Below are 55,172 nucleotides of genomic sequence, written 5' to 3'. Positions count from 1 at the left end.
AGCGGCTTGCCCATCTCCTGGGTGGCGATGACGGCGAGTTCGTCGGCGCGCTCGGCGAACAGCGCGCCGACCCGGGCGGCCACGGCCGCCCGCTCCTCGATCGGCCGGGACCGCCAGGCGCGGAAGGCGGCGTCGGCGGCGTCGAGGGCCTCCTGGACCTCGGTGCCGGTGGCGGTGGGGACCTCGGTCACGAGCTGACCGGTGGCGGGGTCGATGCTGCGGTAGGCGGGCCGGTCGATGCCGGCGCGGGCGCGCAGGGCGGAGGTGGCGGTCACGGTGAATCTCCTTCGGGCAGGTACGGGTGCAGGTTCGGGCAGGGGACCGGGCAGGGACGGACGCGGGCAGGGTTCGTGGAGGGACGGGCGCGGGCCGGAGGCTCCTGGTGCTGAGCAAGTGCTGAGCAAGTGCTGAGCAAGTGCTGAGCAGGGGAGAGCACAGGCCGCGGGTGCGCAGGCTCGCCGGGTGGGCGAGGGCGTGCTCGGCCGGCGGGGGCAGGAACCTGCCCCCGCGGGCACGGTGTCGCGGAGCGGGCGGATGCCCGCCGGGGTCAGCCGACCGGGACGAGCTCGGCGCGGAGGGCCGCCACGAAGGCGTCCACGTCCTCCTCGGTGGTGTCGAAGCTGCACACCCAGCGGACCTCGCCCGCGGCGGCGTCCCAGTCGTAGAACCGGAACCGCTGCCGGAGGCGATCCGCGATGCCCTCGGGCAGGGTCGCGAAGACCGAGTTCACCTGGGTCTCCTGGGTGAAGGCGACGCCGGGCAGCGACCCGTCGGCGATGCCGGCCTCGATCCCCTCGCGCAGGCGCCGGGCCATCGCGTTCGCGTGGCCGGCGGTGCGCAGGTACAGGTCCCCCTCCAGCAGGGCCAGCAGCTGGGCCGAGACGAAGCGCATCTTCGAGGCCAGCTGCATGTGGTTCTTGCGCAGGTAGACCAGGCCCTGTGCCGCGGCCTCGTTCAGGACCACCAGGGCCTCGGCGCCCAGCGCCCCGTTCTTGGTGCCGCCGAAGGCGAGGACGTCGACGCCGACGTCGGTGGTGAAGGCACGCAGGGGCAGCCCCAGGGCGGCCGCCGCGTTCGAGAGCCGCGCCCCGTCCAGGAAGACGGACATGCCGTGGGCGTGGGCATAGCCCGTGATCGCACGGAGCTCCTCGGGGGTGTACAGGGTGCCGAGCTCGGTGGACTGGGTGAGGTAGACGACGAGCGGCTGGGCACGGTGCTCGTCCCCCCAGCCCCAGGCCTCCGCCGCGATCAGCTCCGGGGTGAGCTTGCCGTCCGGCGTGGGGACGGGAAGGAGCTTGATGCCGGCGGACTTCTCGGGCGCCCCGCCCTCGTCGACGTGGACGTGCGCGGTGTCCGCGCAGATCACCGCGCCCCAGCGGGGGAGCATGGACTGGAGGCCGACGACGTTGGCGCCCGTGCCGTTGAACATCGGCCACACCGACGCGCCCTCGCCGAAGTGCCCCACGATCACCTCCTGCAGCCGTGCCGTGTACTCGTCCCCGCCGTAGGCGGTCTGGTGACCGCCGTTGGCCTCGGCCAGCGCCGCCAGCACCTCCGGGTGCACCCCGGAGTAGTTGTCGGAGGCGAATCCCCTCACCCCGGCGTCGTGCGACCTCTTCATGGGCTGCCTCATCCTCTCTCCTGCAGTTCGATGGTCGAGTCGTTCAGTTCGGGGGCCGCGGTATCCCACAGCCCTGAGTAGGCGGCCGCGAGGCGCTCCTCCAGGCCGGCCAGGGCCTTGACCCGGAAGATCACCGCGGCGGCGCGCAGCGGTTCGCCGGCCTCCCGGGCGGCCTTGGCGTATCCCTGAGCCACCGCCCGGGTCCAGGCCTCGCTCGCGGCCTTCACCGCGGCGTAGTTCGCCCCGCCCGCCAGCGGCCGGGCCACCGCGGTCGAGGAGACGATCGCCAGCCGTCCCGCCGGCGAGGCCCGCAGGTCGTCGTCGAACGCCCGACTCAGGTGCCGCAGCGCGGTGAAGGAGCCCTCCAGCACCCGGTAGTCCTCCTCGGTCTGCCCGGCGAGCCCCCCGCCCCCGCGCCAGCCGCCGACGAGGTGGAGGAGCCCGTCGACCGCCAGACCCCGGTCGTGCAGCCGGCGGGCGAGCTCACGCACCGCCTGCTCGTCGACGAGGTCCAGGGCTTCGGTCTCCGCGCCCAGCGCGGCGAGGGGAACGAGCTTCTCCTCGCTGCGCCCCGTGGCGACGACACGGGCCCCGGCCGCGGCCAGGGTCCGCGTCGCCGCCAGACCGGACGCACTGGTGGCGCCCGCGATCAGGACGGTGCGTCCGGTCAGGTCGCTCATCGCTCAGACGTCCGCGGCGCGGATGCCGGTGGTCGACGCGATGACGCTCTTCATCTTCTTGTCGAGCGTCTCAAAGAACATCGACAGCGGGAACTCGTCGTCCAGCACCAGGTCCGTGTAGCCCTTCGGCGGTCCGGCCAGCACCTCGCGGGGGAGCCCTGCGGCCCACGCCGAGGCGGGGTGCGGGGGGACCACGGCGGAGATGAGCTCGTAGGCCTTCAGCCAGTGCAGCGTCTTCGGCCGGTCGATCGACTCCCAGTACAGTTGGTCGATCGCCTCGCCCAGCTCCACCACCGCGTCGGCGACCCGGTCCCAGTCGACGCTGAGCTCGACGTCGCGCCACTGCAGCACGTGCTGGCGGTGCAGCCAGGCGAACAGCAGCTGCCCGCCCAGGCCGTCGTAGTTGCGCACCCGCGAACCGGTGATGGCGAAGCGGAAGATCCGGTCGAAGATCACCGCGTACTGCACCAGCTTCCCGTGCCGGCGGGTCTGCTCCTCGATCTCGCTGAGCTCCTCGCCGCCCGCGGCGCGCGCACCGAGGGCGCGCTCGATCGCGACCGACTCGCGGAACGCGGTCAGGTCGCAGCGCAGCTCCTCCAGGGAGTACAGGAAGAAGGGCATCCGCTGCTTGATCATGAACGGGTCGAACGGCAGGTCGCCGCGCATGTGCGTGCGGTCGTGGATGATGTCCCACATCACGAAGGTCTTCTCCGCGAGGTCCTGGTCGGTCAGCAGTGCCGCGGCGTCCTCGGGCAGGTCCAGCTTCGTGATGCCGGCGGCCGCCGTGACCACGCGGCGGTAGCGGGCCGCCTCGCGGTCCTGGAAGATCGCGCCCCAGGTGAACCGGGGGATCTCCCGCACGGCGACCGTCTCGGGGAACAGCACCGCCGAGTTCGAGTCGTAGCCCGGGGTGAAGTCGATCAGCCGCAGGGACACGAACAGCGCGTTGCCGTGGTCCCCGGCCTCGAGCTCGGCGATGAACTCCGGCCAGATCGCCTCGACGACCAGGGCCTCGACATGCCGGTTCGACGAGCCGTTCTGGGTGTACATGGGGAAGACCACGAGGTGGCGGATCCCGTCCACGCGGTGGTGCTGCGGCTGGAACTCGAGCAGGGAGTCGAGGAAGTCCGGCTCCCCGAAACCACCGTCCGCCCAGCGGGCGAAGTCGCGGGGCAGGGCCTCCAGGTACGCGGCGTCGTGCGGGAACAGCGGGGCGAGCTCGGCGACCGAGGCCACGATCGTCCCGACGTGCGCGCGGGCCGCCGGGTGGTCGGCGGGATCGGGGACCGACCCGTCCTTGACCTGCAGGCTCTGCAGCGCGGTGGCGGCCGACCTCAGCCGGAGCCAGGCGGGGCTCGACTCCACGGTGCGGGCGTCCTCGACGACCTCAGGCTCGCCGATGATGGCCTGAACCGCCTGCAGAGACGTGGACATTGAAACCCTCCTGTCGTGAAGTCAACGGAAATTTTCCGGTGATGCCGGTCACACACAGGAATATTCACATGCACTCACGGGGGTGTCAACACCCTCGGCACGACCAGCTGGTAGCGTTCGGCCCATGGACGACCCCGTGGACGTGCGACTGGCCACCGAGGTGTCCCACGACCCCCGCGCGACCCTCGCCCAGCTCTCCGAACGGGTCGGTCTCTCGGTCTCGGCCGTGCAGGCGCGCCTGCGCAAGCTCGAGAGCAGCGGCGTGATCGTGGGCTACCAGGCGATCCTCGACCCCGAGGCGATCGGGAAGCCGCTGGCCGCCTTCATCGAGCTCACCCCGCTGGATCCCCGCCAACCCGACAACGCCCCCGAGCTCCTGCAGTCGATCACGGAGATCGAGGCCTGCCACTCGGTGGCCGGGGATGCCGCCTACATGCTGTTCGTCCGGGTCGCCTCGCCGAAGGCGCTGGAGGCGCTCGTCAACGAGGTGCGCCACGTGGCCTCCGTGAACACCCGCACCACCGTGGTGCTGCAGAGCTTCTACGAGCACCGGCCGATGCTCCCCTCGGAGGGCTGAGGCGGCTCCCGTCGAGCCGGGCGCGTCGCCGGGGCCTCCTCGCGGGGTGCCGGCCGCCCTCCGGCCGGAGGCACGTCCCCGGTGGTGTCCGCGGGCGTCGAGGTTGTCCCCAGAACTGTGCTGACGACACATCGCATGTATTTGCTATAGCAATGCCAGGATGGGGGGCACGCCCACGACGGCGCCTCACCCCCCATCCCGGAGGCCCCCGATGTTCCTCGGACTGCTGTCCCGTGCCCGTACTGCTCGTGCCGGCTCTTCCGCTGTGAGTGGCCCCCTCCGAGCCGCCGCGACCACGGTGGTCGTGGCGGGCCTGGTCCTCGTGGGTGGCGCGACGCCCGCCGAGGCGGCCACCTCCTACAGTGCGCCGCTGCGCACCGCGGTGAAGTCCCTGCCCGTGGCCGCGGAGAACAACGTCGGCTACGACCGGGACCGGCAGTTCGGCGGGTGGAACGACGCCAACCGCGACTGCCAGAACACCCGCGCCGAGGTGCTGCAGAACGAGTCCAGGGCGAGCACCGGTTTCACCACTGCCGCACGCTGCACGGTCAAGGGCGGGCGCTGGGTCACCACCTGGGACGGGAGGGTGCACACCTCCGCGACCACCGTGCAGATCGACCACACCGTGCCCGTCCACGAGGCCTGGGGGTCCGGGGCCCGGTACTGGACGAAGGCCAGGCGGGTGGCGTTCTACAACGACCTCGGCGACCACCGCGCGCTCAGCGCCCAGACCTCCGCACTGAACTCGGCCAAGCAGGCCCGTGGCCCCGAGGCGTGGATGCCGCCGAGGAACCGCTGCGGCTACGTGGGGGAGTGGGTCGCGGTGAAGATCCGCTGGGGCCTCAAAGTCGACACCACCGAGAAGGCCGCCTTGACCAGGATCGTTGCCTCCTGTCCCAACGTCTCTCTCACCGTCAGGAGGGTCTGACCGGCAGACGGCCAGGGGACGGCCGGGCTGTCTCCGGCGTCTCCTTGCGGGGTGCCGGCCGGCCGGCCGGCGGTGGGCAGGAACTCAGCCCGTGCTGAGCAGGACCTTGATGGCCCGGCGCTCGTCCATGGCCCGGTAGGCCTCGGCGGCCTGCTCCAGGGGCAGGGTGAGGTCGAAGACCTTGCCGGGGTCGATCTCCCGCTCCCAGATCAGCCGGATGAGCTCGGGCAGGAACCGGCGCACCGGGGCGGGCCCGCCGTGCAGGTGCACCCCGGAGAAGAAGAGCTCCTGGCCGGGCAGCGAGACGTCGTGGGACACGCCCACGTAGCCGACGTGACCGCCGGGGCGCGTGGAGCGGATCGCCTGCATCATCGACTCCTGGGTACCTACGGCCTCGATCACCGAGTGCGCCCCGAGCCCGTCGGTGAGCTCCTTGACCCTGGCCACGCCCTCGTCGCCGCGCTCCTCCACGATGTCGGTGGCGCCGTACTCCCGGGCCAGCGCCTGCCGGTCGGCGTGGCGGGACATCGCGATGATCCGCTCCGCGCCCAGCTGCTTCGCGGCCAGCACGCCGAGCAGTCCGACGGCGCCGTCACCGACGACGGCCACCGTCCTGCCGGGGCCGGCCTCGGCGGCCACGGCGCCGAACCAGCCGGTGCCGAGCACGTCCGAGGCGGCCAGCAGGGACGGGATCAGGTCCGAATCGGGCTGTCCCGGGGTGGCCACGAGCGTGCCGTCGGCCTGCGGGACGCGCACGTACTCGGACTGCGCGCCGGTGGCCGCGCCGGGCTGCCGGTTCACGCAGTGGGTCTGGTAGCCGGCGCGGCAGATCTCGCAGGTGTTGTCCGAGGCGAAGAAGGAGCCGACGACGAAGTCGCCGACCTTCACGTCCTGCACGTCCGCCCCGATCTGCTCGACGGTGCCGACGTACTCGTGGCCCATCGGTGCGGGCCCGTCGACGTCCTCGAGGCCGCGGTAGGGCCACAGGTCGGAGCCGCACACGCAGGCGGCTGCGACCTTGAGGACCGCGTCGGTGGGCTCGACGATCGCCAGGACCTCGCGGTCCTCGACGCGGACGTCGCCGGGGCTGTGCAGCAGGACTCCACGCATGACGGGCTCTCCTCGCAGGTCGGGGTCCGTCCCGGGCGCGGGACGGACGGTGCCCGAGCCGTGCGCCGCGGCGCAGGCGGGGCACCGCGACCAGTCAACCCCGAGGCTCGGTGATCCGGGAACCCCTGCCGGGGAACTCCTCACCGGCTGCTGGCCCTCGTCCGGGGCGGGTGGTTCCGCTCGGAGTGCCTGCAACAGGGCGAGCACGGTGCGCCGGGCGACCACCCGGAGGATGGGGCCGGTGCGCTGTGAGGGCCTCGCCGGTGCGAGGATGGGCCGCATGAACTGGAGTCCGCGCGCCCTGGCCCGCTCGCTCGACCGGCCGGACTCGCGGCGGCTGCCCCGGAGGCTCGTGCAGCTGTACGCCGGGCTGGTGCTCTACGGCATCACCATGGGCATGCTCGTGCGGGCCGAGCTCGGGGTCATCCCGTGGGACGTGCTGCACCAGGGCCTGTCCCGGCAGTTCGGGGTGAGCATGGGCACGGTCGTCGTCGTCGTGAGCCTGCTGCTGCTCCTGGCCTGGATCCCGCTGCGCGAGCGGCCCGGGGTCGGCACCATCAGCAACGCGCTGGTGGTGGGGGTGGTGCTCGATGCGACCCTCGCCGTGCTGCCCCCGGTCGAGGCGATGCCGCTGCGGGTGCTGCTCGTGCTCGCGGGCGTGCTCCTCAACGCCGTGGCGACCGCCGCCTACATCGGGGTGCACCTGGGGCCGGGCCCCCGTGACGGCCTGATGACCGGCCTGGTCCGGCGCACCGGGGGATCCGTGCGGGTCGTGCGCACCTCGATCGAGGTGGCCGTGGTGCTCGCCGGGTGGCTGCTCGGGGGCACGGTGGGGCTGGGCACGGTGCTCTACGCGCTGGCCATCGGCCCGCTGGTCCAGCCGCTGATGCCCCGGCTGAGCGTCCCGCTGCGCCGCTGACCCGCTGCCCGGGCTCGAGGTCCCACCCGGCGGATCCTGCCGGGACCGTGCGCCGGTGGACCACCCCTGAGGGCTGCGGCACGTCCCCGGCCCTGCCACGCGCAGCTCCGGGCTCGGCGCCCTTCGTGAAGGTTCGGCAAAGATTCCGCCCCTGACCCCGTCCGGGGCCGCCGCGCCGCCGGGCAGAGGGGGACACTGAGGTCATGAATGCTGGCAGTGGCGCGGTGGCCGGGCGGGTGCTGGTGGTGGACGACGAGAAACCCCTGGCCCGGATGGTCGCCACCTATCTGGAGCGCGCGGGGTACGAGGTCGCCACCGTCCACACCGGCCCCGACGCCGTGGAGGCCGCCCGCACCCTCGGCCCCGACGTCGTCCTCCTGGACCTGGGGCTGCCGGGGATGGACGGCGTCGAGGTGTGCCGCCGGATCCGGGGCTTCTCCGAGTGCTACGTGCTGATGCTCACCGCCCGCGGGGACGAGGAGGACAAGCTGACCGGGCTGGCCGCCGGGGCCGACGACTACATCACGAAGCCCTTCAGTGTGCGCGAGCTCGTGGCCCGGGTGGCCGCGGTGCTGCGCCGGCCCCGGACCACCGTGACCCCCGTGGAGCCGGCCCGGACCTTCGGGGACCTGACCGTGGACCTGGCGGCCCACGAGGCGCGGGTGGGCGGGGACCCGGTGGCGCTGACCCGCACCGAGTTCGAGCTGCTGGCCGCCCTGGCGGAGCGGCCGCGCGAGGCGCTGACCCGCCGCCGGCTCATCGACGCCGTGTGGGGCCCCGCCTGGGTGGGCGACGAGCGGATCGTGGACGTGCACATCGGCCACCTGCGCCGGAAGCTCGGGGAGGACCAGTCCGCCTTCGTCGACACCGTGCGCGGGGTCGGCTACCGGATGGTGGCCCGGTGACCCGGCGACGACGCCCCCGGGGCCTGGCGGCCCGGTTCTTCCTGGCCCAGGCGATCGTGGTGGGTGCCGGCATCCTCGCCGCCGTGGCCGTGGCCTCCCTGGCCGGCCCGCCGATCTTCCACGAGCACCTCGTCATGTCGGGGCACGCGGAGAACTCCCCGGAAATGCTCCACGTGGAGCGCGCCTACGTCGACGCCGGCCTCGTCGTCCTGGGCGTGGCCCTGGTCACCGCGCTGGTCTGCGCCACGGCGGTGACCGCGTTCTTCACCCGCCGCCTCCGGCGGCCCCTCACCGCCCTCACGGAAGCGGCGCGGTCCATGGCCCGCGGCCGCTCCGGCACGCGGGTCCCCGACCTCGGCGCCGGGGCCGAGGTGGACGCCCTGGCGGCCTCCTTCAACACCATGGCCGATCGCCTGGAGCGCACCGAGGAGCTCCGGCGGCGGATGCTCTCGGACCTGGCCCACGAGATGCGGACCCCGATCTCCGTGCTCACCGTCTACTGCGAGGCGCTGCAGGACGGGGTGGCGCACTGGGACGAGGCCACCCACGAGCTCATGACCGACCAGCTCGGGCGTCTCACGCGCCTGGTCGAGGACATCCACGACGTCTCGCGGGCCGAGGAGGGGCGGATCGAGCTGGACCGCACCGAGCAGCCGGCGGCCGACCTGGCCCGCGCCGCGGCCGAGGCCCACCGTGAGGCCTGCGCCGCCCGGGGCGTCCGGCTCGTCCTGGACGTCGACGACGACGCCGGGGTGGTGGAGGTGGACCGGCAGCGGATGGGCCAGGTGCTGGACAACCTGCTCAGCAACGCCCTGCGGCACACCCCGCCGGGCGGGGAGGTCCGCCTCCGCGTCGCCCGGCAGGGCCCGGGCCGGGTGGTCCTCGATGTCGCCGACACCGGCGAGGGCATCGCCGCCGAGCACCTGCCCCGGGTGTTCGAACGCTTCTGGCGGGGGGACAGTGCCCGGGACCGCGACCACGGCGGCTCCGGGATCGGCCTGACCATCTCCCGCGCCCTGGTCGAGGCGCACGGCGGCACGCTGGCCGTCACGTCCTCCGGTCCCGGCGCCGGGGCGGTGTTCACCGTGGAGCTGCCCGCCCGCCGGCGCGTGGGCCCGTCACCGGCCGACATCCTCGGATGACGCCCTTGCCCTATACCCCCTAGGGGTATATACCTGGAAGGAGCAGGGGCCGTGCCGGTCCCCGCCAGCACACCGAACAGCTTTCGCGGAAGGAGCACCCCATGAGCGCCCCGCACCACGACAGACCGGCCGCGCCGGAGCGGGGGCACGCCGGGCACGAGCCGCACGAGCACGCCCGCTCAGCGGTCGACGAGGACCACCAGGTCCACCAGCACGGGGAGCACGCCGGGCACTCCACGGCGATGTTCAAGAACAAGTTCTGGCTCTCGCTCGTGCTCTCGGTCCCGGTGGTGGTCTTCAGCCCGATGGTCGCCCACCTGCTGGGCTACCACGTCCCCGAGTTCCCGGGCTCGGCCTGGATCCCTCCCGTGCTGGGCACGGTCATCTTCGCCTACGGCGGCACCCCGTTCCTGAAGGGCGGGCTCAGCGAGCTGAGGTCCCGGCAGCCGGGGATGATGCTGCTGATCGCCATGGCCATCACGGTCGCGTTCGTGGCCTCCTGGGTGACCACGCTGGGCATCGGCGGCTTCGACCTCGACTTCTGGTGGGAGCTGGCCCTGCTGGTGGTGATCATGCTGCTGGGCCACTGGATGGAGATGCGCGCCCTCGGGGCGGCGTCCTCCGCCCTGGACGCCCTGGCGGAGCTGCTGCCCGACGAGGCCGAGAAGATCACCGGCGGGGAAGCCGTCACGGTGCCCGTGTCCGAGCTGGCCGTGGGGGACGTGGTGCTGGTGCGCTCCGGGGCCCGCGTCCCGGCCGACGGGACGATCGCCGACGGGACCGCCGAGTTCGACGAGTCGATGATCACCGGTGAGTCCCGGGCGGTCTCCCGGGGCCCCGGCGAGACCGTGGTGGCCGGGACCGTGGCCACCGACACCACCGTGCGCGTCCGGGTGGAGGCGGTCGGGGCCGACACCGCCCTGGCCGGGATCCAGCGGATGGTCGCCGCCGCCCAGGAGTCCTCCTCCCGCGCCCAGGCCCTGGCCGACCGCGCCGCCGCGTGGCTGTTCTGGTTCGCCCTGGGCGCCGGCGTCCTCACGGCCCTCGCCTGGACCCTGCTGGGCAGCCCGGACGACGCCGTCGTCCGCACCGTGACCGTGCTGGTCATCGCCTGCCCGCACGCCCTGGGGCTGGCGATCCCCCTGGTCATCGCGATCTCCACCGAGCGCGCGGCCCGCTCCGGCGTGCTGATCAAGAACCGGATGGCCCTGGAGCGCATGCGCACCATCGACGTGGTGCTCTTCGACAAGACCGGCACCCTCACCGAGGGGGCGCACGCCGTCACCGGGACGGCCCCCGTCCCAGGGGTCTCCGCGGGCGAGCTCCTCGCCCGGGCGGCGGCGGCCGAGTCCGACAGCGAGCACCCCGTGGCCCGGGCCATCGTGACCGCGGCCGCCCAGGACCCCGAGGCCCGGAGGCTGGGACTGCGCGGCACCGCGTTCACGGCCGCGGCCGGCCGAGGGGTGACGGCCACGGTCGACGGCGCCGAGGTCGTCGTCGGCGGGCCCACCATGCTCCGCGAACGCGGCCTGTCCACGCCGGCGGCGATCGCCGCGACCACCCGTGAGTGGGTGGAGCGCGGCGCCGGGGTGCTCCACGTCGTGCAGGACGGGCAGGTCATCGGCGCTCTGGCCCTCGAGGACCGGATCCGCCCCGAGTCCCGCGCCGCCGTGGCCGCCCTCCAGGAGCGCGGCGTGAAGGTCGCCCTGATCACGGGCGACGCCCGGCAGGTCGCCCAGGCCGTCGGCGCGGACCTCGGCATCGACGAGGTCTTCGCCGAGGTCCTGCCCCAGGACAAGGACAGCAAGGTCGCCGAGCTCCAGTCCCGGGGCATGACCGTGGCCATGGTCGGCGACGGCGTCAACGACGCCCCCGCCCTGGCCCGCGCCGAGGTCGGCATCGCCATCGGCGCCGGCACCGACGTGGCCATGGAGTCCGCCGCGGTGGTCCTGGCCGGCAACGACCCCCGGGCCGTGCTGTCCATGATCGACCTGTCCCGGGCCGGCTACCGGAAGATGGTCCAGAACCTCGTCTGGGCCACCGGCTACAACGTCCTCGCCGTGCCCCTGGCCGCCGGGGTCCTGGCGCCGGCCGGGATCGTGCTCTCCCCGGCCGTCGGGGCGGTGCTGATGTCGGTCTCCACCATCGTGGTGGCGCTCAACGCCCAGCTGCTGCGCCGCCTGGACCTCGACCCGGCCCGGCCGGCCGCCCTCGCCACCGGTGACCGCCCGGACACCGAGCGGTCCGCGGAGCGGACCACCGCCTCTGCCCCCGTTCCCACCCCCTGACCGCCTCCCGACCCGACGAAGGACTTCCCGTGCAGCGCTCCACCACTCTCACCGCCCTCGCCCTCGCCTCCGCGCTCGCCCTGGCCGCCTGCGGCTCCGCCGGTGAGGACACCGCCGCCCCGGAGGCGAGCACCGCCGCCGCGACCGCCGACGCCTCGACGGCGTCCCCCTCGGCGTCCCCCTCGACCTCCTTGTCGGGCTCACCGTCCGGGGCCGCCGCCGCGATCTCCGCCGAGCACAACGACGCGGACGTGATGTTCGCCCAGATGATGCTCCCGCACCACGAGCAGGCCGTGCAGATGAGCGAGATCCTGCTCGGCAAGGACCTCGTGCCCGGAGAGGTCCGCGACCTCGCCGAACGGGTCCGGGACACGCAGGCGCCCGAGATGGAGCGGATGCGCGCCATGCTCGCCGCGTGGGACGCCCCGGCGGCCCCGGAGGCCTCCGCGGCCCAGCACGGCGGCCACGGCTCCGGCATGGTCGACGAGCAGGGCATGAACTGGCTGCGGGAGGCCGAGGAGGGGCCCGCGGCCGCCCGGCTGTACCTGGAGCAGATGACCCAGCACCACGAGGGGGCGATCGAGATGGCCCGGGACCAGGTCGAGGACGGGCAGAACCCCCAGGCCCTCGAGCTGGCGCAGGACATCGTCCGGGCGCAGGAGGCGGAGATCGCCGAGATGGAGCGGATGCTCCGAGAGCTGCCGGAGGGTTCCTGACCGCCCCGGCATCCGGCGTCGTCGCACGCGTGCGGCGGCCAGTGGGACGCGACGAGACGATCGACGAAGGAGGACCGTGATGATGTGGGGCGACGGAATGGGATGGGGCATGGGCTGGATGTGGATCTTCTGGCTCCTGCTGATCCTGGGCACAGTGGTGCTGGTGGTCGTGCTCCTCAAGGCGTTCACCGGCGGTTCGGGCGGCGGGGCCCGGCAGGGCGGTGCTGCGCCGCCGACGGGCGCGGGTCCGCGCCGGTCCCGGGAGATCCTCGAGGAGCGCTACGCCCGCGGGGAGATCAGCACCGAGGAGTACCGGGAGCGGCTGCGGACCCTGGAGGAGGGCGACCGGTGAGCCCGCTGACCCGCCGGCAGCTCCTGGCCCTCGGCGCGGCCGGGGCCGGTGCCGCGGCCGTGGGCGGAGCCGGGCTGTGGTGGACCAGCGGCGGCGGCGAGGCCCTCGGCGGCGGCCGGAAGCTGCTGCAGCCCGAGGTGCTGTCCGGCCGGGACGGCGTCCTGGACCTCGCCCTGGAGGCCGCCCCCGCCGAGGTGCGCGTCGGGGCGCGGCAGGCGAACGTGCAGGCGTTCAACGGCTCCCTGCCCGGGCCGACCCTGCGGGTCCGGCCCGGGGACACGGTCCGGGTGACGATGACCAACGGCCTGGACGCCCCGACGAACCTGCACGTGCACGGGCTGCACGTGTCCCCGGAGGACAACGGGGACAACCCCTTCGTGAGCATCGAACCGGGGGAGTCCTTCGACTACGAGTACGTCCTGCCGCAGGACCATCCGCCGGGCACCTACTGGTACCACCCGCACCACCACGGGCACGTGGCCGACCAGATCGCCGCGGGGCTCTACGGGGCCATCGTCGTCGAGGACCCCGACCCCGTCCCGGTGGCCCGCGAGCGGGTCCTGGTCGTCTCCGACATCACCCTGGACGGCTCCGGGAACCTGGCCGAGGTCTCCCCGCCGGAGCGGATGATGGGCCGGGAGGGGCAGACCGTGCTGGTCAACGGTCAGGTCCGGCCCGAGGCCGGCGCGGCGCCGGGGGAGCGGGAGCTGTGGCGGGTCGTCAACGCCTGCCCCTCCCGGTACCTGCGCCTGACCCTGGACGGCCAGACCGTGCGGCTGTCCGGCCGCGACGTCGGCCGCCTGCCCGAGCCGGTCGAGCTCACCGAGGTGACCCTCGCCCCCGGCAATCGGGTGGAGCTGCTGGTGGACACCCGTGAGGGCACCTCCACGCTGCTCGCCGCCCCGGTGGACCGCGGCAGCATGGACGGCATGATGGGCGGGGCCCTGCCCGGGGACGGTCCCGGCAACGACGACCCGATCGAGCTGCTCGTCCTCGAGGTCGCCGGGGAACCGGCGGGGACCCCGGGCCCCGTGCCCCCGGGCCCGGCCCTGCGGGACCTGCGCGACGAGCCGGTCGAGGCCCGGCGCACCCTGGACTTCGCCATGGGCATGGGCGGGATGGGCGGCATGATGGGCAGCAGGCGAGGCCCCGGGCAGATGATGTCCTTCACGATCGACGGGCGGCCGTTCGACCCCGAGCGCACCGACCAGCAGGTCCGGACGGGCACCGTGGAGGAGTGGACCCTGACCAACTCCAGCCCCATGGACCACCCGGTGCACCTGCACGTGTGGCCGATGCAGGTCGTGGCCGACGGCGGCCGCGACGTCTCCACCCCGCGGTGGCAGGACGTGGTCGACGTCCCGGCCTTCGGGGAGGTGACGGTGCGGGTGGCCTTCGACGACTTCGGCGGCCGCACCGTCTACCACTGCCACATCCTCGACCACGAGGACCTCGGCATGATGGGCACCGTCGAGGCCCGCTGAGCACCGCGGGCACGGCCCGCCGAACGTGTCCGAACTACCCCACCGCCGGGACGCGACCGCGACCCGGCAGGAAGGACGTGCACCACCTCATGGACGACAGCACGCAGACGCAGAAGAAGCTCTCCCTGACCGGTTCCGTGGCCCTGGGGACGGGGGTGATGATCGGCGCGGGCATCTTCGCCCTCGTGGGGCAGGTCGCCGAGCTGGCCGGCGGCTGGGTGCCCTGGGCGTTCCTCGCCGGGGCCGTGGTCGTGGCCTTCAGCTCCTACTCCTACATCCGCTACTCGGCCACCAACCCCTCCGCCGGCGGGATCGCGATGCTGCTCAAGGCCGCCTACGGCCCCGGGGTCCTCGCCGGGTCCTTCTCCCTGTTCATGTACGTGTCGATGATCCTGGCCGAGTCCCTGCTGGGCCGGACCTTCGGCACCTACCTGCTGCGCCCCTTCGGGCTGCAGGGGTCCGCGCTGTGGGTGGCCGTTCTGGCGGTGGCCGCCATCACGGCCGCCGCCCTGGTGAACCTGGTGGGCAACCGCTGGGTGGAGCGCTCCGCCACGGTGACCGCGGCGATCAAGATCGTGGGCATCGCCGTGCTGGCGGTGGCGGGCATCCTCGCCGCCGGGGTGTCCTCGCTGGGCCGGCTGGTCACCGCGGCCGACCGCACCCCGCCGGAGTCGGGGTGGCTGGGCTTCCTGGCCGGGACCACCCTGTGCATCCTGGCGTACAAGGGCTTCACCACGATCACCAACCAGGGTGCGGACCTGGAACGGCCCGAGCGCAACATCGGCCGGTCCATCATGATCTCCCTCGCCCTGTGCACGGTGCTCTACCTGCTGATCACCGTGGCGGTCACCGGCAGCCTGACCGTCCCGCAGATCGTCGAGGCCCGGGACTACGCCCTGGCCGAGGCGGCCGAGCCGATGTTCGGGGTCTGGGGCGTGCGGCTGACCGTGCTGATCGCCGTCGTCGCGACGCTGTCGGGGCTGATCGCGAGCCTGTTCTCGGTCTCGAAGCTCTACGACATGCTCCGCGACATGGGTCAGGCCCCGGGGCTGCCGGGGCAGGAGAGCTACCAGTCCCTCTACATCACCGCGGGGCTGGCCATCGTCATGGCGGCCTTCTTCGACCTGTCCCAGATCGCCGCCCTCGGCGCCATCCTCTACCTGACCATGGACATCGCCATCCACCTCGGCATCCTCCGTCACCTCAAGGACGACGTCGGGGCCAGGCCCTGGATCCCCTGGGTCGCGATCGTCCTCGACATCGCGGTGCTCGTGCCGTTCGTGCTGCTGAAGGCGCAGTCCGATCCGTTCACCCTGGGCGTCACCGCCGTGGTGGCCCTGGTCATCGTCGTGGCGCAGTGGTTCACGGTGCGGCACCGCTCCGACGAGGACGCGCGTCAGGGCGAGCACGAGCAGCACTGACGGGCGGCGAGCCGCTCGGGGCCACCGGGGTCGTGGCGCCCCGCCGGGCCTATCCGACCCCGGAGCCCTCGAGGGCCGCCCACAGGACGCCGGCCAGGACCCCGAGGACCAGGCTCGCGACCGCCGCGGTTCCGGCGGTGACGGCCGGCCAGGCGGCCGCCCCGCCGCGGCCGGGAAATCCCGCGGCGTCCTGGTCCGGACGGGCGAAGACCGGGGCGAACCAGCGCAGGTAGTAGAACAGGCTGAGCACGCTGTTGAGCACCACCACCAGGGCCAGCCAGCCGTGCCCGCCGTCCCAGGCCGCGGTGGCGGTGGTGAGCTTGCCGACGAACACGGCCAGCGGCGGCGTCCCCACCAGCCCCAGCAGGGCCACGAGCAGCGCCAGCCCCAGGCCCGGGCGGGAGCGGGCCAGGCCCCGGTAGGCCTCGAGCTCCCGGTGCTCGGGGAGCGCGGCCGTGACGGCGAAGGCCGCGACGTTGGTGACGGCGTAGGCGGCCAGGTAGAACAGCAGCGAGGGCAGGGCCAGGTCGCTGCGTCCGGCGGCGGCCACGGGCACGAGCAGGAACCCGACCTGGGCCACGGTCGACCAGCCCAGCAGGCGGCGGGGGTCCGTCTGCCAGTAGGCCGCGAGGTTGCCCAGGACCATCGAGGCGGTGGCCAGCAGCGCCGCGACGAGCAGCCACGAGCTCTCCCCGGCGGAGACCGTGGCCACGAGCCGGTACACGGCCACCAGCGCCCCCACCTTGGGCACGGTGGTGAGGAACGTGGCGGCGGTGGCCCCGGTGCCCTGGGCTGCGTCCGGCACCCAGAAGTGGAAGGGCACCCCGCCGGCCTTGAAGAGCAGCCCGGCGAGCACGCCCAGCACGCCCGCGCCCACGGCCGCGGACGGGGCGGCGGGCAGCGCGTCCCGGAGCAGGGCGTAGTCGGTGCCGCCGGCCAGGCCGTAGAGCACGGTGACCCCGAGCATGAGCAGGATCCCGGACAGCGCCCCCATGAGGTACGTCTTCATGGCGGCCTCCGCCCCGGCGCGGCCGCCGGTGAGCCCGACGATCCCGTACAGGGGGATGCTGGCCAGCAGGAATCCCACGATCAGCACGAGGAGGTCGGTGCACCCGGCCAGGACCATCACCCCGGTGGTGGCGAAGAGCAGCAGCGCGTACGTGTCGGACTCCCGCGGGGACCCGGCGATCTCCCCAGAGGCCACCCCCAGGACGAGCAGGGTGGTCAGGGCGGCGATCACCCGGGCGGCGCCGGTGGCGGCGTCCACGGTGAAGGTGCCGCTGAAGGCGCTCTGCGCGGGCCCGGCCATGGCGAGCGCGGCCGCGGCCGCGGCGCCCAGCAGGGCCAGGGCGGCGGCGGCGCGGGAGACCCACTGGCGCCTCCGGGGCAGGAACGACCCGCCCAGCAGCACCACCAGCCCTCCGGCGAAGACGACGATCTCGGGCAGCAGCAGCTCGGGGCGCATCGGCATCGAGGCCTCCACGGGCTACCGTCCCACCAGGCTCACGAGCGCGGCCGAGGCCGGCTCGATCACCTCGAGCAGCACCCGCGGCAGCACGCCGATGAGCAGGGACAGGGCCAGCAGGGGGGCGGCGGACCACAGCTCCTGCGCCCGGAGGTCCTCGAACCCGGGGGTGTGCCCCGCCGCGGGGCCCGTGAAGACCCGCTGCAGGGCCCGCAGGAACAGCGCGGCGGTGACCAGGATGCCCGGCAGGGCGACCGCCGTGACCGGGGCGACCGCGACGCTGCCGGCGAAGATCTGGAACTCGGCGATGAACCCGGAGAACCCGGGCAGGCCCAGGGACGCGAAGGCCCCCACCGCGAACAGCGCCGCGTAGCGCGGGGCAGGAGCGGCCAGCCCGCCGTAGGAGCCCATGTCGTAGGTGCCCGCCCGGTCCTGCATCACCCCGGCGAGCAGGAACAGGGCGGCGGTGATCAGCCCGTGGCTGACCATCTGCACCACCGCGCCGGTGACCGCGACGGACCGGGCCTGCGCGGCGTCCTCGGCGAGGAGCCCCACCGCGCCCAGGGCCAGGACGATGTAGCCCATGTGGTTGACGGAGGTGTAGGCGATCATCCGCTTGAGGTCCGTCTGGGCCAGGGCCACGAACGCCCCGTAGAGCACCGAGACGATCCCCACGACCACGATCACCCAGGCCCACGCCCGCCACGCCTCCGGCAGGATCGGCATGGCGATCCGCACGAACCCGTAGGTGCCCATCTTCAGCAGCACGCCTGCCAGCACGGCCGAGCCGGTGGCCGGGGCGTCGGTGTGGGCCGGGGGGAGCCACGTGTGGAAGGGCACGGTGGGGGTCTTCACGGCCAGGCCCACCAGGATCGCCGCGAGCACGAGCCCTCCGGTGAGCGGCTCGCCCGCCAGGGGTGCCGCCGCGACGAGCTCGGGGATGTCGAAGGTGTGCGGCTCCGCCGCCACGTAGAGCCCGATGAAGCCCAGCAGCAGGGCCAGGGAGCCCAGGAACGTGTAGAGGAAGAACTTCAGCGCCGACCGGGCCGCACTGCCGTGGCCCCACCCGGCGATCACGAAGTACATGCCCACGATGGACAGGTCGAAGAACACGAAGAACAGGATGAGGTCGGCCGCCACGAACACCCCGAGGCTCACGCCCTGCAGGAACAGGAACAGCGCCGCCTGCACGCGGGGCCGGTCCGCGTCCCGGAGGGCGTGGACGGCGCAGGCCAGGAACACCACGGCCGTCATGGCCAGCAGCGGCAGGGAGAGACCGTCCACGCCCACGTGGTAGCTGCTGCTGACACCGGGGATCCACGGGACCTGCTCCTCGAACGCCAGCCCGCGGGGCCCGGGGTCCTCGTAGCCGGCCCACAGCACGCCGACGAGCACCAGCTCCACGACGCTCACCGCCACCCACGCCCAGCGTGCGGCCGCGGGCCCGATCGACGGCACCAGGGCCAGGACGGCGGCGGCCAGCAGGGGCAGGACGACGATCAGACTCAGCATGCTCATCCCCAGACGGTGTAGACGGACCAGGCCACGACGCCGACGGCGAGCACCGCGACGGCCTGGAGGAAGTACTGGTGGACAGCCCCGGTCTGCGGGGCCCGGGCCAGCTGCCCGAGCCGGCGGACCCGGCCGGCGAAGCCCTCGACAGCGCCGTCCACGACGCCGTCGTCGAACCGGGCCGCGCCCCGGCCGGCCGCGTCGGCGGCGTGCGCGGTGGTGTCGACCCCGGCGTCGAGGACCCGGTCGTCGAACCGGGCCGCAGCCCGCGCCAGCACCGGGACGGCCCCGGCGGCGGCGGTCACGGCCCGGTCCAGGACGAGGTCGTCGAACCGGGCCAGCGCGTGCGCCAGGCCCAGCGCGGGGCGGACGAGGACGGCGTGCGCGGCGGCCTCCAGCCCCAGCCACCGCAGGGCCCAGTCCGGCTCGGGGGCGCGCAGGCGCAGCATCAGCAGCAGGACCGCGAGGGCGATCCCGGCGGAGACGAGCAGCTCGGCGGGCGCCACCCCGCCGTGCCCGCCCAGGGCCCCGGCGAGCGTCCGGCTGACCGGGGGCAGTGCCAGGACCCCGAGCACGGCCGCACCGGCGGCGAGCACGACCAGCGGGGCCTGCTCCAGGGTGCCCACCCGCCCGGTGCCGCCGCCCTCTGCCACCGCACGGGCACCGCGGTGCCACACGGTCCACAGGACCTTGCCCGCGTAGGCCGCCGACAGGGCCGCCGCCGCGAGCCCGGCGGCGTAGAGCCGGACCGAGGTCTCGAGGGCCCCGGCGAGCACCGCGTCCTTGGTGGCCCACAGGGACAGCGGGGCGATCCCGGCCAGGGCCAGCGCCCCCACGGCGGCGGTCACGCCCACCACCCGCCACCGGCGGCCGGCCCCGCGCAGTGCCGTGAGCTCCTCGGTGCCCAGCGCCGTCAGCCACGCCCCGGCCGCGAGGAACAGCAGTGCCTTGGTGGAGGCGTGCGCCACCAGGTGGGCCGCACCACCGCTGACCGCGCCCACCCCGGCAGCCAGCACCACGAAGCCCAGCTGCGCCACCGTGGACGCCGCCAGCAGCTGCTTGAGCTCCCGCTGGGCCAGCGCCACGAACCCCATCAGCACGGCGGTCAGCACCCCGATCCACGCGGCGGCCGGGCCGGCCCACCCGGTGGAGGCCAGCAGCGGTTCCACGCGCAGCAGCAGGTAGCCGCCCATGGCCACCATGGCCGCGGAGTGCAGCAGCGCGCTCACCGGGCTGGGGCCCTTCATCGCCCCCGAGAGCCAGAACGAGAACGGCAGCTGCGCCGCCTTGCCCAGCGCCGCCACGAGGATCCCGGCCGCCACCACGTGCCGCCACGGGTCCTCCGCCGCCGGGAGGTCGGCGAGCGCCATCCCGGCGCCGCCGGCCAGGGCGGCGCCGGCGGCGACGTAGAGCCCCAGGTCCGCGGTGCGGGTGGTGATGAACGCGGTGAGCCCGGCCGAGACGCGATCGGTGTCCCGCCACCAGAACCCGATCAGGGCGTAGGAGGTCGCCCCCATCAGCTCCCAGGCGAACAGCAGCGCCGGCAGGCTCGCGGCCGTGGCCGTGGCCAGGGCCGCGGCAGCGAAGACCAGCATCAGCCCGTGGAAGCGGGGCCGTGCCGACCGGATGCTGCCGGCCGCGAAGACCAGCACCAGGAGCGTCACCACCGCGACCATCGGGAGGGTCAGCGCCGCGAGGGCGTCGACCTCCAGCGCGAAGTCGGCGCCGGCCACGAACGGGGAGGACACGGAGGGGCGCGCCCCGGCGGCGACGACCGCCAGCACCGCGGTCACCGCGGCGGTGACCACCGCCACCGGGGCCGCGGCCCGCTCCGCCCGGGTCAGGGCGAGCACCGCTCCCACGGCGCCGGGCAGCACCACCACGGCCGCCAGCACGGCCTGGGCCGCCGTCATCGGGCGAGCTCATCGGCCATGTCGGTCATGTCGGTCTGCCGCCTGCGGTGCAGCAGCGTGGCCACGGCGAAGCCCATGGCCATCTCCACGGTCATGGCCGCCAGGACCACCAGCAGCAGCACCTGCCCGGAGGGGTCCGGGGCGAGGAACCACCAGAATCCCGCGGCGGCCAGGAGCACCCCGTTGATCATCAGCTCCAGGCCCATCATCACCATCACCACCACCTGCTGGGACAGGGCCCCGTAGAGCCCCACCGCGAACAGGGCGGCGGCCACGACCAGCACGGACTCCAGGGTCATCGGCCCACACCTCCCGGCTGCGGGTCGTCGGCCGGACGGCGGCGCAGGTCGTCGCCGAGCCGGTCGTAGCGGGTGCGGTGGGCGGCCAGGACCACCCCGGCCACGATGGTCGCGACCATGACCGGGCCCACCACGGCCATGACCAGCATCTTCTCGCCCATGATCTCCAGGCCCAGGGCGTGCGTGAGGTCCTCGGGCGGGACGCCGCGCCGCTGCGGCCACGGGATCAGCAGGGCACCGGCGGCCAGCAGCACGAAGACCCCGGCCGAGACGCCGAGCGCGGTCTTCTTCCCGTGGGTCATGTCCATGGGCATCAGCGCCGGGTTCATGCCCATGAACATCACCATGTAGACCGCCATCACCGCCATCTCCATCACCATCATCAGGATCGTGATGAGCCCCAGGTAGCTCTGGCCGAGCAGCAGGATCTGCACCCCCACGGCGACGAAGGACAGCGCCAGGGCATAGGTGGCTCGGGCCATGGAGTCCACCACGAACACGGCCGCCCCGGCGGCCACGGCCACCACGGCGAGTCCCCAGAACACGATTCCGATCAGCACGGCTCAGCCCTTCCAGACGACGACGAGGGACACGACCAGGTCCTGGAGCACGGCGGCCGGGAGCAGGACCGTCCAGCCGATCTCCATGAACCGGTCCGGGCGCAGCAGCGGGACCTTCCGCCGCAGCCACACGAGCACTGCCAGCACCGCCACGGTCTTCACCAGGACCCAGGCCCAGCCGGGCAGGACGGGCCCGGCGCCGCCGCCGAGGAACAGCGGCACCGAGAAGGCGGCGCCGGCCGTCAGGAACAGGTGGCGCCCGGCCTGCAGGACGAGGCGGTCGACCCCCGAGAGCTCGGCCAGCACGCCGCCGCCGATGTCGGCGGCCAGCGCCGGGGCGAAGGGACCCCACACGGAGAAGCCGGTCACGCCGACGAGGAAGACGAGGAATGCCACCGGCATCCAGACCGCGAACCACAGCCCGTCCTGCGCCGCCGCGACGTCGCCCACGGCCAGGCTGCCGGCGGCGATGGCCGGGGCCACCAACGCGAACATCAGCGGCAGCTCGTAGGCCAGGCCGTGGGCCAGGAACCGGTAGCCGCCCACCAGGCCGTGCACGGAGTTCGCCCCCCACCCCGCCAGCCAGACCAGCGCCCAGACCATGACGTCCACGGTGTTGAACCACACCACGCCGACATCCAGGTCCGTCAGCGTCCACCGGCCCAGCGGGAGCACCGCGATCATCAGGAACGCCCCGACCAGCATGCCCGCGCCACCGACCCGCCACAGCAGGGTGTCCGCGGCCACGGTGGTCCGGCGCCGCTGCCGCAGCAGCCGCGCCGTGCGCCCCAGCGGTGCGCCCCACCCCCCGCCGGTGCCCTGCGCCCGGGCCGAGAGCACCGCGTCCAGCGCCACGGCGAAGAAGGCCAGGCTGCACAGGATGATTCCTGCCGGCACAGCCCATCCGCCGGGGACGACCGTCACCACGGCCTCAATGCTCTCGGACACGGTCCACCTCCTGGACGGCGGGGTGCGGCTCGAGAACCAGGCTCGCCACGGCCAGTCGCACGGAGCCCAGCTCCAGGCCCGTCACCAGGTCCGGCACCACCGCCCACGGCACCGCGTCGTCATCGGGCGGGACCGGCTCCGCGGCACCGGCCTCGGCGCGGATCCGGTCCACCCGGGACAGCAAGCGGTCGTGGGCGTCCCCGAGACAGTGCCGCGGCAGCTCGTGGCGCTCCAGGGCGGAAGGGTCGAGCGGCAGCACGCCCCGCAGCGACCAGCGGAGCAACCACGATCTCCGGACCGACCGGTGCAGCCGCTCGGCGGCGGCCCGGGCCGCCGCCCGGTCGCCGTGCCGGAGCGCGTCCCGGGCGCGGCGCGCCCAGGCCGCCGCGTCCTCGGCCCCGGCCAGCGCCAGCAGCGCCATGACCTGGTCGCACCGCGCCACCGCACCGTGTGCGGGCCGGGGACGCGGGCCGGTCGCTCCGGCCCCGTGGTCGGCGTTCTCGTCGTCGTCCTCGGCGTGGTTCGCACCGTCGACCACGGAAGCCTCGGCGTCGACCACCACGTCGCCCTGCAGCGCGCAGCGCAGCACGAGCCCGGCCGGCCAGAACGGGAGCACGGGGCCGAGCGGGAGGTGGAGCACATCCATCTCCAGCCCGTCACGGTCCTCCCCGCCCTCCGCCAGGGGGATTCCTGCCGGAGCCATGTCCATCCCACCGTGACCGCCGTGGTCCATCTCGCCGTGGTCCATCTCGCCGTGGTCCATCTCGCCGTGGTCCATGCCTCCGTGACCCCCATCATCCCCGTCCTCGGGGATCCCGGGCTCCTGCGGCCGTTCCCGGGCGTCCGAGCGGTGGTGCGGGGTGTCGAGCAGGAGCGCCGCGGCGTCGTCGAGAGCAGAACCGACAGCGCCGGGCGAGGCGATGCGGCAGCGGACGCGGGGACCGGGCATCTGTTCCCAGAGGCGGTCCACCAGCTCCGAGAGCTCAGGGCCGGGGTCGCCGCACACGGCGAGCACGTCCGCGTCGGCCGGTGTCCACGCGGGTCGCCACCCGCGCCGGAGCAGCTCCTGCTCGACCTCCATGCGGGTCTCCCCGTGACCCGGCACCTCGACGACGAGGACCTGGGCCGCCCGGACCGCGAGGCGGGCGATGACGCCGCTCAGGCCCATCGGAACGCCCCCTCCCGCCAGGCCCAGGCCACGGCGACGAGCAGAGCTCCGAGGAACAGGAACATCTCCACCACGGCGGAGATCCCCTCCTCGATCACCACCACGGCCCACGGATACATGAAGAGCATCTCCACGTCGAAGGCCAGGAACACGATCGAGGCGAGGTACCAGCGGGCGTGGAAGCGGGACAGCGCGTGCTCCTCGGGCATCCAGCCGGATCGAGCGGGCAGGGCCGTCAGCGGGTCGGTCGAGACGGCGGCGAGGTGGTGGAGCGCATAGAGCAGCAGGACGAGAAGCAGCGCCACCAGGGCCATGACCACGATCCCGGAGTACACGATGATCTCCTCCTCGCCGCGCGGTCGGCGTCCCGACCTCTGCCGTCGGCCGGTGGGAGGGCGTCGTCCTGCCGGGCGGTTCCCTCCCACCGGTCGCGATGTGACGTCCCGGTGACCACCGGGACGGCCGGAGCGGCGGTCACCCGAACGGTCACGCCGACGCTCCGCCGGGCTCAGCCCAGCGCGGCGAGGAGGTCGGTGCAGGCCTGCTCGCAACGGCGGCACGCCTCGGCGCAGACCTTGCAGTGCTCGTGCATGCTCGCGTGCTGCCCGCACTCGTCCCCGCAGGCCTTGCAGGCCGTGCGGCACGCCTCGAGGACCGCGCGGGTGACCTCGGCACTGGCGCCGGTCCGGCGGGAGAGCACACGGCCGGTGCTCTCGCAGACGTCGGCACAGTCGAGGTTCGTGCGGATGCACCCGGTCAGGTCCGCGACCGAGTCCTCGGCCAGGCAGGCGTCGGCGCAGGCGGTGCAGGTCTGGGCGCACTCGAAGCACGCGGCGATGCACTCCGCCAGCTTCTGCCGGTCGATGGTGCCCAGGTCCTTCGGATAGGTCTCGAGCATCGAGGTCACGTGGGTCATGGTCTCGCTCCTTCGTCCGTTCAGCCGTGGTGCGGACCGGTCGGAGCCGGCCCGCCGTGTCATCGACAGTAGACTGCCGATCTGGGGGAGTGAACCCCCCGGCCGTGAAGATTCCGTGAAGAGATGTCGATGAGCCGGGGACTGCCCCCGCAAGCCCCGGCCTCTGTCCCGACGGCGACCCCCTCGACCGCGAATTGACCGTCGTTCTCATTTTCTTGAGAATGGATCTCATGAGAACTCCTTCCGCGCCACCGGCGGCGGACCGCCCGGCGATCCGCGCCGAGGATCTCACCGTGGTCCTCGGTGCCGTGCCGGTGCTGCGCGGCGTGGACCTCACCGTGGCCGACGGCGAGGCCGTGGCCCTGATGGGGAGCAACGGCTCCGGGAAGTCGACCTTCCTGAAGTCCCTGCTCGGCATCGTGCCCATCGCCTCCGGCGAGGCCCGGATCTTCGGCGCCGACGTCACCGGTGCCCGCCGGGCCGTTCCGTGGTCCGACATCGGGTACGTCCCGCAGCGCGTCGGGGTCGGCGCCGGGGTGCCGGCCACCGCGCTCGAGGTCGTCGCCTCGGGGCTCACGGGGCGGCAGCGCCTGCGCCCGGGCGCCGGCGCCCGGCGCGCGTGCCTCGAGGCCCTGGAGCAGGTCGGTCTGGCCGACCGGGCTCGCGAGAGCGTGGCGATCTTCTCCGGCGGTCAGCAGCAGCGGGTGCTGATCGCCCGGGCCCTGGTGCGTCGGCCCCGGCTGCTGCTGCTGGACGAACCCCTGTCCGGGGTGGACCAGGTCTCCAGGGAGGCCGTGGCCCGGGTCCTGGCGCAGCTGCAGGCGGACGGCACCACGCTCCTGGTCGTGCTCCACGAGCTGGGCGAGCTGGCCCCCCTGCTGGACCGCGCCGTGGTGCTGCGCCAGGGGCGCATCGTCCACGACGGCGCCCCTCCGCTGCCCGCCCCGGGCCACGACGCCCCCGACCACGAGCACCTGCACCCCCACGGGGACGAGCACTCCACCGTCCCGACCGCCCCCGACCTCCACGGAAAGCCGCAGTGACCATGATCGAGACCCTCGCCGCCATGCTGGCCAGTCCGCTCATGCAGCGCGGGCTGCTGATCGCCGCCCTGGTCGGGGTCTCCGCGCCGGTCATCGGCACCTATCTCGTCCAGCGGCGCCTGGCCCTGCTCGGTGACGGCATCGGCCACGTGGCGCTCACGGGGGTGGCCATGGGCTGGCTGGCCGGCTCCGCGGCCGGGCTCACCCCGCACGACGCCCTGGCGGTGCCCGGGGCGGTGGTTGCGGCGATCGTCGGCGCGGTGCTCATCGAGGTGATGCGCACCAAGGGGCGCACCAGCGGGGACGTCGCGCTGGCCCTGCTCTTCTACGGCGGCATCGCCGGCGGAGTGCTGCTGATCGGGCTGGCCGGCGGCACGTCGGCGAACCTCACCGGCTACCTCTTCGGCTCCATCGCCACCGTCACCCCTCTGGACGTCTGGCTCACCGCCGGGCTGGCCGCGGTGGTCCTCGGTCTCGGGCTCGGCCTGCGCCCCGCCCTGTTCTCCCTGTGCCACGACGAGGAGTTCGCCCTCGCCACCGGGCTGCCGGTGCGCGCCCTGAATCTCATGGTGGCCGTCATGGCCGCCCTGACCGTGTCCGTGTCGATGCGCGTGGTCGGCGTCCTCCTGGTCTCCGCGGTGATGATCGTCCCGGTCGCCGTGGCCCAGCTGCTCACCCGGTCCTTCGCCGGGACCATGGGCGTGGCCATGGCCGTGGGGGTCGGCGTCTGCGTGACCGGCCTGTCCATCACCTATGTCCAGCCGCTGTCCCCGGGGGCCACGATCGTGGTGCTGGCCATCGCCTGCTACGTGCTGGCGCTGCTCGCCCGCCCCCTCCTGGGACGCACCCGGCGCCACGGTGGTCCGCACGGAACGGACCGTCTCCACGACGCCGAGGACGACCTGCAACTGCGAGGAGCGTGACCATGTCGCGGACCACCCGGCAGCGCTCGGCCCTGACCGAGCTGCTCGAACGGACCCCCGAGTTCCGCTCGGCCCAGCAGCTCCACGCGCTGCTGGGCGAGCAGGGGGAGTCCGTCTCCCTCGCCACCGTCTACCGGAACCTCAGCGCCCTGGCCGAGGCCGGGGAGATCGACGCCCTCGCCGCCCCGGGCGGGGAGACCCGGTACCGCCGGTGCCGGCGCACCGAGCACCACCACCACCTCGTCTGCCGCCGCTGCGGCCGCACCGTGGAGGTGGCCGAGAGCTCGGTGGAGCAGTGGGCCACCCGGACCGCCCGCCGGCACGGGTTCACGGAGGTCACCCACGCGATCGAGCTCCACGGGATCTGCGCGGCGTGCCGGGCCGAGGGCTGAGCGCACGCCGGCCGTCAGCTTTTGACAACGATTCTCAGCTTGTCTGAGAATTGTTCTCATGAACCTGTCGCGCGCTCTCGCCGCCCCGCTGTCCCTGGCCGCCGCCCTCACCGTGTCCTCCTGCGCCTCCGGCCCGGGCGACCCCTCGGCCACCGGCGGCACCGACGAGAAGCTGACCGTGCAGGCCTCCTTCTACCCGCTGCAGTACGTCACCGAACGCGTCGGCGGGGACCTCGTGGACGTGGAGTCCCTGACCCCCGGCGGGGCCGAGCCCCACGACGTGGAGCTGTCCCCGGCCGCCGTGGACGGTCTGCGCACCGCGGACGCGGTGGTCTACCTCTCCGGCTTCCAGCCGGCGGTCGACGACGCCGTGGCCCAGGCCGCCCCCGGGCACGTCCTCGACGCGCGGCACGCCGGGGTGGAGGGCGAGCAGGCCCACGCCGCGGAGGAGCACGGGTCCGTGGAGAAGTCCCACGCCGGCGAGGCCCACGGGGAGGACTCCCCGGCCGGTGAGCAGGCGGAGCCCGCCGGTGACGACGGGCACGGCCACGACGGCGAGGACCCGCACTTCTGGCTGGACCCGGACCGGCTGGCCGCGGTGGCCACGGAGGTCGCCCACGAGCTGGCCGAGGTGGACCCGGACAACGCCGCGGCCTACGAGGCCAACGCCGAGCGGCTGAGCACGGAGCTGGCCGCCCTGGACGAGGATTTCCAGCAGGGGCTGGCCACCTGCGAGCGCGAGACCATCGTGGTCACCCACGACGCCTACGGATACCTGGCGGACCGCTACGACCTCGACCAGGTGTCCGTGGCCGGGCTCGAGCCCGACACCGAGCCCTCCCCGGCCCGGCTGGCCGAGATCGGCGAGGTCGTCGAGTCCGAGGGCGTCACCACGGTGTTCTCCGAGTCCCTGGTCAACCCGAAGGTCGCCGAGACCCTGGCGGCCGAGCACGGGATCGGGACGGCGGTGCTGGACCCCCTGGAGATCCAGGCCGACGAGAGCGCCGACTACCAGCAGGTCATGCGCACCAACCTCGAGACCCTGCGGACCGCGCTGGACTGCGCCTAGCATCCACCGGCTGAGCCGTCCCGGTCGGATCCGGAGCGGCCCGCGCGGTGCCGGGCCGTCCCCGGAGGGGTCCTGGGGCCCTCCGGGCAGCGCCGCGGTGGGGGAGAATGGGATCGTGCACACCATGACGGGGACCACCGCGGACGCCGCGCCTCCGGGCCGGGCGGTGGACCCGGGCCCCGCCGCCCGGGCCTGAGCGGGCGGCGCCGACGAAGGAGCCACCATGTCCTCACTCCCAGCGGGTCGTGTGCTGGTGGTCGACGACGAGGTCGACCTGGCGCGGCTCGTCGCAGGATATCTGCGCAAGGCCGGGCTGGAGGTCGAGGTGCGCCACGACGGCACCGACGCGGTGGCCGCGGTGCGGGACTTCGCCCCGCACGTCCTCGTGCTGGACCTGGGGCTGCCCGGGATCGACGGGATCGAGGTGTGCCGCCAGGTGCGGACCTTCTCCGACTGCCACGTCCTGATGCTCACCGCCCGCGACGACGAGATCGACAAGATCGTGGGCCTGTCGGTGGGTGCCGACGACTACGTGACCAAGCCGTTCAGCCCGCGCGAGCTCGTGGCCCGCACCCAGGCCATGCTGCGCCGGGCCCGCACCGGCCCCGCGCCCGGCCCGGCCGCGGCGGGGCGGGACCGGGCGCTGGTGGTCGGGGACCTGGTGGTGGACGAGGCCGCCCGGGAGGTCCACCTGGGCGGGGAGCCGGTGCCGCTGACCCGGATCGAGTTCGACCTGCTGGCCGCCCTGGCGGCCCACCCGCACCTGGTGCTCTCGCGCCGGCAGCTGGTCGAGATGGTGTGGGAGACCACCTGGAACGGGGACGCGCACCTGGTGGACGTGCACATCGGGCGGATCCGCAAGAAGCTCGGCGACGAGGCGGCCGGCCCGAGGTTCATCCAGACCATCCGCGGCGTCGGCTACCGGATGGGCACCGGGCGATGAGGAGCCAGGCGATGAGGACCTTGGCGATGAGGAGCCGGGACATGAGGACCTTGGCGATGAGGAGCCGGGACATGAGGACCTGGGCGATGAGGAGCCGGGCGATGAGGAGCCTGCCCCGGTCCCGGGCCTCGCTGACCGTGCGGTTGATGCTGGCGCAGGCCGCGGTGCTGCTGAGCGGACTGGTCATCGTGGTGATCACCGCGGTGCTGGTGGGGCCGTCCATGTTCTACCAGGAGCTCATCGAGGCCGGTCATGTCGACGAGGCCGACGGGCTGGGCCACCTGGAGGACGCCTTCCGCTCGGTGAGTCTCACGGCCTCGGCCATCGGCGGGCTCTCGGCCCTCGGCATCGCCGGTGTCCTCACCTTCTACCTCTACCGCACCATCGGGCGGTCCCTGGCCTCCTTCAGCGCCGCCGCCGGGGAGGTGGCCGCGGGAAACTACGACGTGCGCGTCACCTCCGCCGCGCTGGGGCCGGAGTTCGACACCCTGGCCGGCTCCTTCAACGAGATGGCCGCCAAGCTCAGTGCGGTGGACACCACCCGGCGCCAGATGCTGGCCGACCTGGCGCACGAGATGCGCACCCCGCTGGCCAGCCTCGAAGGCCACCTGGAGGGCGTCGAGGACGGGGTGGTCGAGCTCGACGAGCACACCACCGGGATCCTCCACGCCCAGATCAACCGCCTGGAGCGCCTGGCCCGCGACATCCGCCAGCTCACCGCCGCCGAGGAGGGCATGACCCGGCCCCAGCTGACTCCCCAGGATCCCCGGCACCTGGCGGCGCAGGCGGTCGCGGCCATCGAGCCGGAGGCCGCCGGCAAGGGCGTGCTCCTCACGGCGCGGAGCACCGGCCCGGAGATCGCCCCGGTGCCGCTGGACCCGGAGCGGATGGGCCAGGTGCTGAGCAACCTGCTGGAGAACGCCCTGCGCCACACCCCGTCCGGGGGCAGCATCGTCCTGCACACCGAGCACACCCCGGCAGCGGTCACCTACACCGTCACCGACACCGGGGAGGGCATCCGCGCGGAGAGCCTCCCGCACGTCTTCGAACGCTTCTACCGCGCCCACACCGGCCGGGAGGCGCACCGGGGAGGCTCGGGCCTGGGGCTGGCGATCAGCAGGGCCCTCGTCGAGGCCCAGGGCGGAACACTCGAGGCCACCAGCGAGGGCCCCGGCCGCGGGGCCAGCTTCCGGATCCACCTGCCCCGCCCTACCGGCTGATCCCGCCGGAGGACGGCGGCGGCGCCTGCCGGTCCGGGGGGCGGGGGGTCCCGCGGAGGGCGAGCCGGCGGGTGCCCTTCACGGTGCGTCCGATCACCTTCTCCAGCGGTCCCTGGCCCTTCGCCCGCTGCCAGGCCACGGCGAACACCGCCGCGACCACCAGGTGGACGGCGTACCACAGGGCGGGACGGTCCTCGTGGACCTCGAAGGACAGGGCCACCAGGTGGGCGGTGTACAGGGTCAGCGTCATCGCGCCCATCGCCGCCAGCGGCAGCAGCCAGGCCTCGAACCGGCGGGCGATCAGCAGCAGGGCCCCGAGCACCGCCAGGCCCACCCCCAGGCTGGCCGCGATCGCCGGTGGGGTGTTGGTGTGCGGCGTGTCGATCGCCAGCCACCACATCGACTCGGTGAGCGGCGAGTCCGGCCCCCAGATCAGGGCCTCGGCCAGCTCCTGCTCGTCCAGCGAGGAGGCCTCCAGCAGCCGCTGGGATCCGCCGAGGACGTGGAGCAGGACGAAGGAGGCGACACGGGCGAGGACCGTCAGCCCCAGACCCACGGCCAGCAGCCGCACCTGCACCCCGCGCCGGCGCAGGTCCAACCGGCCCAGCCCCATTCCGGCCAGCAGGTAGGTCATGTAGGGCAGTGCCGGATAGGTGCCGGTCAGCAGCAACTGGGAGAGCGTCCCTGCCGGCTCGCTCACCACGTCCGCGAACGTGGGGTTGGACGAGCTCCACTCGGGGAGCACCTCCGTGAGCCCCTGCATCAGCAGCGGCCCGGCGAGCCAGAACACCGCCGCGCAGCCGAAGAGCACCCGCGGGCCCGCGTGCAGGAACGGGACCGCCAGCAGGAAGAACATCCCGTAGTAGATCAGGATGTTGTCCGCCGGGGCGTCCTCGGGCATCAGCACCCCGATCAGCAGCCCCACGAGGGCGATCAGCCCCGCCCGCACGGCCAGGCCGATCCGGTCGGCGGTCATCGTCGCGCCTCCGTGCGGGCGGCGCCCGCCGGAGGTCAGGGCCAGACCGACCCCGGCCAGCAGGGCGAACAGGGCCGCCGAGTCCCCCGAGAAGATCAGGTGGGACCAGGTCGGTTCGTCGGTCGCCGCGTCGTGGTCGGGCAGGATGTGCACCGAGATCAGCCCGATCAGTGCCAGCCCCCGGGCCGCGTCGATGCCCACCAGCCGGCGTGCGGGCCGGGCGGCGGCACCGGCCGGCCCCTCCGGGGCGGTCGTCCTCGCCGGTGACATCCCACTCATGATTCCTCCTGGTGCAGCCGGCCGCCGCAGGGCCGGTCGTGGGCACGGCCGGCGGGCCGCGTCCGCGGCCCCGGGGCGTCCGGAGCCGGTCCACCTCCAGCGTGCCGTCCGCACCCGGCGCCCAGCTCGCAGGATCCTCACGCTTTCGTCAAGACATCGACCCGCCCGCGCGCAGGAGCCGCAGGACACAGCAGGAGCAGCGATCCCGGCCGGGAGAACCCTGGGAAAGGGGCGGGCCGGACGGGAACCCGCCCGGCCCGCCAGTAGGCTCAGGCCGTGACCGGACTCAGTGGCGCTGCCCTGCTCGAAGTCACCAGCGCGGCCGCCACCAACGCGGGCCTGGCCCTGGTGGCGGCGGCCGTGATCATCCGCTGCCTGCGCGTGCGGTGGCACCGGACCGAGGCGGTCCACGTCGTCCACGGCGAGGAGCACGCGCTGCGCTGGCACACCACCCGGTACGAGATCCACGAGGAGCCCTGGCACCGTCCGCCGGTGCCCGCTCCTGCTCCCGGGGCCGAGGTGGTCGTCTGGTACCACTCCCGGCACCCGGAGCACTGGAGACTGAGCACCCCGCACCGCTCGGCCTGGGCCCTGGCGGTCTGCGGGGCGGGCCTCGTGCTGCTGGGGCTGCTGATGCCGGTGCTGCAGTAGGCCCCTGCCGCCCGTCGCCGGACCCCGCGGGCAGCGCTGGACCGCGCCGGGGACCCCACCGGGCCGGGCGGGGTCAGGGCAGCTGCGGGTCCACTCCGTAGTGCTCTGCCAGTCGCGTGATCACCGCGTGGGCGCCCTGGATGCTCACGGAGGCCACGAACGTCTCGTCGTCCACCGGCAGGACCTCGCCCTCGAGCCGGTCCCAGAGCGGGTTGGTGGTGAAGCGCTCCTCCTGCTCACGGGACGCCTCGCCCTCGGCGCCCTCGGGAGCCCACGTGCTGACCATCACCAGGTCCGCGTCCGCTTCGAGGATCTGCTCCTGGGACAGGGGCACGAAGATGCTCTCCGTCGTGTCGGGGGCCCCTTCCGGGCGGGGAATGCCCATGTCGGCCATGATCTCGCCGATGAAGGAGTCCGAGGAGTACAGGCGTGCGGTGTCCTCGCCCGCGAAGCGCAGCAGCGAGTAGGTCGCTCCGGGGTCCTTCTCCAGGATCGCCTCGCCCACCGCGGCGGCACGCGCCTCGTAGTCGGCGACCTCCCGCTCGGCCTGTTCCTGCTTGCCCAGAGCCTCGCCCAGGAGGACCACGTTCTCCTTCCACGTGGGCCCGGTGGACTCCGAGAACACCGTGGGGGCGATCTTCTCCAGCTGCGGGTACAGGGCCTCCTGGCGGACCTTGGCCGAGACGATGAGGTCCGGGTCCAGTCCGGCGATCTGCTCCAGGTCCGGCTCGGCGATCGTGCCGACGTTCACGGACCCGGCCGTCTCCTCCGAGACGTCCCCCAGGTAGTCGGCGAACGGGTCCTCCGGGTCCTGGCGGTACTCGGCGTAGCCGACCAGTTCTGCGTCGAGCAGGAGGGCTGCGTCCACGTAGCTGGGGTCCAGGGCGACCACCCGCTGGGGCTGCTCCTCGATGACGGTCTCTCCCATCGCGTGGGTCAGCGTCAGCGGGTACCCGGCGGACGTTCCGCTCGCCCCGGCCGAGGCCGGTGCCGCGGACCCGGTGGCGGACTCGGCGGCCGGATCGCCGCTGCCGCACGCCGTGAGGCTGAGCAGGGACAGGCCGAGGGCGGCGGCGGGGAGGAGCTTGAGGCGGGTCATGAGGAAGGCCTTCGGTCGGACGGATCAGAGGACGTGGTGAGGTGAGGCTTGCCTCACTGTGGCAGACTGTAGCAGTCCGCCCGACATTAGCTCACACTCTCCTGACGTAATCGAGGTCGCATGGTTCCGTCCCTGGCCACCCGGTCTCGGCGCGCCCCCGTGCTCCACCGGGGGCAGTGGCTGGCCGTGCTGCTCGCCGTGGCCCTGGGCGCCGTGGTGCTCAGCGTGTGCGTGGGCGGACGGCCCTCCACCCCGGCCGAGGCCTGGCACGCCGTGCTCACCCCCACGGGCACGGTCATGGACGTGACCATCCGCGAGCTGCGCTGGCCCCGGACCGTGACCGCCGTGGTGGTGGGAGCCTGCCTCGGCCTGGCCGGTGTGCTGGTCCAGGGCCACACGCGCAACCCGATCGCCGACCCGGGCCTGCTGGGCATCAACCAGGGTGCCGCCCTGGCGATCGTCGCGGTGACCGCCGTGGCGGGCACCGTCACCCCGCTGACCCAGGCGCTGCTGGCCTTCGCCGGGGCCCTGGTGGCGGTCGTGGTGGTCTTCCTCATCGGCTCCGCCGCCCGGCACGGGGCCACGCCCATCACCCTGGTGCTGGCCGGTGCGGCCGTCTCCGCCCTGTGCGCCGGGCTGGTCTCCGGCATCGTGCTCCTCGACGACCAGGCCCTGGACACCCTGCGCTTCTGGCAGGTGGGCTCCGTGGCGATCCGCAACGGCTCCCTCGAGGTGCTCTGGCCCTTCCTGGCCCTGGGTCTCGTCCTGGCCGCGGTCAACGTCGGAGCGCTGAACAGCCTGTCGCTGGGCGAGGACGTCGCCCGGGGCCTGGGGGTCTCGGTGCTCCGGGCCCGGGTCACCGGGATCGCCGCCATCACGCTGCTCGCGGGTGCGGCCGTGACCCTCGCCGGGCCCATCGCCTTCGCGGGCCTCGTGGTCCCCCACGTGGCCCGGGCCGTGATGGGCACCGACTACCGGTGGCTGGTGCCCGCAGGGGTCCTGACCGGTGCGGCTCTGTTGCTGCTGGCCGACACCGCCGGCCGGGTCGTCGCCCGCCCGGGAGAGCTGCCGGTCGGGGTGGTGCTGGCGGCCGTGGGCGCACCGTTCTTCGTCCACCTCGCCCGGCGCCGGAAGCCGGCCGGCGTATGACCCCGGCACCCACCGCCCCGACCCGGGCCCGCACACCGACTCCGGCCCGGAGGGACTCTCCCCAGCCGCGCCCGTTCCGCTCCGTGCCCGCGCTGCGTGCAGGCCCCGTCTCCGTGCGGGTGCACCCGCGAGCGCTCGGGGTCTCGATCGTCCTGCTCGTCCTGGTGGCTGCGGCCGCGACGATCCACGTGGCCGTAGGGGGCACTCCCATCCCCTTTGCGCAGGTCGTGGCCACGCTCGCCGGCCGGCCCCCGGACGCCGCCGTGCAGCTGGCGGTGATCGAGTTCCGCGCCCCGCGCACGGTGGCCGCCGTGCTCGTGGGCGCGTGCCTGGCCGCGGCGGGTGCCGTCACGCAGACGGTCGCCCGCAACCCGCTGGCCAGCCCCGACATCCTCGGCGTGACCTCCGGCGCGTCGGCGGGCGCGGTCGCCGTCCTGATCCTCGGCCAGGGCGGGGCCGCAGGGCTCAGCGGTGCGGCCGCGACCGTGGGCATGCCCGCCGCGGCCTTCGCCGCCGGCACGGCCAGCGGTGTGGCCGTGTACCTGCTGGCCTACCGGAACGGGCTCGACAGCTACCGGCTGATCCTGGTGGGGCTCGGGATCTCCGGGTTCACCACGGCACTGACCACCTGGATGCTCACCCTGGGGGACGTCACCAGCGCCGCCCAGGCCCTGACCTGGATGACGGGATCGCTCAACGGCAAGGACTGGACCCTGGTGCGTCCCCTGTCCGTCGTCGCGGCCGTCCTGGTCGCGGCGGCCGTCCTGGCCGGACGGTGGCTGCTCCTGTCCGCGCTGCACGAGGACACCGCCGTGGGCCTGGGTCTGTCGCTGGGGCGGCTGCGGGTGGCGGCCCTGAGCCTGGCCGTGCTGCTGGCCTCGATCGCCACCGTGATCGGCGGTCCGCTGGTCTTCGTGGCGCTGGCCTCGCCGCAGATCGCCCGGCTGCTCGTGCGCGCCCCGGTGCCGCCCGTGGCCGTCTCGGCCCTGGTCGGGGTGCTGTTCGTGCTGGTCGCCGACACCGCGGCCGCCCACCTGCTGGCCGTGCCCCTGCCGGTGGGGGTCGCCACCGCCGTGCTGGGCGCCCCGTACCTCATCCACCTCGTCCTGCGATCCCAACGGAGGGCCACATGAACCCCCTGCCCGCCCCGCGGCTCGAGGCCCGGGACCTGACGCTGGGCTACGACGGGCGGCCTGTCGTCGAGCACCTGTCCCTGGCCGTCCCCGACGGCCGCGTCACCACGGTCATCGGCCCCAACGGGTGCGGCAAGTCCACGCTGCTGCGCGGCCTGGCACGTCTGTTGCGCCCTCTCGGCGGCACCGTGACCCTCGACGGCGAACCGCTCGCCCGGCAGTCCACCCGCCGGATCGCCCAACGGCTGGCCGTTCTGCCCCAGGGGCCCACGGCGCCGGAGGGGCTCACTGTGGCCGACCTCGTCTCCCGGGGGCGCCACCCGCGGCAGCGCTGGTACCAGCAGTTCTCGCACGCCGACGAGGACGCCGTGCGCCGGGCGCTGGAGGCCACCGGCATCGCCGAGCTCGCGGACACCCCGGTCGACGAGCTCTCCGGGGGGCAGCGCCAGCGCGCGTGGATCTCGATGACGCTCGTGCAGGACACCGGCATCGTGCTGCTGGACGAACCGACCACGTACCTGGACCTGGCCCACCAGGTGGAGATCCTCGAGCTCGTCCACGGGCTCAACCAGGACCTGGGCCGGACCGTGGTCATGGTGCTGCACGACATCTCCCTGGCCGCCCGCTTCTCCGACCACATCGTGGCCATGAACGCCGGTCGCGTCGTCGCCCAGGGGACACCGGCAGAGGTCGTCACGGCGGACCTGCTCGCCGAGGTGTTCGGCCTGCGGGCGCACATCGTGCCCGAGCCGGTCAGCGGCCGGCCGCACGTCATTCCCCTGGGCCGGGTCGTCACGACCTGACCGCCTCGTCCGGCCCCCGGCTCCGGCGTTCCCGCCGACGGGGAGTCCTGGTCCGCCCACTCACGCCGCAACGGTGGCCGGGTCCGGGGGCGCGGCGGCGTAGCGTAGAGCGTCCGGGCGCCACCGCCCCGTCGCCGTCCCACCGCCCCGCTAGGAGACATCACCCGTGGAACCCCTGCTGCTGGAGCCCCTCACCCGCTTCCTGACCGTGGAGCACGCCGCGGACCTCACCGGCCTGGCCGCGCGCATCCCGGGCTCGGGCTTCCTCTGCTTCTACCCCAACGACGAGGAGTACACGGGCTTCGCCGACGGCACGGGCCGGCTGTGGCTGCGCGGCGACGACGCCACTCCCGCCCGGGAGCTGCTGGAGGTGCTGGAGCCGCCGTTCCGGATCGCCTACCCGGTGGCCCCGGCCGTCACCGGCGACGAGGAGGCGATCGTCTCCGCCGGGGTGCTGCAGACCCCCGAGGAGGTGGAGGCCTACCGCGCCCGGTTCGCCGACGTCGAGGGGGACACGGACCTCGACCACCAGGCCCACGCCGTGGACGCGGTCGGCCAGCACTGGACCCTGATGGCCGGCGCCGAGCCCGGCGAGGTGCTGGCCCTGTGCTTCGGGCGGGACGAGGCCGGCGTGCCGTTCTCCGAGCAGACCGCCTTCACCGCGGAGGCCCTCCCCCTGCCGGTCACCGTGGTGGAGCTGGACTGAGCGCAGCCCGGCCGCGGGCCCACGGCCGGGGTCACGCGCGGCGCCGGGTCTCCCGGACGGCCAGGAGACCGCCGACCAGGAACACCACGGTGGCGCCCAGGACGACCAGCAGGGGAACGGTCCAGCCGGCGGTGACGGAGTTCAGCGCCCCGACGAGGGGCGGGCCGACGGTCGCGGCGAGGTAGCCGCTGCCCTGGATGCGGGCGGAGGTGGCCGCGGCCTCGGCGTCGGAGCGCACGATGCGCGCCACGAGCGAGAAGATCACCGTGAAGCCCCCGCCCTGGGCGATGCCGCCGAGGACGGACCAGCCGAGGTATCCCCCGGGCGCGGCCAGCAGTCCGATGGGCAGCGCGATCCACAGCGCTCCCACGACCGCCACCGGGGTCCATGCGGGGGTGCGGGCCGCCAGCACGGGGATCCCCAGGGCGCCGGCGATGGCGGCGACCTGGAACAGGGAGGCCCCGGCGCCGGAGGCGGCCAGGCTCAGCCCGCGGGTGTCGGCCAGCAGGGTGGGCAGCCAGGCGGTGATCGAGTAGTAGGAGAAGGCCTGCCCGCAGAAGGCGAAGGTCAGCCACCAGCCGATCCGCCGGACCTGGCCCGTGCTGCGGACCGCGCCCGAGGCCCCGGTGGTGGGCGGCGGTTCGGCGGGGGACGCCGGGGACGCCGGTGCGCTCCGGGCGCGGCGGCGGGCCACGACCAGCCAGAAGACCAGGGCCGCCAGGGCCAGGGCGCCCCAGGTGACCAGCGCCCAGCGCCAGCCGACCGCCGCCGCCAGCGGAGCGGTGCCCAGCGCGGTGATCATCGACCCGACGTTGAGGGAAGCGGTGTAGGCGGCGGTCACCGTGGGGATCCGCCGCCAGGAGACGTCGCGGCGGATGATCACCGGGATCACGATGTTGCCCACGGCGATCGCGGCGCCGATGACCACGGTGCCCGCCAGGACCACGGCGGTGGGGCCGGCGGAGCGGATCAGGGTCCCGGCCAGCACCCCGGTCAGGCAGGCCAGGACCGCGGCCTCCGGGCCGAAGCGCCCGATCAGCTTCGAGGCCAGCGGGGTGACCACGGCGAAGAGCAGCACGGGCAGCCCGGTGAGCAGCCCCGCGGTCGCCGCCGAGAGCCCGAGCTCGGACTGGATCTGGGTGATGACCGGGGTCGGGGCGATGATCGGCCCGCGCAGGCTCAGCGCGACGAGCACGATGCCGGCGACCACCCACGGCAGGGCGCGCGGCGTCACGGTGCGGGAGGTCATCTCAGCGGCCCCGGACGGGGTGCGGCTGCGGGGACCGGCCGGCGGTGCGGTGCCCGGCGGTCTCCGGGCACGACTCGGACGGGGTGCTCATGGCGGCTCCTGGGCAGGACGGGGCGTGGCGCGCGTGCGCGGACGCGCTTCCGGTGGCTTCCTGCCTGCGGTGCAGGTGCCACGGCCAGCCTGCCAGATCCCGGTCGGGTGGATGCTCCGGGCCGGGCACGAACGACGTATATCGTCCAAGGAAGATCTACAAAAATAGCTACTGGGTAGTATGTCAAGTGCGCTACGATATGTGACATGTCTGAAATCAGTCGGTTGTTGGACCTCGAATCCATCTGTCTGGACGAACCGGCTGAGGACTGGCGCACCGCCATCGCCCTGGCCGGTCAGGTGCTCGAGCGGCAGGGAGCCATCAGCGCCGAGTACACCCAGGCCATGATCACGAGCGTCGAGGAGAAGGGCCCCTACATCGTGGTGGCGCCCGGCTTCGCGTTCGCCCACGCCCGCCCCTCGGACGCCGTGCACCGCACCGCGATGTCCTGGGTCCGGCTCGCCCGGCCGGTCGAGTTCGGGCACGCCTCGAACGACCCCGTGAGCCTCGTCGTCGCCCTCTCCGCGAAGGACCAGAAGGCCCACCTGCAGGCCATGCGCTCCCTGGCCACGCTGCTGGGCTCGCCGGAGAAGCGGGCCGCCCTGGACACCGCCGCGACGCCCGAGGAGGTGCTCGCCGTGCTGACTCAGGAGGCCCCGGCGGCGCCCGCCCGGAACCCGGCGTCGGAGGCGCCCGCCCAGGACCCGGGGGCGGAGGCCCCCGACGCCGAACCGGCGGGGGAGCGGGGCGGGAGCGGCCCGGACAGCCGCAACAAGATCCTGACGGTGTGCGGCAACGGCCTCGGCACCAGCCTGTTCCTGAAGAACACGCTGGAGCAGGTGCTCGACCACTGGGGCTGGGGCAAGTACCTCACGGTCGAGGCCACCGACACCATCTCCGCGCGCGGGAAGGCCAAGGAGTCCGACCTGATCCTCACCTCCGGGGAGATCGCCCGCACCCTCGGGGACGTCGGCGTCCCCGTGAAGGTCATCGAGAACTTCACCAGCACCAACGAGCTCGACGCCGCCCTGCGCGAGCTCTACGACGTCTGAAGGCAGGCACCCCGTGAACTGGCTCGTCAGCATTCCCGAGTTCCTGGTCAGCGAGATCCTCGCCGTCCCGGCGTTCCTGATCGGCATCATCACCGCCGTGGGCCTGGCCGCCCTGCGCAAGAGCACCGGCCAGATCATCGGCGGCGCCATCAAGGCGACGCTGGGCTTCCTGCTGATCGGCGCCGGGGCCACCCTCGTGGTCGCCTCCCTGGAGCCGCTGGGCGCCATGATCCTGGGCGCCACCGGCGCCCAGGGCGTGATCCCCACCAACGAGGCCATCGCCGGGATCGCCCAGGCCGAGTACGGGGCCCAGGTCGCCTGGCTGATGATCCTCGGCTTCGCCGTCAGCCTGGTGCTCGCCCGCTTCACCCCGCTGCGCTACGTCTTCCTCACCGGCCACCACGTCCTGTTCATGGCCACGATGCTGACCATCATCCTGGCCACCGCCGGCTACGACGCCTGGGTGACCGTCTCGCTGGGCGCCCTGCTGCTGGGCATCCTGATGGTCTCGCTCCCGGCGCTCGCCCACCCGTGGACCCGCCGGATCACCGGTGACGACAGCGTGGCCATCGGCCACTTCGGGACCGCCGGGTACATCGCCGCCGGCGCCGTCGGGCAGGTGGTGGGCAAGAGGAGCCGCTCCACCGAGGACACCAAGCTGCCGGAGGGCCTGCGCTTCCTGCGCGACTCGATGGTGGCCACCGCCCTGTCCATGGCGCTGATGTACGTGGTCCTCGCCGTGCTGTTCCTGGTCCGGGCCGGCAGCGAGGAGGCATTCACCGCCTTCGAGGGCGGGGCCACCGGCGTGGGCAACTACATCATGATGTCGATCACCCAGGGCCTGCAGTTCGGCGTGGCCGTGGCCGTCATCCTCTTCGGCGTGCGCACCATCCTCGGTGAGCTCGTCCCGGCCTTCCAGGGCATCGCCGCCAAGGTCGTCCCCGGCGCCATCCCGGCGCTGGACGCGCCCATCGTCTTCCCCTACGCGCAGAACGCCGTGCTGCTGGGCTTCATCTCGAGTTTCGTGGGCGGTCTGATCGGGCTCCTCGTGCTGTCCGTGTGGCTCAACCCGGCCCTCGGCATCGCGCTGATCCTGCCCGGCCTGGTGCCGCACTTCTTCACCGGCGGCGCGGCCGGCGTCTACGGCAACGCCACCGGCGGGCGCCGCGGCGCCCTCGCCGGCGGCTTCGTCAACGGTCTGATCATCACGTTCCTGCCCGCGTTCCTGCTCTCGGTGCTGGGCACCTTCGGCTCCGAGAACACCACCTTCGGGGACGCCGACTTCGGCTGGTTCGGCATCGCGGTGGGCTCCGCCGCCAAGATCGGCTCCGTCGGCGGCATCGTGGTCATCGCGCTCATCGGCTTCGGCCTGCTCGCGCTGGCCGTACTCGTGCAGCGCAAGGTGGTCGACGCCCACTGGGACCCGTCCCCCGGCCGCGCCTGGCCCGGGAACGCGGACGGCGAGGAGACCGCGGCGGCCCAGGCCGCGAGCCCGTCCCGGGTGTTCCCCAAGATCGCCCCGCCGAAGGGCGCGCCCGCTCCGCCCCCGCCGCCCAGCTGACACCGCCGTCCGGCTGACACCGCTGCCCGCCCGCGCGCCGATCCGGGCGGCCACGAGCCGGTCCTGACGACAACGAGTCGGTCGCGCGGTTCGGGTGCCCCGGCCCCGGGTGCCGGGGACGGCACGCCGGTGACGGCGGGGTCAGGAATTCTTGCCCCGCGCGGCCACGGTCCAGCGCTCCAGCAGCGTCCCACCCCGCACCACGGCCACGTCGTCGACGAGGTTCATGGTCAGGCACACGTGGTTGGGGACCACCCGCAGGCGCTCGCCGAGGGCCGGCAGGGAGGCGTCCTCCGGCCAGACGACCGTGGCGTGGTGCTCGGACAGGGCCGTGATCCGGGCGTCCGGGTGGTCCCTGAGCCGCCCGTACCCGGTGGCCCAGGTCGGCCGGTCGCTGCCGAGGACCTTGCTGCCGGCGTCCAGCACGACCCGCCGCGGCACGTCGTTGCCGCCCTCGTGCCGGCTGACCACGGTCGCGGCCACGGTCAGGGCGATGTCCTCGGGCGCGCACCGGCCGAGCTCCCACTGCTGGGCGTCACCGAGGGCGTAGACGCCCGGGCGCACCTCCGTGGCGGTGGCGGCGTCGGTCAGCAGCGCGCTGGGCGTGGACCCGCCGCTGCGGCGCAGCACCGTGAAGCCCGCGGCCTCCAGCACCGCGGAGGCCCGCGCCAGGGCCTGCTGCTCCTGGGCGGCGGCCTCGACCGGCATCCCCGGGGCGTAGCTGTGGCCCGGGAAGGTGAAGACCCCCTCCACGCGCAGCCCGGCCCGGTCCGCGGCCCGGGCCACGTCCGCGGCGGCGTCCGGATGGACCCCGCTGCGGTGGTGGCCGCTGTCGATCTCCACGAGCACGGCGACGTCCCCCGCCGCGTCCCCCAGCCGCTCGCCCATGGCGGCGGCGGCCTCCGCCGAGTCCGTCCCGACGGCGATCCGGGCCGTGGCGCTCAGCCGGCGCAGGCGCTCGGCCTGCCGCGGACCCACCCACAGCGGATACGCGATGAACAGGTCCCCGGCGCCGTGCGCGGCGAAGACCTCGGCCTCCCCGAGCGTGGCCACGGTCAGCCCCACCGCGCCCGCGGCGAGCTGCAGCGCGGCGATCTCCGGGACCTTGTGCGTCTTGGCGTGCGGGCGCAGCCGCAGCCCCCGTTCGCGCACGGCGGCGGCCATCCGCGCGATGTTGCGCTCGAGCACGTCCCGGTCGATCAGGACGTCCGGGGTGTCGACGTCGGCGGGGATGCGGGGCATGGGACTCCTCGGGCCGGGGGTGCGCTCTGCGAAGGCTTCGATCGGTGCAGCCTGCGCCCATGCTACGGTCCGGGCGCCCCGCCCGGACCCCGGTCAGGCCGGCAGCCGGCCGAGCCCGGGCACCAGCAGCAGGAGCGTGGGCAGGATGACCAGGGCGGTGGCCGCCGCGACCACGGCCGCCCTCCGCCCGGCCGGCAGGGGTGCCAGCCCCAGGCGCAGGACGCGGTCCCGGGCCTCCTCGCCGAGGCTCCGCCCCTCACCGAGGGCGGCCGGCCGTCCCGGTGCGGCCGGTCCCGCGGGGTGGAAGGCCAGACCCGGTCCGCCGGCACCGACCAGGGCGATCGCCCGCGCCAGCACGCCGTCGTCCACGCGGCGCCGGGCGTGGTCGTCGGCGAGCATCTCCACGAGCAGCCCGACCTCGCGCTGGGCGCGGCGGGCGATGGGGAACCATGGCAGCGACGCCTTCCAGGCGCGGAAGAGCACCAGCACGATGTCGTGGCGCTGGTCCGCGTGGGCCCGCTCGTGCTCGACGACGGCGGCGAGCTCGTCCTCCTCCAGCAGCGACACCAGTCCCACCGAGAGCACGGTCAGCGTGGTGAACGCCCCGGGGAGGCAGTATGCCACCGGGGCCGGGTCGTCGAGCAGCCGGGTCCCGGGGGCGTCGGGCAGGGGCGTGCTGAGCAGCAGGACCAGCTGGGCGTGGCGGCGGCGCTCGCGCTCGGCCCGCACCACGGTGACGAGCAGGTTCAGCAGCAGGTGCCCGCCGAGCAACAGCGCCCCCGCGAGCGCGAGCACCTGCAGCGGCCCGAAGGCCCGCCCGAGGTCGTCCCCCCGGAACTGTGCGGAGAAGCTGATCCCGCTGCTCACCAGGTCCGGCCCGAACGGGGCCAGCCCGAACGTGACGAGGGCCCCGAGCATCGACAGCCCGCCGGCCAGGGCCACGGCCTGCCACAGCACCAGGGCCGTGGCGGGGGCGCGGGCCGGCCACCGCGCCCGCGCCAGCAGCACGGGGACCGGCCAGGCCAGGGCGACGGCGAGCGCCGCGAGCGCCAGCGAGGTGCCGACCATGCGCTCAGGCGCCGCCGAGCAGCCGGCGGAGGGTCTGGGCCTCCTCGGCGCTGACGCCGCCCACGAAGCGGGCGAGGAGGGCGGCGCGGTCGTCCGCGGCGCCGAGCACCTCGTGCATGAGCCCGGCCATGTGCTCGTCGCGCGAGGCCACGGCCCGGTAGCGGTGCGGACGGGCCGTGCGGTCCCGCTGGACGAAGCCCTTGCGCTCGAGCCGGGAGAGGACGGTCAGCACCGTGGTGGCGGCCCGGGGGCGGTCGGCCTCGCCGTTCTCGGGCAGGCGGTCCTGCAGGTCGTAGGCGGACAGGGGTTCGTCCGCGTGCCAGAGCAGCTCCATGAGGGAGCGCTCGAGCTCGCCGAGGGGAGCGGAGCGCCAGGTGTCGTTTCGTGCCACCGCCCGATTGTAGCCCGGACGGAGGGGTGTTCTACAGTGTGTAGAACTACTTCTACGTCCCGTAGAAGACGTGTGCAGGACGCACCGCCGCAGAAGGCGCGGAAGAACCGGGAGAAGCCGCCCATGGATCCGTTGGAGATCGCCCGCTGGCAGTTCGGGATCACCACCGTCTACCACTTCGTGATGGTCCCGCTCACCCTGGGGCTCGGGCTGCTCGTGGCGCTCATGCAGACGCTGTGGGTGCGCACCGGCAACGAGCGCTGGCTGCGGATGACGAAGTTCTGGGGCAAGCTCTACCTGATCAACTTCATCATGGGCGTGGCCACCGGCCTGGTGCAGGAGTTCCAGTTCGGCATGGCCTGGAGCGAGTACTCCCGCTTCGTGGGCGACGTCTTCGGCGCCCCGCTGGCGATGGAGGGCCTGCTCGCGTTCTTCTTCGAGTCCACCTTCCTGGGCCTGTGGATCTTCGGCTGGGACCGGCTGCCGAAGAAGCTGCACCTCGCCTCCCTGTGGACGGCCGTGCTCGGCTCCGTGGTCTCGGCGTACTTCATCATCGTGGCCAACTCCTGGATGCAGCACCCGGTGGGGGTCGAGCTGGTCGATGGCCGCCCGGTGATGAACGACGTGTGGGCGGTGCTGACCAACAACACGGCCCTGGTCGCCTACGCGCACACGCTGGCGGGCGCGGTGGCCGTGGGCGCCGCGTTCCTCGTGGGCATCGCCTGGTACCACCTGTGGCAGCGCCGCCGGGACGGCATCGACACCGTGGACGAGCGTGGCCGCGTCGTCGTGGGGGAGCGCCCCGACGTCCCCGGCCGGGACCGCACCGATCACGGGGTGTGGCTGTCCAGCCTGCGCATCGGGGCGGTCGTGGCCGTGCTGGGCTTCGGGGCCGTCGCCGCGAGCGGTGACATCCAGGGCAAGCTGATGTTCGAGCAGCAGCCGCTGAAGATGGCCGCGGCCGAGGCCGCCTGCCACGACGGCACGGGCTTCTCGGTCCTGTCGGTGGGGCCCCTCGGCGGCCAGGACTGCGACCAGGTGGTCGACGTCATCGAGATCCCCGGCCTCCTCTCCTTCCTGGCCCACGGCGACTTCGACACCGAGGTCAAGGGCGTCAACACCCTGATCCCGGAGTACGAGGCCGCCTACGGCACCCACCTGCCGGACGACCCCATGTACGGCGAGCGCGCCGGGCAGGAGATCGACTACCTGCCGCTGATGGAGGTGACCTACTGGGGCTTCCGCATGATGATCGGCTTCGGGATGCTGGCCGCCGCCTTCGCGGCCCTCACGCTGTGGATCGCCCGGAAGGGCACCGTCCCGGCCTCCAAGCCGCTGATGTGGGCGGCCGTGGCCTCCATCCTGGCGCCCTTCGGGGCCAACATCGCCGGGTGGGTGTTCACGGAGATGGGCCGCCAGCCCTTCGTGGTGGCGCCCAACCCGAACCCGAGCGGTGTGGACGGGGTGTTCATGTACACCGCCGCGGCCGTCTCCCCGGGCATCAGCGGGCAGGAGGTGATCTTCTCGCTGAGCGTGCTGGGGCTGATCTACGCCGCGCTGCTCGTGGTGGAGGTCATGCTCCTGGTCCGGTACGTGCGGGGCGGAGTCGCCGCCGCGATGCCGGACCTGGCGCACGGGCCCGGCCACGGGGATGACCACGGGGATGACCACGGCGGTGACCGGGGCGGTGCCTCCGGGACGGACGACGACGTGCTCGCCTTCGCCTACTGATGCCCGCCGTCCGCGCCCGACGACCGCACGCCCGCACCGCGCAGAAAGCTCGCTGACATGGACTTGCTCCCCACTCTCTGGTTCATCGCCATCGCCGTGCTCTGGGGCGGGTTCCTGCTCCTCGACGGCTTCGACCTCGGCGTGGGCATGCTCATGCTCACCAGCACCCGGGACGAGCGCGAGCGCCGCCAGATGCTCAACACGATCGGCCCGGTCTGGGACGGCAACGAGGTGTGGCTGATCACCGCGGCGGCCGGTCTCTTCGCGGCCTTCCCGCTCTGGTACGCCGCCCTGTTCTCCGCGCTCTACGTCCCCCTGGTCTTCGTGCTGGTGGGACTGATCTTCCGGGCGGTCTCGATCGAGTACCGCGGCAAGGGCCACAGCGACCGGTGGCGGCGGTGGGCCGACCGGGGCCTCGGGACGGGCTCGTTCCTGGCCGCCTTCGGCCTCGGGGCCGCCCTGGCCCTGACCACCACGGGCCTGCCGCTCAACGCCAACGGCGACCGCGTGGGCGGGGCCTTCGCCTGGTTCACCCCCTACGCGCTGCTCGGCGGGCTCGCCGTGGTGGGCTTCTGCCTCGTGCACGCCGCGGCCTTCCTGGGGCTGAAGACCGAGGGACCGGTGCGGCTGCGCGCCCGCGGCCTGCTGGTGCGCTGGGGCCCGGTCGGGCTGCTCCCGTTCGCCGGCTGGGTGGTCGCGGTGCAGCTGCGCAGCGGCACGGCCTGGACCTGGCTGCTCGTGGGAGGCGCCGTGGTGGCGGGCCTCGCCGGCTGGGCCGGCGCCCGGCTCGGCCACGAGGGGCGGGCCTTCGCCGGCTCCGCCGCCGTGCTCGCCCTGGGCCTCGGGTCGATCTTCACCAACGTCTTCCCGGTGGTGCTGCCCTCCACGCTGGACCCGGCCTGGGACCTGACGGTCGGCAACGCCTCCAACAGCGACTACACGCTGGGGGTGCTGACGGTCGTGGCCGCCCTGGGCCTGCCCCTCGTGCTGCTCTACCAGGGGTGGAGCTACTGGGTGTTCCGCCGCCGCCTGACCACCGACCACCTGCCCGCCGCCCACACCGTGCGGGCCGCGGTGGCCCCGCTCGCGGCCGCGGTGCCCGGCGGCGCCCAGGGCGCGGCCGACCCCGGAGGGTCCGGACCCTCCGGGGGCTCCGCCACCCGGGGCTCCGCCGGCGATGACTCCTTCCGCGGGGGCCCCTCCTCCGGAGGGGACGACCGGCCGGCATGAGACGACCTCCCCTGGGCCCGGGCGGCTCCTCGGCCGTGCTCGTGCTCGGCGTCCTGGCCGCGCTGAAGGCGCTGGCCCTCGTCCTGCTGGCCGAGGCCGTCGCCCGCGGCGTCGTGGGGGTGCTCGCGGCGGACCCGGAGGCCTGGCAGGGAGCCATCGTGCTCGGGGCCGGTGCCGGGGTGCTGCGGGCGGTGACCACCTGGGCGGCCCAGTACGTGGCCGCCCGCGCCGCGGGGGACGCCAAGCGCGGACTGCGCCGGGAGCTCGCCCGCCGCGTGCTGGCGGGCGGGGGCCACGACGTCGGGGCCACCACGGTGGTCGGCACGGTGGGCCTCGACGCCCTGGACGACTACTACGCGCGCGTGCTGCCCTCGGTGGTCACCGCCGCCACCGTGCCGCTGCTGGTGGGGGTGCGCATCCTCTCCGCCGACTGGGTGAGCGCCCTGATCGTGGTGCTGACCGTGCCCCTGGTGCCCCTGTTCATGGCCCTGGTCGGCCTGCACACCCAGGACCGGGTCGAGGAGTCCTCGGCCGCGCTGCAGCGACTGTCCCACCACCTCGTGGAGCTGGCCCGCGGACTGCCCGTGCTCGTGGGCCTCGGCCGGGTCCACGAGCAGGCCCAGGCCCTGCGCGAGGTCTCCGAGCGGCACCGGGAGACCACCATGGTCACCCTGCGCACCGCCTTCCTCTCCTCGCTCGTGCTCGAGCTGATCTCGACGCTCTCCGTCGCCGTGGTCGCCGTCTTCGTCGGCGTCCGTCTCGTGCACGGGGACCTCGACCTCACCACCGGGCTCGTCGCGCTCCTGCTCGCCCCCGAGTGCTTCGCGCCCTTCCGGGACCTGGGCGCGGCCTTCCACGCCTCCCAGGACGGCCGGGCCGCCCTGCGCCGCTCCGACGAGATCGTCGGGGAGCCGGTGCCCGCCGACATCCGCCGGGCGGGCCTCGGACCGGCCGCGCCCGCCCCCGGGTCGGCCGTGCCCGCCCCGGACCCCGCCGGGCCGCCGCCGCTCCGGATCCGCGGACTGGCCGTGCACTTCCCCGGCCGCACCGTGCCCGCGCTGTCCGGGATCGACGTGGAGCTGCCCGGCGGGTCGGTGCTCAGTGTGGAGGGCCCCAGCGGCAGCGGGAAGTCCACCCTGCTCGGCGTGCTCGCCGGGACCGTCCCGGCGGCGGCCGGCAGTGTCGAGGGCGTGGACCCGGCCGTCGTCGCGTGGGTCCCGCAGCACGTGCACACCGTGGCGGAGACGGTCCTCGACGAGGTGCTGCTCTACGCCGGCTCCGGCTCCGACGCCGCCCCGGGCGCTGCCGGCTCCCGCTCCGGGGCAGCCTCGGTCGCCGCCCCCGACGTCGACGCCGGCGCGGGCCGGGGCGCAGGCTCCGGCGCCGAGGCGGAGGCCGCCGCCCGGGACGCGCTCGCCCGGGTGGGGCTCGCCCGCCTGGCCGGCGCCCACCCGGACCGGCTCAGCCCCGGCGAGCTGCGCCGGCTGGGCCTGGCCCGCGGCCTCGCCCGGGTGGACGCCGGGGCCCGGCTGCTGCTGCTGGACGAGCCGACCGCCCACCTGGACCCCGCCAACGCGCGCCGCGTCGAGGCCCTGGTCGAGGCCCTGCGGGGCCGGGTCACCGTGGTCCTGGCCTCCCACGAGACCGAGGTGACCGCGCTCGCGGACCAGCAGCTCCTGCTCGGCGCCGCGGCCGCTCCCCGCACCGAGGGCGCCCCCGAGGCGTCGTCGGGCACGGGGGCCGACACCCCGCCCGAGGACCCTGCCCCGGAGGGGACCGCCGTGGACCCGGCGCAGCCCGCGGCCGCGCGCGGGGCCCTGCGGGAGCTCGCGGCGTTCCTGGCGCCCGCCCCGTGGCGGACCGCCGGCGCGGTGGCCCTGGGCACCGCCGCGGCCCTGTTCGCCGCCGGGCTCACCACGCTCTCCGGCTGGCTCATCGTGCGGGCCAGCGAGCAGCCCAGCATCATGTACCTCATGGTCGCCGTCGTCGGCGTGCGCTTCTTCGGCATCGGCCGGGCGGTGCTGCGCTACGCCGAGCGGCTGCTCGGCCACGACGCCGTCCTGGTCTCCACCACCGAGCTGCGGGCACGGACCTGGGCCGGCCTGGCCGTGCGCGGCGTGGCCTCCCGCAGCCTGGCGACCGGCGGCGCGGCCCTGGACCACCTCGTGGCCACCGCGGACCGGGTGCGGGACCTCGTGCCCCGGGTGGTGCTGCCCCCGCTGGTCGGGGCCGGGACCGCGGCCGGCGCCGCCGCCACGGTCGGGATCCTGCACCCGGACGCCCTGCCCGCCCTCGCGGTCGCGCTCGCCGGCGGCCTCCTCGCCGGGCCGGCCGTGGCCCTGCTGGCCGACCGCTCCGCCGCCCGCGGCGCCACCGTGGTGCGCTCCGGGGTGCTCCGCCGCTTCGCCGCGATGGTCGCCGCCGCCGACGAGCTGCGGGCCAACGGGCGCTCTGCGGCGGTGCTCGCCCGGCTCGAGGACCTCGAGGCGGACGCCGAGCGGGCCGCCCGCCGGAGCGCCTGGGCACTGGGGCTCGGCAGCGGCACGGCCGTGCTGGCCTGCTCCGTCTCATCGGTGCTGGTGCTCGCCGCCACCGCGGACGCGGCGGCCGACGGCACGCTGGCGGCGCCCGTGGTCGCGGCCCTGGTGCTGCTGCCGCTGGGCCTGCTGGAGCCCATGCTCGGGGTGGTCGACGCGGCGCAGCAGTGGCCCGCGCTCTCGGCCTCGCTGCGCAAGCTCCGGCCGGTCACCGGGGCCGCGCGCGGGGCGGCCGGCATCCCGGCGGAGGCCGGGGCCGAGCCGCTGCCCGTCCACCGCCTCGACCTGCGCGGGCTCGCCGTGACGTGGCCGGGGGCGCCGGCCCCGGCATTCCGCGGGCTCGAGGCGTCCGTGCGGCGCGGACAGTGGCTCGTGGTGGAGGGACCCTCCGGTGCGGGGAAGTCCACCCTGCTCGCCGCGCTGCTCGGCCACCTCCCGGCGGCCGAGGGACGGTGGGAGGTGGACGGCGTGGACAGCCGGGCACTCGACCCCGGACGGCTGCGCCGCAGCATCGCCTGGTGCCCGCAGGAGGCCCACCTGTTCGACTCCACGATCCGCGGCAACCTGCTGCTCGCCCGCGGCCGGGAGGACCGGCCCTCCGACGCCGAGATCCGCGCGGCCCTGCAGCGGGTGGGCCTAGGCCCCTTCCTGGCGGAGCTGCCCGAGGGCCTCGCGACCCGCGTCGGCCCCGGCGGGGCCCACCTGTCCGGAGGGCAGCGCCAGCGCGTGGCCGTGGCCCGCGCCCTGCTCACCCGCGCCGACGTGGTCCTGCTCGACGAACCGACCGCCCACCTGGACGCCCCCGCCTCGCGGTTTCTCCTGGCCGACCTGCGGCAGGGGCTCGCCGACCGCGTCGTCGTCCTGGTCACGCACCACCTCGACGACGGGGCCGCCGGCACGGACGCCCGGCTGCGGCTGCCGGGCCACGGGGCGGACGCCCGGCCGGTGTCGCGACGCGGGCCAGGACCGGACGACCCCGGGGAGACCCGGCTGCGCTCCGACCGGCGGGCCGTGCACCCGGTGGGGTCCCGTCCCTGAGAGCCGGCCCCGCTTCGGAGCGCACCACCGCCGAGATGCGGACCGTGCCGGACGGCGCCCGGGGAACTCGGCGCCGGCTAGCGGCCCCGGAGGATCACGTTCCAGTAGTCCCGGGGGAGGACCTCGAGGTCGACGAACCAGGAGAGGCGGTTCGGGGCCAGCAGCGGCAGGCCGGGAATGCTGGGCGCCAGGTCGTTGTCCCGGTCGAACTCGGCCAGCACGGCACGGCCCCGCTGCACCGTCACGGGCGTCACGGTGTACCCGTCGTAGGAGGCCGTGGGCTCCCGGCCGGCGCGGGCGGCCAGGAGGTTCTCCGCGAGGATCTTCGTCTGGTGGCGCAGCGCCCCGCCGGACGAGGTGGTCTCCAGCGCCGCCGCGTCCCCGCAGGCCCACACGGTGGGCACCCGGCGGTGGCGCAGGGTCTGCGCCTCCACGTCCGCGTAGCCGGCCCAGGCGGTGCCCGGGCCCGGAGCGACCCCCAGTCCCGCGTCGGCGATCCAGGCCGGGGCCCGGTGGACGGGGCTGTGGTGCAGCAGGTCGTAGGGCAGGTCCCGGGGCGTCCCGTCCACCGTGACCCGCAGCCGACGGGAGCCGGCGTCGATCGACTGCACGTGGGCGTTCGTCAGGACCGTGATGCCGTAGCGCCGGACCCAGGGCTGCAGCACCCGGTCCACGTCCGGCTGGCCGAACACGGTGGCGGTGGGGGTCAGCAGGGTCACCTCGATGTCCTGCAGGACACCCTGACGCTGCCAGTAGTCGCAGGCCAGGTAGAGGATCTTCTGCCCGATCTGCGGAGTGGGTGCCGGACCGTCCGGGATGGTGAACACCGCCCGGCCACGGCGCAGCCCGCGGATCAGCTCCCAGGTCCTGGGGGCCAGCTCCACGGTGTAGTTGCTCGAGGCGTACGGGCCGGCCATGGCCTCGGCGCTGCCGGGGACACGGCCCCAGTCCGGGGTGGAGCCCGCGCAGATCACGACGTCCCGGTAGCCGATGCGCGCCCCGGAGGACAGCGTGGCCGTCCGTGCCGCCGGATCCAGTGCCTGGACACGGTCCCGGATCCACCGCACGCCGCGGGGCATCACGCGGTGCTGGGGCCGGGACATCTGCTGCACGGACTTCAGTCCGGCGCCCACGTAGGAGAGCATTGGCCGGTAGTGGTGCGTGGACTTCGGCTCCACGACCGCGATGTCCGTGATGCCCTTCCGGCGCAGTCGAGCGGCCAGGGAGATCCCGGCATTGCCCCCGCCGATCACGAGGACGTCAGTGGCGTGGTCCGGGGATGTGCTGGTCATCGTGACTCCGTGGGACGAGGAAAGCTCCACGGCCCCGGCCGGGGTCGCCCGACCATTCGACCACGAACCGCTGGACCCGAGTCCGGTCGACAGGTGCCGGTCGGTGGGCTACCGACGGGAGTCCACGTCACGGAACGCGCCGGTCGGAGCATCTGACGGACGTGGCTGTGCCGGCGTCTGCCGCGGGAAGGACTTCGGGCGGCGTGGCGTCTTCTAGACGATGGGTTGCGAGATGCATCGGTTGCGAGACAATGACTGTGTTTTCGACAGTGGACGGACTGGTTCGGCCGTACCTGCCCTAGTGCAGCCCCGCCAGATGTCTCCGATCCCTGGCGGCGTGCGGGGCTGGGTGGCGGGGTTCATCGCCCGATTCCGAGGAAGGAGCGTCGGGCGGTTGTGCGGTACCAGTCCAGGGTGTGGGCGATGCCCTGGGTGTAGGGCGTGACCTGGCCGGGGCCGAAGGTCGTGGTGTAGGCGCTGGCGTCGACGGCGTGCGGTTGACGGAACTGGTAGAGCATCTCCGCGCCCTCCCGGGCCACCGGCCACACCAGCCCGAGGGCACGTGCCGAGCGCTGTCCCAGGCGCAGAATCCTGATCGGTCGGTGCACCTGGGTCGAGAGCAGGTCCAGGAACGTCTGTGCGGTGATGGGTTCCGGGGTGGGCAGGTGCCATGCCCGGCCCAGGGCCGCCTCGTGTTCGCCGAGCTCGGCCAGACCGTGGGCGAAGTCCTCGATGAACATCGGGGCCAGGGGCTGGTCCAGGTCTCCGACCCACAACGCCGGGCCGTGGGTGAGGGCGGGGCCGAAGAGGTTGCGGCCCAGCAGGGATTCCACGGCCGGGCCGTACAGTTCCGGGGCGCGGCCGATGACGGTGGCGACCTGTCCGCTGCTGTGGGCGGCGAGCACCCGCTCGGCCAGCCAGGCGCGCAGGACTCCCTTGTCGCTCACGGGCCGGTGGGGCAGGTCCTCGGTCATGGGCCCGGTGACCCGGCCGTACATCCAGGTGTCGTCGGCGAACACCATCGACGCGCCGGCGGCCCGTGCGCCGGCGAGCACCCCGTCCACCGCCGCCGGGAAGCTGTCCCGCCACTGGGTGAACGGGACGTTCACGGTGTTGTAGACCACCCCGGCACCCCGGCACACCTCCCGCATCCGCTCGGCGTCCCTGGCATCCCCGGCCGCCACCTCCACACCGGGCGGGGCGTTGAGGCGTCCGCTGCGGTTGATCGCTCGCACCCGGCGTCCCCGGCGGAGCAGTTCGCGCACCACAGCGCTGCCGGTTCCGCCACTGGCACCGACCACCACGTGGATCCTGTCCGCACTGCTCATCGTCGTCACCTCTCGCTCCTCGACTTCCCCGGCCACCGGCCGTGAACTGCTGGCCACGGGTGGCTGGGGTGCCGCTGCTCGAGCTCGCCACTACCGTGCCCTTTGGCGGGTGGTCACTGCATCCCTGGCCTCGCCAAATGTCAGCGACATGACGTTGCCGGTGCGATCCAGGAGGCGATCATCGCCCTGGCCAGCCGACTGACCGACGTGCTCTTCGCGATGCTGCGCGAGGGCACCTCCTACCAAGACCCACCGACCCTCAGATCCCGTCACCGATGGCCCTGGCCGCTGGACCAAGATCATAGAGGCACCCCGGGCGGCTTCACTCACAAAGTGCGAGACCTGCTCGGAGTCCTGAGATGACTCCTCAGCCGGTAGCTGGGTGGTGAGACGTCGTGACGGGAGCGGATTCGCCTGCCGTAGCCACGGTGTCATGGCCGGGTGTGGCAGGGGCGGGGTGGCCCCCCGGCCACCCCGCCCCTTGCTGCTTCGTCGCGGACTCATCATCTGGCGCACACCCGTGGATCCCCCCGGAACCACGGGCGCGGCCGGTCGACGCACGAAGCTGGAGGATGGTCTGATGCAGATCACCTGTCCCCCTGATAAGCCACGATGCTCGCTCACGCTCCGTCCGGCAATTCCGGGGATGTGGCGGTGTTCACAACATGACACATCAATGTGCTGTTGCGAATCGAGGTGTCCGGGCGAAAGAGGACGGTGCGAGATGGGTCGATCTGTGCGCAGGATCAACCACGGATATGTGTGGTCTCGTCCTCGAGATCATCGAGCACCCACTCCGAAAGCTGTCCGGCCGGCACGAGGAACGTGCCCTCTCGCAGCAGCTGCGCCTCCCGGACCGAGAAGGGCTCCTCAGCGGCCTCGGTGTCGTGGACGGCTAGTGCGGCTGCGTAACCGGCGGCCAGCTCGGTGGCCCACCCTTGATAGCCGACGTAGCAGGGGTGGTCGGGATCGGGGCTACACGCCTCCAGCCACCGTGCCGGCTCCAGGGGAGTCGACATGGCGGGCATCAGGTGCTGGTGCAGGTCCCAGGTGACCTCGGCCCAGCGGCCCGCGGGGGTGACCACCATGGGGTAGTAGGTGGCGACCCACCGGGTGGGAGAGACGGAGTGCAGCTCGACGGCCAGAGCCCCAGATGCAGAGGTGTTCATGCCTATTTCCTGTTCGCAGATGACGGATCGTCTGGCGGTGGCGGCCTGAGGCGTGGTCGCATCGCCGGGTCTGGGGGGCCCGATGGTGATGGACCAGAGTAGGCACTAGGTCGATAACTATGGAAGCAGGCTGAGTAATGTGACAGTTGCCCGTCTTCTAAGCCAAGGGTTATGAGGCGGTTTGGTTGCGAGACAGATTGGTGGCCGGCGCTGGGGCATCCCCAAGGTGCCCCGTCCACCTATCGGCGTAGCTTGCGCGACCACGCTGATCGGCATGGTGAGGGCGGGCCATGCCCGTGACGAGGTGCATCCGCGAGGTCACTTCATGGCGGGCACATCGTGATCGCAGTCGAGGTCCACGCCGCCCGTTCGGTGGAGGTGGGGCGCCCAAGATGGCGGACCACGGCCGGCCGCGCACTTCGGGCGCCCATGGTGGGTCCAGCGACTTCGTCGGTGCCACGGGGGCGCTCATCTCACACCATGTGGTTACGTTTGGGTAACAAGGGTGTCGTGTCGCCGGCGACTGCCATGAGTGCACATAGACTTTCGTCTAATTAATGACATGTCACCTATGCCGGGTTCTGGTCGGCTCCGTGACCAGCTCCCTCGGAAGGTTTCCCATGAATAAGCGGACTGCTGTTGTGGCCCTCGATGCCGGGGCGCTGATGCTGCTGGTGTCGGTGTTCGGGCTGGTCCTGTCGATGTCCGCCGATCAGGCCGCAGGCCCGACCCTCATGACTGGCATAACGGGGGGAATCGTGCTGATGGTATGGGGAGTGTTCAACACCTTCACCATGCAGGAGGATCCCGGGGGCCGGTTGGATGAGGCGTTGGAGCGGATTCGCCAGGTACGACCCTCCTGACACGTGCCCGTATCGCGGGCTGCGCTTCACGAGCATCCTGGCAGTGTCGCCGGGGTGCTCTGTGGTTAGGCGAGCAGGGCCAGGGCCTCGGTGATCCTGTTGCGCAGGGTTCGTGCTTGGTCGGGGGTGAAGGCGTCGTGGCCGATGTGCAGGAGAGGTCCGTCGGGGTGGGCGTAGGTGCCGTCGGCGGTGGTGATGATCTCCCAGGAATCCAGCAGGACCACGGGAGCCGGCCCTGCGATGGACCACGCGGGGAGTTCCCGGTAGTGGGTGAGCGTCTGGGAATCGGTGACTTCCTGGTGGGTGGCCCAGCAAGGGCGGGGGATGAGAGCTGCGTACTCGCTCATGGGTAGTGCCTTTCATCGGGGGGACCTCCATGATCGCGGATGCAAATCCTGTGGTCTGTTATATGACGGCACTCCAGCATCTTGAAGGGGGTGGCCGGATTGGTGTCGTGCCGGAACTGGGCACCGGACCTGGGCGAGGCGGGCGTTGCTGGTGCCCTGCGCGTCGTGGGTCAAGCCCCCTGGAGTGGTGTAGCGATCCTTCGTAGGGGAATTAGGCGGTGAGGGCGGTCAGGGAGTCG

51 protein-coding genes are annotated in these 55,172 nt (G+C 73.8%); 27 read left to right on the top strand and 24 right to left on the bottom strand.

Going from position 1 to position 55,172, the window contains the following annotated elements:
- From QYM41_RS15145 to QYM41_RS15130, 4 genes are all read right to left on the bottom strand, one after another.
- Positions 1–275 (bottom strand): aldehyde dehydrogenase family protein (locus QYM41_RS15145; RefSeq protein WP_368800624.1); only part of this gene is annotated, 275 nt, incomplete at its 3' end.
- A gap of 272 nt (positions 276–547) precedes the next feature.
- Positions 548–1,621 carry a threonine aldolase family protein gene (locus QYM41_RS15140; protein WP_368800623.1) on the bottom strand — a complete coding sequence of 358 codons (1,074 nt, stop codon included), beginning with the start codon at positions 1,619–1,621 and terminating at the stop codon, positions 548–550.
- 8 nt (positions 1,622–1,629) lie between these two features.
- Positions 1,630–2,301: an SDR family NAD(P)-dependent oxidoreductase gene (locus tag QYM41_RS15135; protein WP_368800622.1), complete on the bottom strand. Its 672-nt coding sequence runs from the start codon at positions 2,299–2,301 to the stop codon at positions 1,630–1,632.
- A 3-nt stretch (positions 2,302–2,304) separates the two neighbouring features.
- Complete coding sequence (locus tag QYM41_RS15130; RefSeq protein WP_368800621.1) at positions 2,305–3,735, bottom strand: DUF6421 family protein; 1,431 nt, start codon at positions 3,733–3,735, stop codon at positions 2,305–2,307.
- A 124-nt stretch (positions 3,736–3,859) separates the two neighbouring features.
- On the opposite strand from QYM41_RS15130, the gene QYM41_RS15125 reads away from it, so the two are divergent.
- Complete coding sequence (locus QYM41_RS15125; RefSeq protein WP_368800620.1) at positions 3,860–4,312, top strand: Lrp/AsnC family transcriptional regulator; 453 nt, start codon at positions 3,860–3,862, stop codon at positions 4,310–4,312.
- A 265-nt stretch (positions 4,313–4,577) separates the two neighbouring features.
- The gene (locus tag QYM41_RS15120) at positions 4,578–5,240 is read left to right on the top strand and encodes an HNH endonuclease family protein (RefSeq protein ID WP_368800619.1); all 663 of its coding nucleotides are present in this window, start codon (positions 4,578–4,580) and stop codon (positions 5,238–5,240) included.
- 84 nt (positions 5,241–5,324) lie between these two features.
- Here QYM41_RS15120 and QYM41_RS15115 read toward each other — a convergent pair whose 3' ends face one another.
- Positions 5,325–6,350 carry a zinc-dependent alcohol dehydrogenase family protein gene (locus QYM41_RS15115; RefSeq protein ID WP_368800618.1) on the bottom strand — a complete coding sequence of 342 codons (1,026 nt, stop codon included), beginning with the start codon at positions 6,348–6,350 and terminating at the stop codon, positions 5,325–5,327.
- Positions 6,351–6,630: 280 nt separating this feature from the next.
- On the opposite strand from QYM41_RS15115, the gene yczE reads away from it, so the two are divergent.
- From yczE to QYM41_RS15075, 8 genes are all read left to right on the top strand, one after another.
- Positions 6,631–7,269, top strand: coding sequence for a membrane protein YczE (gene yczE, locus QYM41_RS15110; RefSeq protein ID WP_368800617.1), 639 nt, complete (start codon positions 6,631–6,633; stop codon positions 7,267–7,269).
- A 203-nt stretch (positions 7,270–7,472) separates the two neighbouring features.
- Positions 7,473–8,174, top strand: a complete 702-nt coding sequence (locus QYM41_RS15105; RefSeq protein ID WP_368800616.1) for a response regulator transcription factor — start codon at positions 7,473–7,475, stop codon at positions 8,172–8,174.
- Positions 8,171–9,316: a sensor histidine kinase gene (locus QYM41_RS15100; protein ID WP_368800615.1), complete on the top strand. Its 1,146-nt coding sequence runs from the start codon at positions 8,171–8,173 to the stop codon at positions 9,314–9,316. The genes QYM41_RS15105 and QYM41_RS15100 overlap by 4 nt, the downstream gene beginning before the upstream one ends.
- 101 nt (positions 9,317–9,417) lie before the next feature.
- Positions 9,418–11,604, top strand: a complete 2,187-nt coding sequence (locus QYM41_RS15095) for a heavy metal translocating P-type ATPase (RefSeq protein ID WP_368800613.1) — start codon at positions 9,418–9,420, stop codon at positions 11,602–11,604.
- A 29-nt stretch (positions 11,605–11,633) separates the two neighbouring features.
- On the top strand, positions 11,634–12,320 hold the full coding sequence (locus QYM41_RS15090; protein WP_368800612.1) for a DUF305 domain-containing protein: 687 nt from the start codon (positions 11,634–11,636) through the stop codon (positions 12,318–12,320).
- 79 nt (positions 12,321–12,399) lie between these two features.
- On the top strand, positions 12,400–12,672 hold the full coding sequence (locus tag QYM41_RS15085) for an SHOCT domain-containing protein (protein ID WP_368800626.1): 273 nt from the start codon (positions 12,400–12,402) through the stop codon (positions 12,670–12,672).
- Positions 12,669–14,156 (top strand): multicopper oxidase family protein, encoded by a 1,488-nt coding sequence (locus QYM41_RS15080; protein ID WP_368800611.1) that lies wholly within the window; start codon positions 12,669–12,671, stop codon positions 14,154–14,156. The genes QYM41_RS15085 and QYM41_RS15080 overlap by 4 nt, the downstream gene beginning before the upstream one ends.
- Before the next feature lie 89 nt (positions 14,157–14,245).
- Positions 14,246–15,577 (top strand): APC family permease, encoded by a 1,332-nt coding sequence (locus tag QYM41_RS15075; protein ID WP_368800610.1) that lies wholly within the window; start codon positions 14,246–14,248, stop codon positions 15,575–15,577.
- 49 nt (positions 15,578–15,626) lie between these two features.
- Here the strand turns inward: QYM41_RS15075 and QYM41_RS15070 are convergent, their stop codons facing one another.
- From QYM41_RS15070 to QYM41_RS15030, 9 genes are all read right to left on the bottom strand, one after another.
- The gene (locus tag QYM41_RS15070) at positions 15,627–17,048 is read right to left on the bottom strand and encodes an NADH-quinone oxidoreductase subunit N (protein ID WP_368800609.1); all 1,422 of its coding nucleotides are present in this window, start codon (positions 17,046–17,048) and stop codon (positions 15,627–15,629) included.
- Between the two features lie 15 nt (positions 17,049–17,063).
- Positions 17,064–18,560, bottom strand: a complete 1,497-nt coding sequence (locus QYM41_RS15065; protein WP_368800608.1) for a complex I subunit 4 family protein — start codon at positions 18,558–18,560, stop codon at positions 17,064–17,066.
- Complete coding sequence (locus QYM41_RS15060; protein ID WP_368800607.1) at positions 18,557–20,467, bottom strand: proton-conducting transporter transmembrane domain-containing protein; 1,911 nt, start codon at positions 20,465–20,467, stop codon at positions 18,557–18,559. The genes QYM41_RS15065 and QYM41_RS15060 overlap by 4 nt, the downstream gene beginning before the upstream one ends.
- Positions 20,464–20,766: an NADH-quinone oxidoreductase subunit NuoK gene (locus QYM41_RS15055; protein WP_368800606.1), complete on the bottom strand. Its 303-nt coding sequence runs from the start codon at positions 20,764–20,766 to the stop codon at positions 20,464–20,466. Before QYM41_RS15055 ends, QYM41_RS15060 begins: the two co-directional genes overlap by 4 nt.
- Entirely contained in the window at positions 20,763–21,326 is a 564-nt protein-coding gene (locus tag QYM41_RS15050; RefSeq protein WP_368800605.1) for an NADH-quinone oxidoreductase subunit J, read from the bottom strand. Before QYM41_RS15050 ends, QYM41_RS15055 begins: the two co-directional genes overlap by 4 nt.
- A 3-nt stretch (positions 21,327–21,329) precedes the next feature.
- Entirely contained in the window at positions 21,330–22,274 is a 945-nt protein-coding gene (locus tag QYM41_RS15045; RefSeq protein WP_368800604.1) for a complex I subunit 1 family protein, read from the bottom strand.
- Entirely contained in the window at positions 22,258–23,442 is a 1,185-nt protein-coding gene (locus QYM41_RS15040) for a hypothetical protein (RefSeq protein WP_368800603.1), read from the bottom strand. The genes QYM41_RS15045 and QYM41_RS15040 overlap by 17 nt, the downstream gene beginning before the upstream one ends.
- A complete protein-coding gene (locus QYM41_RS15035; protein ID WP_368800602.1) occupies positions 23,433–23,777 on the bottom strand; it encodes an NADH-quinone oxidoreductase subunit A in 345 nt (114 codons plus the stop codon). The genes QYM41_RS15040 and QYM41_RS15035 overlap by 10 nt, the downstream gene beginning before the upstream one ends.
- A gap of 173 nt (positions 23,778–23,950) precedes the next feature.
- Entirely contained in the window at positions 23,951–24,358 is a 408-nt protein-coding gene (locus QYM41_RS15030) for a four-helix bundle copper-binding protein (protein WP_368800601.1), read from the bottom strand.
- Between the two features lie 221 nt (positions 24,359–24,579).
- Here QYM41_RS15030 and QYM41_RS15025 point away from each other — a divergent pair, with 221 nt between their 5' ends.
- The 6 genes from QYM41_RS15025 (at position 24,580) to QYM41_RS15000 (ending at position 29,948) form a co-directional block, all read left to right on the top strand.
- Positions 24,580–25,401 (top strand): metal ABC transporter ATP-binding protein, encoded by an 822-nt coding sequence (locus QYM41_RS15025; RefSeq protein WP_368800600.1) that lies wholly within the window; start codon positions 24,580–24,582, stop codon positions 25,399–25,401.
- A gap of 2 nt (positions 25,402–25,403) precedes the next feature.
- A complete protein-coding gene (locus QYM41_RS15020; RefSeq protein ID WP_368800625.1) occupies positions 25,404–26,324 on the top strand; it encodes a metal ABC transporter permease in 921 nt (306 codons plus the stop codon).
- A gap of 2 nt (positions 26,325–26,326) precedes the next feature.
- Positions 26,327–26,716, top strand: coding sequence for a Fur family transcriptional regulator (locus QYM41_RS15015; RefSeq protein WP_368800599.1), 390 nt, complete (start codon positions 26,327–26,329; stop codon positions 26,714–26,716).
- A 58-nt stretch (positions 26,717–26,774) separates the two neighbouring features.
- Positions 26,775–27,785, top strand: coding sequence for a metal ABC transporter substrate-binding protein (locus tag QYM41_RS15010; protein ID WP_368800598.1), 1,011 nt, complete (start codon positions 26,775–26,777; stop codon positions 27,783–27,785).
- Between the two features lie 223 nt (positions 27,786–28,008).
- Positions 28,009–28,728 carry a response regulator gene (locus tag QYM41_RS15005; RefSeq protein ID WP_368800597.1) on the top strand — a complete coding sequence of 240 codons (720 nt, stop codon included), beginning with the start codon at positions 28,009–28,011 and terminating at the stop codon, positions 28,726–28,728.
- A 101-nt stretch (positions 28,729–28,829) separates the two neighbouring features.
- On the top strand, positions 28,830–29,948 hold the full coding sequence (locus QYM41_RS15000; RefSeq protein ID WP_368800595.1) for a sensor histidine kinase: 1,119 nt from the start codon (positions 28,830–28,832) through the stop codon (positions 29,946–29,948).
- Here QYM41_RS15000 and QYM41_RS14995 read toward each other — a convergent pair.
- Positions 29,938–31,203, bottom strand: a complete 1,266-nt coding sequence (locus QYM41_RS14995; RefSeq protein WP_368800594.1) for a heparan-alpha-glucosaminide N-acetyltransferase domain-containing protein — start codon at positions 31,201–31,203, stop codon at positions 29,938–29,940. The two genes, QYM41_RS15000 and QYM41_RS14995, sit on opposite strands and share 11 nt — an antisense overlap.
- A gap of 276 nt (positions 31,204–31,479) precedes the next feature.
- Between QYM41_RS14995 and QYM41_RS14990 the strand changes: the two genes are divergently transcribed.
- Positions 31,480–31,854, top strand: coding sequence for a hypothetical protein (locus QYM41_RS14990; protein WP_368800592.1), 375 nt, complete (start codon positions 31,480–31,482; stop codon positions 31,852–31,854).
- A gap of 73 nt (positions 31,855–31,927) precedes the next feature.
- On the opposite strand, the gene QYM41_RS14985 is transcribed toward QYM41_RS14990, so the two are convergent.
- Positions 31,928–32,953 carry an ABC transporter substrate-binding protein gene (locus QYM41_RS14985; protein ID WP_368800591.1) on the bottom strand — a complete coding sequence of 342 codons (1,026 nt, stop codon included), beginning with the start codon at positions 32,951–32,953 and terminating at the stop codon, positions 31,928–31,930.
- A gap of 120 nt (positions 32,954–33,073) precedes the next feature.
- Between QYM41_RS14985 and QYM41_RS14980 the strand changes: the two genes are divergently transcribed.
- The 4 genes from QYM41_RS14980 to QYM41_RS14965 all read left to right on the top strand — a co-directional run bounded on the left by QYM41_RS14980 (position 33,074) and on the right by QYM41_RS14965 (position 36,744).
- A complete protein-coding gene (locus QYM41_RS14980; protein WP_368800590.1) occupies positions 33,074–34,102 on the top strand; it encodes a FecCD family ABC transporter permease in 1,029 nt (342 codons plus the stop codon).
- Positions 34,103–34,185: 83 nt separating this feature from the next.
- A complete protein-coding gene (locus tag QYM41_RS14975; protein ID WP_368800589.1) occupies positions 34,186–35,235 on the top strand; it encodes a FecCD family ABC transporter permease in 1,050 nt (349 codons plus the stop codon).
- Positions 35,232–36,038 (top strand): ABC transporter ATP-binding protein, encoded by an 807-nt coding sequence (locus QYM41_RS14970; RefSeq protein WP_368800588.1) that lies wholly within the window; start codon positions 35,232–35,234, stop codon positions 36,036–36,038. Before QYM41_RS14975 ends, QYM41_RS14970 begins: the two co-directional genes overlap by 4 nt.
- A gap of 166 nt (positions 36,039–36,204) precedes the next feature.
- Entirely contained in the window at positions 36,205–36,744 is a 540-nt protein-coding gene (locus tag QYM41_RS14965; RefSeq protein WP_368800587.1) for a hypothetical protein, read from the top strand.
- Positions 36,745–36,775: 31 nt separating this feature from the next.
- Here QYM41_RS14965 and QYM41_RS14960 read toward each other — a convergent pair whose 3' ends face one another.
- Positions 36,776–37,993, bottom strand: a complete 1,218-nt coding sequence (locus QYM41_RS14960) for an MFS transporter (RefSeq protein WP_368800586.1) — start codon at positions 37,991–37,993, stop codon at positions 36,776–36,778.
- 297 nt (positions 37,994–38,290) lie between these two features.
- On the opposite strand from QYM41_RS14960, the gene QYM41_RS14955 reads away from it, so the two are divergent.
- Both QYM41_RS14955 and ulaA read left to right on the top strand, forming a co-directional pair.
- Positions 38,291–39,136: a PTS sugar transporter subunit IIA gene (locus QYM41_RS14955; protein WP_368800585.1), complete on the top strand. Its 846-nt coding sequence runs from the start codon at positions 38,291–38,293 to the stop codon at positions 39,134–39,136.
- Between the two features lie 13 nt (positions 39,137–39,149).
- On the top strand, positions 39,150–40,697 hold the full coding sequence (ulaA, locus tag QYM41_RS14950; protein ID WP_368800584.1) for a PTS ascorbate transporter subunit IIC: 1,548 nt from the start codon (positions 39,150–39,152) through the stop codon (positions 40,695–40,697).
- 141 nt (positions 40,698–40,838) lie between these two features.
- Here ulaA and QYM41_RS14945 read toward each other — a convergent pair whose 3' ends face one another.
- The 3 genes from QYM41_RS14945 to QYM41_RS14935 form a co-directional block, all read right to left on the bottom strand.
- The gene (locus QYM41_RS14945) at positions 40,839–41,939 is read right to left on the bottom strand and encodes an alanine racemase (protein WP_368800583.1); all 1,101 of its coding nucleotides are present in this window, start codon (positions 41,937–41,939) and stop codon (positions 40,839–40,841) included.
- A 93-nt stretch (positions 41,940–42,032) separates the two neighbouring features.
- The gene (locus tag QYM41_RS14940; RefSeq protein ID WP_368800582.1) at positions 42,033–43,007 is read right to left on the bottom strand and encodes a M56 family metallopeptidase; all 975 of its coding nucleotides are present in this window, start codon (positions 43,005–43,007) and stop codon (positions 42,033–42,035) included.
- Positions 43,008–43,011: 4 nt separating this feature from the next.
- On the bottom strand, positions 43,012–43,398 hold the full coding sequence (locus QYM41_RS14935; RefSeq protein WP_368800581.1) for a BlaI/MecI/CopY family transcriptional regulator: 387 nt from the start codon (positions 43,396–43,398) through the stop codon (positions 43,012–43,014).
- Between the two features lie 123 nt (positions 43,399–43,521).
- On the opposite strand from QYM41_RS14935, the gene QYM41_RS14930 reads away from it, so the two are divergent.
- From QYM41_RS14930 to cydD, 3 genes are read left to right on the top strand one after another with little or no spacing between them, the layout of a single operon-like run.
- Positions 43,522–45,129, top strand: coding sequence for a cytochrome ubiquinol oxidase subunit I (locus tag QYM41_RS14930; RefSeq protein WP_368800580.1), 1,608 nt, complete (start codon positions 43,522–43,524; stop codon positions 45,127–45,129).
- A 57-nt stretch (positions 45,130–45,186) separates the two neighbouring features.
- Positions 45,187–46,359: a cytochrome d ubiquinol oxidase subunit II gene (gene cydB, locus QYM41_RS14925; protein WP_368800579.1), complete on the top strand. Its 1,173-nt coding sequence runs from the start codon at positions 45,187–45,189 to the stop codon at positions 46,357–46,359.
- Positions 46,356–49,934 (top strand): thiol reductant ABC exporter subunit CydD, encoded by a 3,579-nt coding sequence (gene cydD, locus QYM41_RS14920; RefSeq protein ID WP_368800578.1) that lies wholly within the window; start codon positions 46,356–46,358, stop codon positions 49,932–49,934. The genes cydB and cydD overlap by 4 nt, the downstream gene beginning before the upstream one ends.
- A 77-nt stretch (positions 49,935–50,011) precedes the next feature.
- Here cydD and QYM41_RS14915 read toward each other — a convergent pair whose 3' ends face one another.
- The 3 genes from QYM41_RS14915 to QYM41_RS14905 form a co-directional block, all read right to left on the bottom strand.
- Positions 50,012–51,226, bottom strand: coding sequence for an NAD(P)/FAD-dependent oxidoreductase (locus QYM41_RS14915; RefSeq protein WP_368800571.1), 1,215 nt, complete (start codon positions 51,224–51,226; stop codon positions 50,012–50,014).
- Positions 51,227–51,585: 359 nt separating this feature from the next.
- Positions 51,586–52,554, bottom strand: coding sequence for an NAD-dependent epimerase/dehydratase family protein (locus tag QYM41_RS14910; RefSeq protein ID WP_368800570.1), 969 nt, complete (start codon positions 52,552–52,554; stop codon positions 51,586–51,588).
- 746 nt (positions 52,555–53,300) lie between these two features.
- Positions 53,301–53,723: a hypothetical protein gene (locus QYM41_RS14905; protein WP_368800569.1), complete on the bottom strand. Its 423-nt coding sequence runs from the start codon at positions 53,721–53,723 to the stop codon at positions 53,301–53,303.
- Between the two features lie 593 nt (positions 53,724–54,316).
- Here QYM41_RS14905 and QYM41_RS14900 point away from each other — a divergent pair.
- The gene (locus QYM41_RS14900; RefSeq protein ID WP_368800568.1) at positions 54,317–54,586 is read left to right on the top strand and encodes a hypothetical protein; all 270 of its coding nucleotides are present in this window, start codon (positions 54,317–54,319) and stop codon (positions 54,584–54,586) included.
- Between the two features lie 65 nt (positions 54,587–54,651).
- Here QYM41_RS14900 and QYM41_RS14895 read toward each other — a convergent pair whose 3' ends face one another.
- Positions 54,652–54,933 (bottom strand): hypothetical protein, encoded by a 282-nt coding sequence (locus tag QYM41_RS14895; protein WP_368800567.1) that lies wholly within the window; start codon positions 54,931–54,933, stop codon positions 54,652–54,654.
- Between the last annotated feature and the right edge of the window lie 239 nt (positions 54,934–55,172).

Source organism: Kocuria oxytropis (genome assembly GCF_040981195.1).
GTDB lineage: Bacteria > Actinomycetota > Actinomycetes > Actinomycetales > Micrococcaceae > Kocuria > Kocuria oxytropis.
This window is presented reverse-complemented; position numbering and strand designations above follow the sequence as displayed.

What these genes read in the sequence shown, in the direction of transcription:
- QYM41_RS15140 (WP_368800623.1), bottom strand. Translation starts at nt 1,621, where the DNA reads ATGAAGAGGTCGCACGACGCCGGGGTGAGGGGATTCGCCTCCGACAAC.
- QYM41_RS15135 (WP_368800622.1), bottom strand. Translation starts at nt 2,301, where the DNA reads ATGAGCGACCTGACCGGACGCACCGTCCTGATCGCGGGCGCCACCAGT.
- QYM41_RS15130 (WP_368800621.1), bottom strand. Translation starts at nt 3,735, where the DNA reads ATGTCCACGTCTCTGCAGGCGGTTCAGGCCATCATCGGCGAGCCTGAG.
- QYM41_RS15125 (WP_368800620.1), top strand. Translation starts at nt 3,860, where the DNA reads ATGGACGACCCCGTGGACGTGCGACTGGCCACCGAGGTGTCCCACGAC.
- QYM41_RS15115 (WP_368800618.1), bottom strand. Translation starts at nt 6,350, where the DNA reads ATGCGTGGAGTCCTGCTGCACAGCCCCGGCGACGTCCGCGTCGAGGAC.
- yczE (WP_368800617.1), top strand. Translation starts at nt 6,631, where the DNA reads ATGAACTGGAGTCCGCGCGCCCTGGCCCGCTCGCTCGACCGGCCGGAC.
- QYM41_RS15105 (WP_368800616.1), top strand. Translation starts at nt 7,473, where the DNA reads ATGAATGCTGGCAGTGGCGCGGTGGCCGGGCGGGTGCTGGTGGTGGAC.
- QYM41_RS15095 (WP_368800613.1), top strand. Translation starts at nt 9,418, where the DNA reads ATGAGCGCCCCGCACCACGACAGACCGGCCGCGCCGGAGCGGGGGCAC.
- QYM41_RS15085 (WP_368800626.1), top strand. Translation starts at nt 12,400, where the DNA reads ATGATGTGGGGCGACGGAATGGGATGGGGCATGGGCTGGATGTGGATC.
- QYM41_RS15075 (WP_368800610.1), top strand. Translation starts at nt 14,246, where the DNA reads ATGGACGACAGCACGCAGACGCAGAAGAAGCTCTCCCTGACCGGTTCC.
- QYM41_RS15070 (WP_368800609.1), bottom strand. Translation starts at nt 17,048, where the DNA reads ATGCCGATGCGCCCCGAGCTGCTGCTGCCCGAGATCGTCGTCTTCGCC.
- QYM41_RS15065 (WP_368800608.1), bottom strand. Translation starts at nt 18,560, where the DNA reads ATGAGCATGCTGAGTCTGATCGTCGTCCTGCCCCTGCTGGCCGCCGCC.
- QYM41_RS15060 (WP_368800607.1), bottom strand. Translation starts at nt 20,467, where the DNA reads ATGACGGCGGCCCAGGCCGTGCTGGCGGCCGTGGTGGTGCTGCCCGGC.
- QYM41_RS15055 (WP_368800606.1), bottom strand. Translation starts at nt 20,766, where the DNA reads ATGACCCTGGAGTCCGTGCTGGTCGTGGCCGCCGCCCTGTTCGCGGTG.
- QYM41_RS15040 (WP_368800603.1), bottom strand. Translation starts at nt 23,442, where the DNA reads ATGGGCCTGAGCGGCGTCATCGCCCGCCTCGCGGTCCGGGCGGCCCAG.
- QYM41_RS15030 (WP_368800601.1), bottom strand. Translation starts at nt 24,358, where the DNA reads ATGACCCACGTGACCTCGATGCTCGAGACCTATCCGAAGGACCTGGGC.
- QYM41_RS15025 (WP_368800600.1), top strand. Translation starts at nt 24,580, where the DNA reads ATGGATCTCATGAGAACTCCTTCCGCGCCACCGGCGGCGGACCGCCCG.
- QYM41_RS15020 (WP_368800625.1), top strand. Translation starts at nt 25,404, where the DNA reads ATGATCGAGACCCTCGCCGCCATGCTGGCCAGTCCGCTCATGCAGCGC.
- QYM41_RS15015 (WP_368800599.1), top strand. Translation starts at nt 26,327, where the DNA reads ATGTCGCGGACCACCCGGCAGCGCTCGGCCCTGACCGAGCTGCTCGAA.
- QYM41_RS15010 (WP_368800598.1), top strand. Translation starts at nt 26,775, where the DNA reads ATGAACCTGTCGCGCGCTCTCGCCGCCCCGCTGTCCCTGGCCGCCGCC.
- QYM41_RS15005 (WP_368800597.1), top strand. Translation starts at nt 28,009, where the DNA reads ATGTCCTCACTCCCAGCGGGTCGTGTGCTGGTGGTCGACGACGAGGTC.
- QYM41_RS15000 (WP_368800595.1), top strand. Translation starts at nt 28,830, where the DNA reads ATGAGGAGCCTGCCCCGGTCCCGGGCCTCGCTGACCGTGCGGTTGATG.
- QYM41_RS14995 (WP_368800594.1), bottom strand. Translation starts at nt 31,203, where the DNA reads ATGAGTGGGATGTCACCGGCGAGGACGACCGCCCCGGAGGGGCCGGCC.
- QYM41_RS14985 (WP_368800591.1), bottom strand. Translation starts at nt 32,953, where the DNA reads ATGACCCGCCTCAAGCTCCTCCCCGCCGCCGCCCTCGGCCTGTCCCTG.
- QYM41_RS14980 (WP_368800590.1), top strand. Translation starts at nt 33,074, where the DNA reads ATGGTTCCGTCCCTGGCCACCCGGTCTCGGCGCGCCCCCGTGCTCCAC.
- QYM41_RS14970 (WP_368800588.1), top strand. Translation starts at nt 35,232, where the DNA reads ATGAACCCCCTGCCCGCCCCGCGGCTCGAGGCCCGGGACCTGACGCTG.
- QYM41_RS14960 (WP_368800586.1), bottom strand. Translation starts at nt 37,993, where the DNA reads ATGACCTCCCGCACCGTGACGCCGCGCGCCCTGCCGTGGGTGGTCGCC.
- QYM41_RS14955 (WP_368800585.1), top strand. Translation starts at nt 38,291, where the DNA reads ATGTCTGAAATCAGTCGGTTGTTGGACCTCGAATCCATCTGTCTGGAC.
- QYM41_RS14945 (WP_368800583.1), bottom strand. Translation starts at nt 41,939, where the DNA reads ATGCCCCGCATCCCCGCCGACGTCGACACCCCGGACGTCCTGATCGAC.
- QYM41_RS14940 (WP_368800582.1), bottom strand. Translation starts at nt 43,007, where the DNA reads ATGGTCGGCACCTCGCTGGCGCTCGCGGCGCTCGCCGTCGCCCTGGCC.
- QYM41_RS14930 (WP_368800580.1), top strand. Translation starts at nt 43,522, where the DNA reads ATGGATCCGTTGGAGATCGCCCGCTGGCAGTTCGGGATCACCACCGTC.
- cydB (WP_368800579.1), top strand. Translation starts at nt 45,187, where the DNA reads ATGGACTTGCTCCCCACTCTCTGGTTCATCGCCATCGCCGTGCTCTGG.
- cydD (WP_368800578.1), top strand. Translation starts at nt 46,356, where the DNA reads ATGAGACGACCTCCCCTGGGCCCGGGCGGCTCCTCGGCCGTGCTCGTG.
- QYM41_RS14915 (WP_368800571.1), bottom strand. Translation starts at nt 51,226, where the DNA reads ATGACCAGCACATCCCCGGACCACGCCACTGACGTCCTCGTGATCGGC.
- QYM41_RS14910 (WP_368800570.1), bottom strand. Translation starts at nt 52,554, where the DNA reads ATGAGCAGTGCGGACAGGATCCACGTGGTGGTCGGTGCCAGTGGCGGA.
- QYM41_RS14905 (WP_368800569.1), bottom strand. Translation starts at nt 53,723, where the DNA reads ATGAACACCTCTGCATCTGGGGCTCTGGCCGTCGAGCTGCACTCCGTC.
- QYM41_RS14895 (WP_368800567.1), bottom strand. Translation starts at nt 54,933, where the DNA reads ATGAGCGAGTACGCAGCTCTCATCCCCCGCCCTTGCTGGGCCACCCAC.